Consider the following 55401-nt stretch of genomic DNA (forward strand, 5'->3'; position numbering starts at 1 on the left):
CTCCAGCATCTTGACGCGCGACTGCGCCTGCCGCGCCTTCGAGGCCTTGGCCTTGAAGCGGTCGACGAAATCCTGCAGGCGCTTGCGCTCGTCGGCCTGGCGCTTGGCGTGCTTGGCGTCGAGCAATTCGCGCGAGGCGCGCTGCTCCTCGAACGAGGAATAGGTGCCCTTGTAGAGCGTCAGCTTGCCGCGATCGAGGTGCAGGATCTGATCGACCGAGGTGTCCAGCAGATCGCGGTCGTGGCTGATTACGATTACGGTGCGCGGATAGGTGGCGAGGTGGTTCTCCAGCCACAACGTGCCTTCGAGATCGAGATAGTTGGTCGGTTCGTCCAGCAGCAGCAGATCGGGCGCGGAGAACAGCGTCGCCGCCAGCGCCACGCGCATGCGCCAGCCGCCGGAAAATTCCGCGCATGGCCGTGCCTGGTCGGCTGTCGAGAAGCCTAGGCCGGAGAGGATCGCCGCGGCACGGGCAGGAGCCGAATGGGCGTCGATGTCGACCAGCCGGGTCTGGATATCGGCAATCCGATGCGGATCGTGCGCAGTCTCCGCCTCGCGCAGCAGCGCGTCGCGTTCGAGATCGGCCTTCAGCACGACATTGATCAGGCTTTCGGGGCCGTCGGGCGCTTCCTGCGCGAGGCTGCCGATCCGCCAGCGCGGCGGCAGCGCAATGCTGCCGCTCTCGACCGGAAGGTCACCGCGGATGGCATGAAACAGCGTCGACTTGCCGACGCCGTTGCGGCCGACAAATCCGACCCGTGCGCCGGGCACAATCTGCACAGAACTGTGATCGATCAACAGCCGTCCGGCGATCCGGACCGAGATGTCAGTGATGGAGAGCATGCAGCGTTGTCACCGGACCCGCTGCCAAACGCAACCCATCTGTTCGTAAAATCTCTTCGTAAAGTCTCTTTGGAGCTGTTGGAAAAGCGCAACTGGGCTGCTGGACAGCCCACAACATCTAATGCTGATCGTTTTCCCGTCGACGCATCTCGTCGAGCAATCGCTGCAGGCGGGACGAAAGCGCCGGCTCCGGCCGGATATTCTGTCGAAGCCGTTCACCCACGGCATCGCAGATGTAACGGCAGGTCTTGTGATCGATTTGATCTGGATCGTTGTCGATCTGGGTCATTGGCACGTCTTTCGGCGAGTTCCACCTCGCGTGTTGGAGTCAATTCTCGCCATAACAAGTCGCGACCCCGAATTTGGTTTCCGTCCAGCCTTGCTCTCGCCTGGAAGTAGTGCGGAGCGTCACAGTGGTGCGGGTTCCCGTAGACGTGAAAAAGCCCCGGCGCAGGGCCGGGGCTGAGACAAGTCAGGGGAGCATAGGGGGAAGTCAGATCAGTAGCAGCGGTTGACCAGGCGCCTGCGCGGACCCCACGGGGTCGGCACCACGCGGCGGACATAGCAGCCGCCACCGTAGCCATATCCGCCGTAGTAGGCGGGACCTCCGACGATGACGCGCGGGCCGCCCCACCAGCCGTGATGCCATCCACCGTGCCAGCCGCCATGCCAACCACCCCAGGCCGAGGCGGAGGTCGGGGCGAGCGCCGCGGCACCGAGCGAAATCGCGGCGACTGCGGCAAGCGAAATTTTGCGTAACATGATCGTCTCCTCGAGGTATGGGCGCGTTGCGCCCGCGGTGACATCGTTTCCCGAGACGTCCTGTGAGGCTTGCGGGTGGGCCGGCAAGGCGTCCGATCGATGGAGAGCCTAGGCGGGGTGAGCTGAACGACAGCGGCACGGCGCTGACAGGATGGGTTCACTTAGGTGAAATCGCGGTAAGTCGGCTGACCCAGCATTTGTCCGGGGACCGCCCGGACGACGGTTTTTGTCGTGAAAATGCATCAAAACTAAAGGCTAACGCGTCACAGGGTCGCTTGCCGTTACCCCATCGCGCCGATATAAGCCCCGGCAACTCCCAGCCACCGTTTACAAGGACGAAATCATGGCGATTGAACGCACCTTTTCGATCATCAAGCCCGACGCCACCGAGCGCAACCTGACCGGCGCGGTCAATGCGGTGATCGAGAAGGCGGGCCTGCGGGTCGTGGCGCAGAAGCGCATCCGCATGACCCGCGGCCAGGCCGAGACCTTCTACGCCGTTCACAAGGCGCGCCCGTTCTTCGGCGAGCTGGTCGACTTCATGACCTCGGGCCCGGTGGTGGTTCAGGTGCTGGAAGGCGAGGGCGCGATCCCCAAATATCGCGACGTGATGGGCGCGACCGATCCGTCGAAGGCCGCCGAAGGCACCATCCGCAAGCTCTATGCGAAGTCGATCGGCGAGAATTCGGTGCACGGTTCGGATGCGCCGGAAACCGCGGTGATCGAGATCGCGCAATTCTTCGCCGGCAACGAGATCGTCGGCTAACGCCGTTTAACTGAAGGTGGCACGGTCCTCTGACGGGACCGTGTCGAACTAAACCGGGGAGCGGCGGACGACCTCCGCCAGGGGCGGCCGCAAGGCCGAATAGGACTCGCTGTGGACTGGCTGTGGCAGATCTTTGATCCCGCGAACATCGGCGCGTTCTTCACCCAGTTCAAGAACGAGATGGCGACGCCGACCTTCTGGGTCGCCGTCGGCAAGATCATCTGGATCAACGTTCTGCTGTCGGGCGACAACGCGCTCGTGATCGCGCTCGCCTGCCGCGGGCTCGCGCCGCGCCAACGGCTGTGGGGTATGATTCTCGGCGCCGCCGCGGCGGTGCTGCTGCGCGTCATCTTCACCGGCATCGTCGCCAGCCTGATGGAGCTTCCCTACCTGAAGCTGGTCGGCGGACTGGCGCTGATCGTGATCGCCGCCAAGCTCTTGGTGCCGGAGCAGGAGGACGAGGACAGCGTGCATGCGGCCTCGCATCTGTGGGCCGCGGTTCAGATCGTTGTCGTCGCCGACATCGTGATGAGCCTCGACAATGTGATCGCGGTAGCCGCCGCCGCCAACGGCAGCGTGCCGCTGCTGGTGCTCGGACTTGCGATCAGCGTTCCCCTGATCGTGGCCGGTGCGGCGTTGATCATGGCGCTGCTCAACAAGCTGCCGGTCCTGGTCTGGGCCGGTGCCGCGCTGCTCGGCTGGATCGCGGGCGACGTCATCGCGACCGATCCGGCGGTGCATCCGAAGCTGGATGCGCTGTTCGCCGGATCGCTCGGCGCCAAGCTCGATTCCTGGCTGGCCGCAGTCGGGATGTCGCCGCAATTCGGCCATGGCGGCAACGGCGGCGAGATCACGCTCGCGGTGCTTGGCATCGTCGTTGTGTTGGTTGCGGGATCGCTCTGGCGCCGCCATGCGGTCCGGAAGGCCAAGCACGCCGCCAAGGCGGTGTGACGGGGCAGAGGCCCTCGAGCGATCGCTTGGTCCGGTCCTCGACGTCGCCCGGTACAGGGCCGCTGGGTGATCCCTGATTTGTAACGGCGCATCTCTGATATCGGATCTGCCCTTAATTCCGCCCGAACTGCATGCGATGCTTCTGGACAGTCCGTTCCTGCGGCTCGCGGCGACGCCCGCGGCATCAAAAGATGACCCGACATCTGGGCCGCCAATCATAACGTCATCCACACCTGCGATGAGTGGAAGAGTTACCTTGCACGGCTGTTTGCCCTGACCGATCGCAACCGCGACGGACATCTCGATCCATCCGAATTCACACTCATCGGTCGGGCTGCAGGGCGAAATGAAAGCTGAAAGCACTGATCAGTAGGCACCGATGCCGGGCGCCGCTGCTGATGTGGATTTCAGCAGATGAGCCGCCGCGGTGTTCAAGTTTCGCACCGCGCCAATCAGGAGACAGTGAGTGCTGCATTCCGATATAGCGGCGAGGCGACGCTTTCAGCTCATCCTGGTCAAGCCGTCTCACTACGATGACGACGGATACGTGATCCGATGGTGGCGCGCCATGACGCCGTCGAATTCGCTGGCGGCCGTGTATGGCATTGCGGCGGATTGCGCCGAACGCCGGGTGCTCGGGCCCGATGTCGATTTTGATATTGAAGCCATCGACGAGACCAATACGCGCATCGACATCCCGGCGCTGCTACGCCGCTTCAGGAGTCACGGCGGGTTCGGATGTGTGGCCCTGATCGGTGTTCAATCGAACCAATATCCGCGCGCCCTCGACATCGCCCGTTCGTTCCGGGCAGCCGGGATTGCGGTTGCCATCGGTGGTTTTCATGTCTCAGGCTGCCTGTCGATGCTGGATGGCCGCGCCGTGGAACTCGACGCTTGCCGGGAGATGGGCGTCGCCATATTCGCGGGTGAAGCCGAAGGGCGTCTTGAATCCGTCATTGCCGACGTAGCCGCGGGACGCCTCGCGCCGCTCTACAACCACATGAAAGAGTTGCCGGGCATGGACGGCGTGCCGGTGCCGTTCCTCCCGAAGCGATATATCGAACGGACGCTTGGCTCCAGCGCCAGTTTCGATGCCGGCCGCGGCTGCCCCTACCAGTGCTCGTTTTGTACCATTATCAACGTGCAAGGCCGCAAATCGCGCTACCGATCGGCCGACGATGTAGAGCACATCGTGCGCCTCAACTGGGCCCAAGGCATTCGAAAATTCTTCATCACCGACGATAACTTTGCGCGCAACAAAGAGTGGGAATCGACCTTCGATCGCCTCATCCAGCTCCGCGAAATGGACGGCATCCCGCTCGGCCTGATGATCCAGGTCGACACGCTATGCCACAAGATCCCCAACTTCATGGAAAAGGCAAAACGCGCCGGAGTAACAAAGGTCTTCATTGGACTTGAAAACATCAACCCCGACAATCTTGCGCTAGCGAAGAAGCGGCAGAACAAGATCACCGAGTATCGAAAGATGCTGCTGGCCTGGAAGGAGCAGGGCATCTTGACCATCGCGGGCTATATCCTGGGCTTTCCAGCCGACACGCCGGAGACAATCAAACGCGACATCGCCATCATCCAGGAAGAACTGCCGATCGACCTTCTCGAGTTCTTTTGTCTGACGCCGCTGCCCGGCTCTGAAGATCACCAGACGCTCTGGAAAAACGGCACAGCCATGGAAGCGGACCTCAACAGCTACGATGTCGAACACGTCTGTACGGCCCATCCCAAGATGAGCAAGCAAGAGTGGCAGGACATCTATCACGAGGCCTGGCAGCTCTATTATACGCCCAAGCACATGAAGGTTCTGCTGCGACGCGCCGCGGCCACCGGCGTTCCGATCGGCAATCTCGCAAAGTACCTACTCACTTTTTCGACGACGGATCGCCTCGAAAAGGTACATCCCCTTCAGGGTGGGATTTTCCGCCTCAAGCATCCGTCCGAGCGGCGACCAGGCTTGCCGCGCGAGAACCCCTGGCTGTTCTGGCTGCGCTTTGGTTGCGAGACGCTCGTGAAGCACAGCGTCCTCACCGTGGCGATCGGACGGTTGTTGATCTGGAAAACGGTCATCGCCTACACCCCGGGGGCCGGCAACTATCTTGACCGCGCGCTCACGCCGGTCAGCGACGACGGCGATGAGACGCTCGACCTTCTCACCAAGACGGCGGGCGCACGCGCTGCGGTCGCTCATTTCAAGAAAATCGCGGGACTGACGGGCACCCAAGTCGCTTGATGCAAGGCCCAAGGTTAGCGCCGCACAATCGAGCCGGAACGCCCGACCAGCCGCGCCAATTGCTTGAAGCGGCTGCCGACACGGTCGGCGACCAGATCCACCATCCGGTGCTCGAACACCAGCATCAACTTGCGGCCTTGCGTGCGGAAATGGGTTGCCGGCAGCACGCCGGTGCGCGCCGCCGTGATCAGATGCGCGACGCGGAACGCGGCGCCGAGCACGCGCGCGCGCTCGTCCATCGCCGGCGTCACCAGCGCGCGGATCTGCGACGGCGGTTCGTTCTCCTCGCTGAGGCCGGCGTAGCGATAGAACACCGAGAGCGCGACGAAGGCGCGCCCCTGATGGGTGATCGAGCCGAAATTGCCGTTCATGATCAGGCTGAGGGTTTCCTCGCCGCGATGATCGGGATGCACGCGCCAGCCGATGTCGGAGAGCAGGCAGGCGACGTGACGCAGCCTGCGGTCTTCCTCGGTCTCGCGCAGCCTGACGACGCGCACCAGCCGGTCGGTCCACGCCGTCAGCTCCTGGGCGTGGCGGGCCGAGCGCGACAGCAGTTCGTTGAGGTTCTGCGCGGCGCAGACCAGCCCGTCCTTGGCGCGCTCGGCCTGCGGCAGCATCTCGTAGAGCAGGCCTTCGCGCACGCCGAAGGTCGAGAACACGATGGTCTTCGGCTGCGCGACGCGGATGATGTATTCGAGCACAAGCGCGGCATAGGCAAGTAGCGGCCGCCGCGCATCGGCGACCGACTCGATGTTGGCCAGCATGTTGGTGGCCGCCAGCCGCCGCAGCCGCTGCGCGAAGTCGAGTGCGTCGGCCGCCGGGATCGAGTAGCCGTGCATCACTTTGAGCGGATAACCGCTCTGGATGATGTGAATGCGCGCCAGCGCACGCCAGGTGCCGCCGACCGCGTAGAAGGTGCGGCCGCGGCCGGTCTTGAGCTGGGCGACGCCGAGCAACTCGTTCTTGACGATGCGCTCCGCGCGCTTGATCGATTTGTCCGAGAGGTCCTGCAGCGCGAGGCTGCCGAGCGGCAGCGTCACGCCGCTGCGCACGCGGTTGCCCTTGACGTCGATCAGTTCGAGCGAGCCGCCGCCGAGATCGCCGACGATGCCGTTCGGATTGTGCACGCCCGACACGACGCCGAGCGCGGACAGTTTCGCTTCACGCGGTCCGGACAGAATCTCGATCTTGGCGCCGCAGATGCGCTCGGCCTTGGCGATGAAGTCCGGACCGTTCTTGGCGTCGCGGCAGGCCGCGGTCGCGATCGCGTAGACGCGGCCGACCTGCTGGATCCTGCACAGTGCGCGAAAGCGGCGCAGCGCGGTGAGCGCCTTGTTGACCGCATCGGTCGCGAGCAGGCCGGTGCTCTGCACCTCGCGGCCGAGCCCGCACAGCGCCTTCTCGTTGAAGATCATGACGAGGCTGCGCGCCATCGCCTCGTAGACCACGAGACGAACCGAGTTCGAGCCGATATCGATCACAGCGACGCTGGAAGCGCGCTTCCGCGGCCGCTTCACAGGAAAGCCCCCTTAAGACGATGGCTGCTGACGCTCGTTGCGACGCGTGAGCCGGCGCGGTGAAGATTCCTTGAGAGACTTACCACGGCCGGACAGACTCGGATTTGTCATGAAGTAGTCATGCAGGTTGAACGGCTCTTCGCCTTTCGCGGCCTTCATACGCGTTGACGACCCGTCCGGCAACAATTGCCAGCTCTGCTCGGTGTCCTTCAGGTTCGCGACCATGATCTGTTCGAGAACCTGCTGATGCACCGTGGGATTTTGCAGCGGACAGAGAACCTCGACGCGGCGGTCGAGGTTCCGCGGCATCATGTCGGCGGACGAGATATACACAGCAGCTTTTGTGCTCGGCAGGCCCTGACCCATGCCGAAGCAATAGATCCGGCCGTGTTCCAGGAACCGGCCGATCACCGATTTGACGCGAATATTCTCCGACAATCCCGGCAGCCCCGGCCGCAGGCAGCAGATGCCGCGCACCACGAGCTCGATCGAGACGCCGGCCTGCGAGGCCTCGTACAGGGCGTCGATGATGTCGGGATCGACCAGCGCGTTCATCTTCATCCAGATCGCGCCGGGCCGGCCATGTTTGACGTGGGCGATCTCGCCGTGGATGTGCTCGATGATCCGCTTGCGCAATGTCAGCGGCGACACCGCCATCTTCTCGATGTCGCTCGGCTCGGCATAGCCGGTGATGTAGTTGAACACCCGCGCGGCGTCGCGGCCGATGATCGGGTCCGACGTGAAGTAGGAGACGTCGGTGTAGATGCGCGCGGTGACCGGATGATAGTTGCCGGTGCCGGTGTGTACATAGGTCGTGAGATTGCCGCCCTCGCGGCGCACCACCATCGACAGCTTGGCGTGCGTCTTCAGTTCGATGAAGCCGTAGACCACCTGCACGCCGGCGCGCTCGAGATCGCGGGCCCAGCGGATATTGGCCTCCTCGTCGAAGCGCGCCTTCAATTCGATCAGCGCGGTCACCGACTTGCCGGCCTCGGCGGCATCCGCCAGCGCGCGCACGATCGGCGAATTGTTCGAGGTACGGTAGAGCGTCTGCTTGATCGCGACCACGTCAGGATCACGCGCCGCTTGCTGCAGGAACTGCACGACGACGTCGAAGGATTCGTAGGGGTGATGGACCACGAGGTCCTTCTGCCGGATAGCGGCGAAGATATCGCCGCCATGATCGCGCACCCGTTCGGGATGGCGCGGCACATAGGGCGGGAATTCGAGGTCGGGGCGATCGAGGCGGGTGAGCTGCGACAGCTCGTTCATCGCGAGCACGCCATCGACCAGGATCACTTCATCGTTCGCTGCCGACAAGGCGTGCTGCACGAAGCTGCGCAGCTCTTCGGGCATCTTGGCTTCGATCTCGAGCCGGATCACCGATCCGCGCCGGCGGCGCTTCAGCGCCGTCTCAAACAGGCGAACGAGGTCTTCGGCTTCTTCCTCGATTTCGAGTTCGGAGTCCCTGATGATGCGGAACGCACCCTGGCCCTTGACGGTGTAGCCGGGGAACAGGCGGCCGATGAACAGACCAGTGGCCTGCTCGAGTGTGATCAGCCGCGCCGGACCGCTTTCCTTCGTGGAGGGAAGGCGGATGAAGCGGTCGATCTTGCCGGGCATGCGGATCAGCGCGTTCATCGCCTTGCCGTCGGAGATCCGCGACAATTGCAGCGCCACGGTGAAGCCGAGGTTCGGGATGAAGGGGAAGGGATGCGCCGGGTCGATCGCCAGCGGCGTCAGCAGCGGGAAGATATTGTGGAGGAAGTGATCCTCGATCCAGGTGCGTTCGGACTTGGTGACGTCGCGGCCATCGACCAGCTGGATGCCGACCTTGGACAGGATATCCCGCAGATCACTCCAGATCGCCTGCTGGTCGGAGGCGAGCTGCGACACGGTCTTGTTGATCATCACGAGCTGCTCGGCCGGCAGCAGGCCGTCCGGGCTGCGCTCGGCAATGCCCTCGCGGACCTGCGCCTTGATGCCGGCAACGCGGACCATGAAGAACTCGTCAAGGTTATTCGCCGAAATCGACAGGAAGCGGACCCGCTCCAGCACGGGATGGCCGGTATTGACCGATTCCTCGAGCACCCGCCGGTTGAAGTGCAGCCAGGAGAGCTCCCGGTTGATGAATCGCTCGGGGCTGGATGCGATCGCGGGGACGGCGGGCAGCTCCGCCTCTTTTTCTTTGATTTCAGTAGCTTGTGCCGAGTCCATCAAGTGCTGGTCCAATTCGGGGCAGGGAGCCGGAGCGGTGTAGCCGACGGCCGCACAGACCATGTGATATTGCGATGACGTTTCGATGACATTGATGTTCCGCCGGCCTGCGCCGTCAAGCCGCGGGACCCGTCAGGCATCGCGCAACAGCTCCGCCGCCAGCGCCCGCGTTACCGGACGGCCGAGCCGCAGCGCCTCGGTATCCAGGAGCTCGACCGCCTGCCGGACGGCAACGTAGGAGCGCTCGATCCGGTTGCAGAGGTAGCTGACCAGCGGCTCGTCCACGTTCATCTGGCGGTCGGCGCAGAATTTTACGATCAGGCCGCGGAACAGCTGGTCGTCGGGCGGCAGCAGTGTCACCGTCGGCACCGCGCGGAGCCGGGAGCGCAGATCGCGCAATTCGATCTCGAACGCCGACGGCGGAATGCGCGCCGTGATCAGTACAAAGGCGTCGTCCTGGCGCGCGAGATTCATCAGATGGAACATCGCGCGCTCGTCGAAATCCGACGGCCTAAGGTCCTCGACCACCAGCGCGCCGGTCGCAAGCGCGGTCGGCACCGCCTCAGCGGTCAGCGCATGCGCGGCGGTCGAGCGCGCGCCGGCGTTCTCGGCCCAGATCGCGGCGAGGTGGCTCTTGCCGGAGCCGTCCGGTCCCACCAGCAGCATGATTCGGTTCGGCCAGTCGGGCCAGCCGTCGATCAGCGCCAGCGCCGCCTCATTGACGGGCCCCTCGAGGAAATCGTCGCGGGTCAGTTTCTCCTCGTGCGGCAGGGCCAAGGCCAATTGACGAGGTTGAACGCTACCGGCCACGCAAGTCTCCAAACCACTTCATTTTAGCATGATCTCTGCGTAAGCGCTTCGCGTTTGTCGCGGGAAAACCGGCTTCCACTTTTCCGGATCATGCCTACCGAGCTTCGATCGTGCTCATGTGCCGCACCCACTCCACGAGATAGAGGGACACCGAACCCAAAGTAAAGATCGTGACGAGGCCCATCAGGATCAGGTCGTAAGGGTGCGGCTGGAAGCCGAAGCCGAGCGAGGCCAGCACCAAAGCCGCGAACGCGACCTGCGCCACCGTGTTGAGCTTCGACACCATCAGCGGCTTCATCTCGACCGGCTTGTCGAACAACCATGACACAATCACGGCGGAGACGATCATGATGTCGCGCGACACCACCAGAATCACGATCCAGCGCGGCACCGCGCCCCAGATTCCGAGCGCGACATAGATCGACACCAGCAGCGCCTTGTCGGCGAGCGGGTCGAGCAGGGCGCCGAGCTCGCTCGTCATGTTGAAGCGCTTGGCGAGGAAACCGTCGACCGCGTCCGAGACGCCGGCGATCACGAAGATCGCGAACGCGATCTCCATCTGGCTGGACACGATGGCCCAGACGATCACCGGCACCAGGATGATGCGGCCGAGGGTGATGATATTCGGAATGCTCAACTTGAATCGCTTCCCGGCTAGAAGCCTGATTTTACTCGATATCCGGCTCTTTTGCGCAGTGGCCGGATGTTATCTACATAGTATCGCAGCAGCATTGCCGCGAGCCATTGCGCGGGGGCGGAATTCCTCGTAACCAGCCCCTGATCATCTGGAATTGGGCATGACCGAGCGCAAAAAACGGGCTCACTTACGCGGATTCGGGTGTCGATATCGACGCCGGCAATCGTCTGGTCGATCTGATCAAGCCGATGGTGCGGGCCACCGCGCGGCCGGGCGCCGACGCCGAGATCGGCGGATTCGGCGGGCTGTTTGACCTCAAGGCCGCCGGCTTCAAGGACCCGGTCCTGGTGGCTGCGACCGACGGCGTTGGCACCAAGCTGAAGATCGCGATCGAGACCGGCATCCATGGCGGCATCGGCATCGACCTGGTCGCGATGTCGGTCAACGACCTCGTCGTGCAGGGCGCGGAACCGCTGTTCTTCCTCGACTATTTCGCCTGTGGCAAGCTCCATCCGGAGGCCACCGCACAGATCGTCGCGGGGATCGCCGAGGGCTGCCGCGAATCCGGCTGCGCGCTGATCGGCGGCGAGACCGCCGAGATGCCCGGCCTCTACAAGGACGGCGATTACGACCTCGGCGGCTTTGCGGTCGGCGCGGCCGAGCGCGGCACCCTGTTGCCGACGGCCGATATGGCCGCGGGCGACGCCGTGATCGGCCTTGCCTCCTCGGGCGTGCACTCCAACGGCTATTCGCTGGTGCGCAAGATCGTCGAGCAATCCGGCGCTGCCTATGACGCGCCGGCGCCGTTCGCGCCGGTCATGACGCTCGGCGCAGCGCTGCTGACGCCGACCAAGCTCTATGTGAAGTCCTGCCTGCGCGCGATCCGCGAGACCGGCGCGGTGAAGGGGCTCGCCCACATCACCGGCGGCGGCTTCACCGACAACATTCCGCGCGTGCTGCCGAAGCATCTCGGCGTCGGCATCGATCTCGCGCGGCTGCCGGTCCTCCCGGTGTTCAAATGGCTGGCCGAGCAGGGCGGCATCGCGGAGCTCGAGCTGCTGCGCACCTTCAACTGCGGCATCGGCATGATCGCGATCGTCAAGCCGGACTCGGTCGATGCGGTGACCGAGGCCTTCACCGCCGGCGGCGAGACCGTGACGCTGCTCGGTGAGGTGATCGAAGCCAAGGGTGAGCATCGCGTGGTCTATAACGGTCATCTCGATCTCTCGCGATGAAGCGCCGCGTTGCCATTCTCATTTCCGGCCGCGGCTCCAACATGGCCGCGCTGATCGAGGCTGCCAAGGCCGCAGATTTTCCGGCCGAGATCGTGGCCGTGATCTCCAACCGCGCCGACGCAGGCGGGCTCGAGAAGGCGGCCGCGAGCGGCATTCCGACCATCGTCATCGAGAGCAAGCCGTTCGGCAAGGATCGCGCCGGCTTCGAGGCGGTGCTGCAGAAAGCGCTCGACGACAGGCAGGTTGAGCTGATCTGCCTCGGCGGCTTCATGCGGCTGTTTACCGCCGATTTCGCCCGGCACTGGCACGGCCGGATGCTCAACATCCATCCGTCGCTGCTGCCCTGTTTCCCCGGCCTCGATCCGCACGGCCAGGCGTTGCGCGCAGGCGTCAAGCTGTCGGGAGCGACGGTGCATTTCGTGATCCCGGAGACCGATGCCGGTCCGATCGTGATGCAGGGCGCAGTCACGGTGGCTGACGACGACACGCCGGAGACGCTCGCCGCACGCGTGATCGGAATCGAGCATCGCATCTATCCGGAGGCGCTGCGGCTCCTGGCGTCCGGCCGGCTGAAGCTCGAAGGCGAGCTCTGCAAGACGCAGGGCAGCGCTGCGACCGACAGCACGCTGATCGCGCCGCAGAGCTAGGGCACGCTCGCGCCGAGGGTAATCCCCCGGGGTGATGCGGCCCGGGGAGGCATCAGGATGAAATCCGCCGACAGCGACGTTCAGTGAACCTTGAGGTTCTCTGCCGACGCCTTGCCGCGGTTCTCCACCAGCTCGTACTCGACGGTCTGGTTCTCGTTGAGTGTGCTCAGTCCGGCGCGCTCGACCGCCGAGATGTGGACGAACACATCCTTGTCGCCGACGGCCGGCTTGATGAACCCGTATCCTTTGGTCGGGTTGAACCATTTGACGGTACCCTTCGGCATCGTCTCTCTCCCAGTTTAGACATAAAAAAGACGCGGCCACGTTTTCCACGTGCCACGCCACAAGCGGGCTTTCCGCTGTCTGTTCAATTCGGGGGTCTTCAGATCCAAAGTCTTCAAGTCCGAAGTTTCGCCTCTCGAAGCCTTGGATATCAACGTCGCGAAACGCACAGTCGAACGGCCGCAATCCGATTGTGAAGCGATTGCAACACGAAAATTGCGCCTTAGCAAGCCAGCTCGCCGCGGTAGTTTCGCGTGACGCAACCGGAGCCTGTGGCCGGCGGAGGCCGCCATTGCGCATTCGGCCACTGGCCGACCGTGCGGGGCGCTGCCGCTTCGCGCGCAGCAGAGGGCTTCGACCCGACGTGCGCTAGCTCCGATCCACCCGCACCACGCGGCCCTTGTCGATCGCGAGCGCGAGCTCGCCGTGCTTGAGCTTGAGCGCAGCCTCGCCGAACAATTCGCGCCGCCAGCCGTGCAGGGCGCCGACCTCGGCCTGATCGTCGGCCGCGATCTGCTCGAGATCGTCGACGGTGGCGATCACCTTGCTGGCGACGCCGTGGCGCTCCGAGGTCATGCGCAGCAGCACCTTCAGCAGCTCGACGGTCGCGGCACCATTGGAGTTGTTGCGCGGCTTTTCCAGCTTGGGGAGCGACGCCTGGTCGCGCGCCAGCCCGCGCTGCACGGCAGCAATGATGTCGGCGCCCCATTTCGAGCGCTCAAAACCCTTCGGCAGCGAACGCAGATTGCCGAGCTTGTCGAGCGAGGTCGGCGCATGGGTGGCGATATCGCCGACGGCATCGTCCTTGAGCACGCGCGAGCGCGGTACGTCGCGGCTCTGCGCCTCCTGCTCGCGCCAGGCCGCGACCTCGATCAGCACCGCGAGTTCGCGCGGCTTGCGGACGCGGGTCTTGAGCCGCTCCCAGGCACGCTCGGGATGGAAATCGTAGGTCTTCGGCGAGGTCAGGACCTCCATCTCCTCGCTGACCCACTCGCTGCGGTCGCGCTTCCTGAGATCGGCGTCGAGCGCGGCGAACACCTCGCGCAGATGGGTGACGTCGGAGACCGCGTAGTGCAGCTGCTCGTCGCTCAGCGGGCGGCGCGACCAGTCGGTGAAGCGATGGGTCTTGTCGGGACGGTGGCCGGTGACGCGATCGACCAGCTGGTCATAGGCGATGCTGTCGCCATAGCCGAGCACCATGGCGGCGACCTGAGTGTCGAAGATCGGATGCGGGATGGTGCCGGAGAGATGCCAGACGATCTCGATGTCCTGCCGCGCGGCATGAAACACCTTCAGCACGGCCTCGTTCGACATCAGATCGAAGAACGGCTTGAGGTCGATGTCGGGCGCCAGCGCGTCGACCACGACGGCTTCGTCCGCGCTCGCCATCTGCACGACGCAGAGCAGCGGATAGTAGGTCGTCTCCCGCAGGAACTCGGTGTCGACGGTGATGACCTTGTGTTGAGCGAGCCGGTCGCAGGCGGCGGCGAGGTCGGGGGTCGTGCTAATCAGATCCATGAACAGTCCATGACGGCTTGACCCCACGCGTTCTGCCGAAAGGGCAGCTATGTCAAGGGTCTTGCTGGGATTTTGGCCCTGCACAGGGTGAGGGACAGGGCATTTTTGAATTGATTGGGCGTGATTCGAGGGGGTTTTCGGCCTGGTCGTGCCGCGAATTCGTCTGTCGTCCTGGCGAAAGCCAGGACCCATAACCACCGAAATTCGTTGGTCGGGGATCGCGGCCCCGGCCTCGTGCGGCAGCCGGCTTTTGGGGTAATGGGTCCTGGCTTTCGCCAGGAGGACGATGAGGATGGTTCTCGATTCAAGGCGTCACACCACGCGCTGTCATCACCCGCGCATGCGGGTGAACCAGTATTCCAGAGACGCCGGTGCTTGAGCCGGAAGGCCGCGGCGTACTGGATCGCCCGGTCAAGCCGGGCGATGACGGTTGTGGTGGGGACGCAGTTGCGCATTCTCGCGACGTGAATTGTCCGAGCCTTGCTCTTCGTTCCGCCCTCTCCTTGATCAGAGGGCGCAGGGAAAGCCGGGTGCCGATCGCACCCATGGGCCCCGTGCAAAAGGTAGAAAGCACGGGTTGGACCACAGGTGTAACCGGAAACAACCCGGCTTTCCCTGCGCGATGGGCTACGGCTTACTTCGTGCTCTCCCCGGCGAGACTGGGCTTGCTTGTCACCGTCTTCGCAACGCGCATCGCGCAATTCGAAAAGACACCTGCCGCTAGGGCGTCAGGACCACACGACTTCACCGTCCGCCTCATGCGCATTCGTCGACTGCGCACTCCGCGTCCACCGCATCTCGACCCACGTTCGTGACGACCGCGAAGCGCCCCTCGATCGGGTGAGACGGGCGAACCATACACCGAGTTGGGTGTTCCGATAAACGGAAATATTTTTGCATAAGGGGCTTGCGCCGTCGGGCAACTCAGTGATTGGCGATCCCGCCGGCCTCGACCTGCGCGGTGATGCGGTCCCGATCGATCCGGGCCTCCCGCGCGCGAATGCGCGAGGGCCATCCGTGCCGCGAGGCCAGCAGCGTGAGTTTGTCCCTGACGAGACCATGCGCGGGAGCTTCGAGGAAGCGCCAGACAAACCACGCCAGCACGACGACGGCCGTGAGAACGAGCGCGGTCGAAAGCGCATCCGGCGTGGGCGTGATCGCAAGCAGGGTCACGTAACCGAGCTGCAGATGCAGCAGATAGAGCGGATAGGTGATGCCGCCCACGGCGCTGACGAGGCCAGCCGGCAGCGGCACCGACTTGATGCGGGTGGCGGCGAACACGATGCCGAGCGAGACGATGCAGATGGCCGTGACGACCATGGGATCGAAGCTGCCATGGGTGTGGACGCCGAGCCGTTCCAGCTTGTGCACGGCCTGGAACGTCGCCGTTCCCATCGCCAGCGTCAGCAGGCTGTAGAGCCTGGTGTCGCGCCGTCCCCGGTAATGTTCATAGATCAGGAGCCCGACGGCGAAGAAGCCGCTGTCGTCGGCCATGAAGAGTTTCTCGAACAGGGGAATGTCGAGGGTCAGTTCGTTGACGAAGGTGATGGCGATCCATGCCACGATGATCGTGTCGATCCGCCGCGGGAAGATGCCCCAGGCCAGGAACAGCGCGACCCAGACGTAGAACACGACCTCGATCACCAGCGACCAGTAGGCGTCGTCCATATAAGGCTGGCCGAACATCGGTGCCGCAATGAACAGGTTTGCCAGCCATTGCCCCCACGTTACGTGGAACCAGGCATGGCCCACCAGCAGCGTCGCGAGGAAGGTCAGCGTCATGCAGATGACGAAGGTCGGATAGATGCGGCTGAAGCGGGCGATCGCGAAGCCGACCGGCGTGCGGCCTTCGGCCGAATAGGCAATGACGAAGCCGCTGATCGCGAAGAACACGGGGACGCCGAGGAATCCATACTGCGCGACCGTCGCGAGATACGGCATCGCGACCTGCTGAACGCCGTGCGATGCGGGACCCCAGAAGCCGTAATGATACAGGATCACGGCCCCGACCGCGGCGAGCCGCAGCAGGTCGAGTATCGGAACCCTGGTCGGGCCCGGTTGCTCTTGAACGTCCGGCATCAGCCGCTCCGGGGAACAGGCCCGGCATTCTGGCGGCGAGGCATGAAGGCGTCCTTAATCCGGCCGGGGCTGAGGCCAGCCCGGCTGTTCACGATTGCAGGAGCCCGGCCGCGATGCCGGCTGCCGCACAGAGGACGACCACGAGCAGCGGCGGGGCGCGCCATGCCGTGAGCAGCACGAAGCCCGCCAGTGCGATGCCGAAATCGAGCGGACGGTGCACGCTGCTGGTCCAGACCGGATCGTAGAGTGCCGCACCGAGGATGCCGACCACGGCGGCGTTGACGCCGCGCATCATCGCCTGCGCAGCCGGGCGCTTGCGGAAGCCGTCCCAGAACGGCAGCGCCGCGAGCAGGACGAGAATTCCCGGCAGGAAGATGCCGACGAGGCCGACGATCGCGCCCGGCACGCCGCCGATCACGGTGCCGAGATAGGCCGCGAAGGTGAACAGCGGGCCCGGCACGGCCTGCGCGGCGCCGTAACCGGTCAGGAACGCATCGTCGCCGATCCAGCCCGGCGTCACCACGGCTTCGCGCAGAAGCGGCAGCACGACGTGGCCGCCGCCGAACACCAGCGCGCCGGAGCGGTAGAAGGCCTCGAACAGGCCGAGGCCCGGCCATGCCCGGGCCAGCAGTGGCAAGCCGGCGAGCAGCGCCAGGAACAGGATCAATGCGCCCACGCCAACCCCGCGTGACACCGGCATCGTGATATGCGTGACGCCGTCGGCCGGTTGTGCCCGGCAGAGCCAGAACCCGGCGACGGCGCCGAGAATGATGGCGCCGATCTGCGCGATCGATGAAGCGCTCGCGAGGATCATCAGTGCCGCCGCTGTCGCAATCGAGGCGCGCTCGCGGTCGGGACAGAGCGACCGCGCCATGCCCCAGACGGCTTGCGCCACGATCGCAACCGCGACGAGCTTCAGGCCATGCACCAGGCCTGCGCCGGCCGGGCCGCTCAATCCACTGGCGCCGAAGGCAAACAGCACCAGCTCAATCGCTGACGGCAGCGTGAAGCCGGTCCAGGCCGCCAGCGCGCCGAGGTAGCCTGATCGCATCAGGCCGAGCGAAAAGCCGACCTGGCTGCTCGCAGGGCCCGGCAGGAACTGGCAGAGCGCGACCAGATCCGCATAGGCCTGCTCGTCAAGCCAGCGCCTGCGGGTGACGAACTCGTCGCGGAAATAGCCGATATGGGCGATCGGGCCGCCGAAGCAGCTGACGCCGAGCTTGAGGAAAATGAGCAGCACCTCGAGCGGCGAATGGCCGGTGCGCGCAGTTGAGGGCGGTGTGCTGGATTGCTGCATATCGGTGTCGTTCAAGTGTCGTCAATTCCCGGACTTGCGTCACATGAAAGTGGACTCATCAGCGAAGGATATCGCCCTTTGGTGACGCCCGAGCGCGATATTTCTTGCGACGCCGCTCAGCCGATCCAGCCGAGCAACCTGAACCAGACGAGATAGAGCGGCGCGAGCACGACGAACGAGATCAGGCCGACGAGGAGGCACATCTTGACCGCTGCGCTGGTCGGCACGCGCGCCATGCCGGCGGCGACGACGATCGGGGCCGCCTGATACGGCAACAGCGGCGTCGCATAGGCGAAGACCTGCGACATCAGCACGGTCGGAAGGCTCAAGCCGGTGTGCGCGGCGAGCGAGGAGGCCAGCGGCGTGAACACCGCGGGGACGCCGTTGGCGGTGACGACGAAGTTCAGCAGGCTGGCAAGCCCGATCATCGATGCGAAATCCGCCGCCGGCCGCGCCGGATCGAGTGGCAGATGCGGAATGATGAGATCGCCGATCGCAGTGCCGAGCCCGGACCAGGCGACGACTGCAGCAAGCCCGAGGATGCCGCCGAGATAGATGCAGGTGCGGACGTTGACGCCGGCGGCGAATTCCTCGCCGTTGAGGAAACCCACGCGCGGCAGCAGGCAGAGGCATGCGGAGACGAGCCCGACCCATGCCGGGCGGATGCCGTGCAGGCTATCCGTCATCCAGAACGCGAGCGTGGCAAGCAGGATGATCGAGAGCCGCCATTCCGCCGCGCTCATGGGTGTCGTCTCGGTGCTGCTCTCGATCGGCTTGGGCGATGCCGGAAACAGCCACACCAGACAGCCGATCAGCACGATGCCCTTGAGGATGCCGATCACGGGCGCGTGCAGCACGAGATACGACATGTAGTCGAAACGCACGCCATAGGCCCGCTCGGCGGCGCCGGTCATGATCAGGTTCGGCACATTCGCCGGCAGGATCGACGCCGAGAGCTGATAGGTACCAAAACCCACCGCGAGCGCGAGCGCGTAGCGGCCCGGCGATCCCTCCGCGAGGCCGGCGCGATCGGCCAGCGCCAGGATGATCGGCATCAACAGCGCGATGCGGCCCATGTTCGAGGGCATCACGAAGGCCAGCGCATAGGTCAGCACAATGACGCCGGCGACCATCCGGAGCCAGGACCCGGTGAGATGTCCGGCAAGGGCGCGCGCGATCCGGTCAGCGAGCCCGACCTTGCGGATCGCGCTGCCGATCACGAAGCCGCCGAGCACCAGCCAGAACGCTTCCGACTGGAAGCCGGAGAACAGCACGTCCGGCGGCGCAGCGCGAAACACCGCGACCGCGGCGAAGAACAGCAGCGCGGTGAGGAATTCCGGCAGCAGGCTGGTGGCCCACAACAGGATGGCGATCGCGGCAAACCAGCCGGGATGGATCAGCGAGGAGGCGGTCTCGGTCATGGCAGGGAATCAAATGGCGCGACGGCGGGACGGTGCGACCATAGCACCGCGGAAGGCGGCTGTGCGGCCGCGGTCAGGCAAGGCTGAGGTGTCGGGACGGTGGGACGAGCGGCGCGCGGCGTGGAGTCAATGTGGAGGCCGATGCGGCTTTACGCGGAACGCCGATGGCAGACGGCTTCGATACGGTTGCCGTCCGGGTCGCGTAGAAACGCTCCGTAATAGTGTGGATGATATTCGGGCCGAAGACCCGGCGCGCCGTCGTCCGATCCGCCTGCCGCAAGCCCGGCACGCCAAAAGGTGTCAACCTGCTCCCTGAGTTGCGCCTTGAAGCACCAATGCCGCCCGTATGCTGCTTCGGGCACAGGTCCTGGGCGGATCAGCAAATAGGTCAGGTCTGGATGATCTGCGTCACAGCGCTCGCCGTAGCTGATCCACGCCTCACCACTGCTCATCTTGGTGACGGCGAGCGCCGCCATCACGGCGTCGTAAAAGGGCTCGGCAACGCGGATGTTGGATACGGTGATGGAGACGTGGTCCAACATGAACGATCTCCTCCATTGACGACGACGGCCGGGCGGGGCGCCCGTTTACCACACGTCGATCCGCTTGGCCCGCCGCGCGCCGCGTCGGGCGGCTCACTCGTAACGCATGTTCTTCGACGGCCGGCGTGCCGCCGGCATCGCCAGCACGACAAGGCAGAGCGCGATCATCGCCAATCCCATAAATTCAAATGCAAATGCGTCCACGGGCCGTTCTCCCCCATTAGAAACAGTTAGACTTGTTGGGGGAGCGTTGACGCGCTGTTAAGCCTTATGGTTACCGCGGCCGGCCTCCTTGCATGGTGGAGGGTGAGTTAACGCTCACGAGGTGCCGCGGGAACAAGGCGATCGCGCTACGCCACGAGCTTCGGCAGCGCGGCTGCGAGTGCGTCCACGGCAAGCCGGACTTTGAGCGGCAGTCGCGGCGTCGGCAGCCAGAGCGCGTGGCAGTCGTAGGGAAATTCTCCTTCGATGCCGAGAACGCGGACCAGCGCGCCGCTGTCGAGGCGTTCGCGCACGAGCCAGGAGGGCAGCCACGCCAGCCCCATGCCGCGGGCCGCAGCGTCGGCGATCGCTTCGAGATCGTCGAGCCTGAGCCGGCCGGCCGGCCAGACTTCGCGCGGCGGCTGACCGTCGCGCGGGAACAGCCACGGGCGAACGCCCCCGGAGCGGCGATAGACGATCGCCTGGTGCTGGTCGAGTTCGTCGAGCGCGCGGGGTTTGCCGTGGGCCTTCAAATACGCGCGCGAGCCGCACACCACCATGCGCTGGCGCGCGATTACGCCGGATTGCTCGTTGAGCTCGCCGGTCCTGATCGCAAGGTCGTAGCCGCCCTCCATCAGATCCGCGACCGGATCGCCGAACGCGAGATCGAGCTCCAGCGCAGGATATTTCTGCGCCAGCTTGAGCAACGTGGGGACGACGCAAATGCGGCCGAGCAGCGCCGGCATCGTCACCCGCAGCCGTCCGCGTGGTTCGGACAGTTGATCGGAAGCGAGCGCGTCGGCCGCGTCCGCTTCGGCAAGCACCGCGCGGCAACGCTCGTAATAGACGTGCCCGAACTCGGTCAGGCTCTGACGTCGCGTGGTGCGGTGGATCAGGCGGACGCCGAGCCGCTGTTCGAGGAAGCGGACATGCTTGCCGACCATCGGACCAGACATCTCAAGCGCCTCGGCGGCGGCGGCGAAGGAGCCGAGATCGACCGCCTTGAGAAAGACGGCCATGCTGGTCAAGCGGTCATCATTCGAAACCCCCAGTTTTGACTGCTTAGTCTGCGGGATGATTTATCTACTGAATTTGCCTTGGCATAGCTCATTCGATTCAACTGTTTTGGAGTGTTGCCAATGGCTCGCGTCGTTCGTTTCCATCAACATGGTGGTCCCGAGGTGCTGCGGATCGAGGATGTGGCGATCGCGCCACCTGCGCGCGGCGAGATCCAGATCCGGATCAAGGCGCTCGGACTGAACCGCGCCGAGGCCTTAATGCGCACGGGCACCTATATCGAGACGCCGACGCTGCCATCCGGCCTCGGCCTCGAAGCCGCCGGCATCGTCGAGGCGATCGGCGAGGGCGCCGGTGGGTTCGCGCCCGGGGATGCCGTCAGCATTGTGCCGCCGATCTCGATGGCGCGGTGGCCGGCCTATGGCGAACTCGCGACGTTCCCGGCCGAACTGGTCGTCAAGCATCCGCCGGCGCTGGCGTTCGAGACGGCGGCCGCAGTGTGGATGCAGTACTTCACGGCATATGGCGCCTTGATCGATGTTGCGAGGCTCGCCCGTGCGGAGTTCGTCGTGATCACCGCGGCCTCGAGCAGCGTCGGGCTCGCGGCGATCCAGATCGCCAATCGTATTGGCGCGATCCCGATCGCGGTGACGCGGACCTCCATCAAGAAGCAGGCGCTGCTTGAGGCGGGCGCTGCCCACGTCATTGCCGCGGCGGAGGAGGATTTGCAGTTGCGGCTCGAGGACATCGCGGGGCCGAACCGTGTTCGTGTGGTGCTCGATGCGGTCGGTGGCCCCGCCTTCATGCCGCTGACATCAGCGATGGCACACGGCGGCATCCTCATCGAGTATGGCGGGCTCAGTCCGGAACCGACGCCATTTCCGCTGTTCACCGTGCTGAGCAAGAGCCTGATCCTGCGCGGCTACCGCGTGCACGAGATCGTCCGCGATCCGGCGCGGCTGGCGGCGGCGAAGGCGTTCACCCTCGATGGGCTTGCCGACGGTGCGTTGAAGCCGATCATCGCCAGGACGTTTCCGTTCGAGGAGATCGTCGAGGCGCATCGGTACCTGGAGTCAAACGTGCAGTTCGGCAAGATCGTCGTGACGGTGTGAGGGCGCCTCACGTCCCGCAGAACGTCTGCGTCACGCGCTGCTCGGGGAGCGGCGGATCGGCGTAGGCCGCGAACTGTGGTTGGTCCTCGAACGGCTTCGCCAGCACCGTCAGCAGCTCCTCGAACGGCGCGTAGTCGTCGTTGGTGACGGCGGCCTGGATCACCGCTTCGATGCGGTGGTTGCGCGGGATGAAGGCCGGGTTGACGGCGCGCATCGCGGCCTTGCGCTCCGCCGGCGTCTGCTGTTCCAGCGCGAGGCGGGCGCGCCAGCGGGGGGCCCATTCGTCGAACGCTGTGGGCTCGAGGAACTGCGCGCGGACGTCGGCGGCGTCATCGTTTGCCGCCTCGCCGAGATGGCGGAAGGTCAGCGTGAAGTCAGCACCGTTCTTTGCCATCGCGTCGAGCAGGTCCTGGATCAGCGCCTCGTCGCCGTCGCGCGCGGTGAAGAGGCCGACCTTGGCACGCAGCCCGGCCTGATAGGCCGCGGTGAATTTTTCCGGGAAGTCGCCGAGGATCACTTGCGCCTGTTCGATCGCCTTCTCCTGGTCGTCGGCGAACAGCGGCAGCAGGCATTCGGCGAGCCGAGTCAGATTCCACAAAGCGATGCGCGGCTGGTTGGCGTAGGCGTAGCGGCCCATCTCGTCGATCGAGGAGAACACCTGCGCCGGGTTGTAGGCGTCGAGGAAGGCGCAGGGGCCGTAGTCGATGGTCTCGCCCGAGATCGACGTGTTGTCGGTGTTCATCACGCCGTGGATGAAGCCGACCAAGAGCCATCGCGCGACCAGCGCGGCCTGTCGCGCGACGACGCCGGCGAGCAGCGCGTGGTAGGGCTGATCGGTACCCTTCAGCTCGGGATAGTGCCTGGCGATGACATGGTCGGCCAGCGCCCGCACGCCGTCGGTGTCGCCGCGGGCGGCGAAGAACTGGAAGGTGCCGACGCGGATGTGGCTCGAGGCGACGCGGGTCAGCACGGCGCCCGGCAGCGCGGTCTCGCGCATCACGGGTTCGCCGGTGACGACGGCGGCAAGCGAACGGGTGGTCGGAATGCCCAATGCGAACATCGCCTCGCTGACGATGTATTCGCGCAGCACGGGGCCGAGCGCGGCGCGGCCGTCGCCGCGGCGGGAAAACGGGGTCGGGCCACTTCCCTTGAGCTGGATGTCGCGGCGGACGCCGTCCCGGTCGATGACCTCGCCGAGCAGGATGGCGCGACCGTCGCCGAGCTGGGGAACAAAGTGCCCGAACTGGTGGCCCGCATAGGCCATCGCGATCGGGTCGGCGCCGTCAGGCAGGCGCTTGCCGGCGAGGATTTCGGTGCCCTCCGGGGTCGAGAGCAGGTCCGGATCCAGCCCGAGCTGGAGCGCGAGCGGCCGGTTCAGCCTGATCAGCCGGGGGGCGGCCACCGGGGTCGGCGCGACGCGGGCGAAAAAGTTCGCCGGCAGCGCCGAATAGGTGTTCTGGAACGGGAAATGGATGGTCATGTCGGGAAGATAGGCCTGCGGGCCGAATAGGCAAACGATTGGCGGCTCCGGTCAGGAAAATCTTCCGTTTGCCCCGAAAACCGGCCGTTCCATTGGTTGCCGCACCCGGCCCCGTCGGGTAAACCCTCCGCAACTTCGGATAGGGCATTTTGGCCCTGTCGCGATTCGACCCTCCGACATCAGTTTTGGAACGAATATGCATCGCTACCGGTCACACACATGCGGCGCGCTCCGAGAGAGCGATATCGACCAGACGGCCAGGCTGTCAGGCTGGGTCCATCGTGTCCGAGACCATGGCGGCGTGCTGTTCGTCGATTTGCGCGACCATTACGGCATCACCCAGTGCGTGGCCGATCCGGACTCGCCGGCATTCGCCGAGGTCGAGAAGTTCCGCTCGGAGTGGGTGGTTCGGATCGACGGCAAGGTGCGCCACCGTCCCGCCGGCACCGACAATCCGGAACTGCCGACCGGCATGATCGAGGTCTACATCAAGGAGATCGAGGTGCTGGGCCCGGCGGCCGAGCTGCCGCTGCCGGTGTTCGGAGAGCAGGAATATCCTGAGGACATCAGGCTGAAGTACCGCTTCCTCGACCTGCGTCGCGAGAAGCTGCACCAGAACATCATGACTCGCGGCGCGGTGGTCGATTCCATGCGCAAGCGGATGAAGGAGCAGGGCTTCTTCGAATTCCAGACCCCGATCCTGACGGCGTCCTCGCCGGAAGGCGCGCGCGACTTCCTGGTGCCGTCGCGGATCCATCCCGGCAAGTTCTACGCGCTGCCGCAGGCGCCGCAGCAGTACAAGCAGCTGTTGATGATGTCGGGCTTCGACCGTTACTTCCAGATCGCGCCGTGCTTCCGCGACGAGGACCCGCGCGCCGACCGCCTGCCGGGCGAGTTCTACCAGCTCGACGTCGAGATGAGTTTTGTCGAACAGGACGACGTGTTCGCGGCGATGGAGCCTGTGATCACCGGCGTGTTCGAAGATTTTGCCAAGGGCAAGCCGGTCACCAAGAACTGGCCGCGGATTCCGTTTGCGGAAGCCGTGCGCAAATACGGCTCCGACAAGCCCGACCTGCGCAACAAGATCGTGATGCAGGAAGTCTCCGAGCACTTCCGCGGCTCCGGCTTCAAGGTGTTCGCGCGGATGCTGGAAGACCCGAAGAACCAGGTCTGGGCGATCCCGGGCACCGGCGGCGGCTCACGCGCCTTCTGCGACCGCATGAACTCGTGGGCGCAGGGCGAGGGCCAGCCTGGCCTCGGCTACATCATGTGGCGCGAGGGCGGCGAGGGCGCAGGTCCCTTGGCGAACAACATCGGCCCGGAACGCACCGCTGCGATCCGCGACCAGCTCGGCCTCAAGGAGGGCGACGCGGCGTTCTTCGTCGCCGGCGATCCCGAGAAGTTCTGGAAGTTCGCCGGTCTCGCGCGCACAAAACTCGGCGAGGAGCTGAATCAGATCGACAAGGACCGCTTCGAGCTCGCCTGGATCGTCGACTTCCCGATGTACGAGTATGACGAGGAGAACAAGAAGGTCGACTTCTCGCACAACCCGTTCTCGATGCCGCAGGGCGGCCTCGACGCGCTGACGTCGCAGGACCCGCTGACCATCAAGGCGTTCCAGTACGACATCGCCTGCAACGGCTACGAGATCGCCTCCGGCGGCATCCGCAACCACAAGCCGGAAGCGATGGTGAAGGCGTTCGAGATCGCGGGCTATGGCGAGCAGGAGGTCATCGACCGCTTCGGCGGCATGTACCGTGCGTTCCAGTACGGCGCGCCGCCGCATGGCGGCATGGCGGCCGGTCTCGACCGCATTGTGATGCTGCTCTGCGGCACCAACAATCTGCGCGAGATCTCGCTGTTCCCGATGAATCAGCAGGCCATGGATTTGCTGATGGGCGCGCCGTCGGAAGCAACGCCCAAGCAGCTCAAGGAGCTGCACATCCGCACCAACCTGCCGGCCAAGGGCTAGCCTTTGAAGTCACCTCGCCCCGCGCTTGCGGGGAGAGGTCGGCGCGCAGCGCCGGGGAGGGGGCATCCCTCCGCGCAACTCATCTTCCGAATTTGTGGAGGCAGCCCCTCACCCCAGCCCTCTCCCCGTAAGAACGGGGAGAGAGAGAAGCGTCACAGCCCGGTCGAGGCCTCGATCCGGAATTGCGCCAGCGCCGATGGCGGATCGATCTTGAGCAGTTGCATCAGCTGAAGCGCCGGCGCTTTGGCGCGCGGCGTCAGCTTGACGACCAGCGTCTGCCCCGGCGTCTCGATGAACCGGCTGATGGCGGTGATGAGGGCAGTGGCGTCGGGATTGCTGCCGCCGATCGCATCGCCTTGCGCCTTGATGCTCTCGAGGATGGCGCTGCGCGCGGCGTCGCGGCCGACATTCTGGCTGCGCGCGTACTGCGCGACCGCGAGATCGATGACGCCGAGGTCATGGACGGTGAGCTCGATCGCGCTGGCCTCGATCTGCGCTGCCGCGCCCATCGCCTCGGCTGCGTTCGCCGAAAATGCCTCGCGCGGCACGTTGCCGAGCGAGACCTTCGCCGACGCCTTCACGAGCCCCGCCATGTCGAACTTGACCGGCTCGAGCGCGAACGAGCGCGACGCCTCGGTCCAGACAGCGCCGAGATCGGCGTCGACGGCCATCCGGTCGATCCCGGCCGCGATCAGCGGCTGCTGCCGCGGGTCGGTGGCATCGACCGGTGCGGCTAACTTCGCGACCAGGCGCAGTCTGCTCGGGATCGATCCGACGAACTGACCCCAGTCGAGGCTGAACACATCGATGTTGACCGGCTTGCCGGTGGATTTGTACGGCGTCGCGACGCCCTTGAGCTCGACGCCCTCGAGCAGCGGAAATAGCGCCAGCGCCTGTTCCGCCGACGGCTTCTCGACGGAGAACTGCGCCGACAGCCGCATGAAGTTGGCGACATCGAGCGACTTCAGCGCGAAGCGTCCGACCTTGAAGGGGCCCTGCGGTGCGCGCCCATCAAGCCCCTCGACGGCAAGCTCGCCGATCTTGCCGTGTTCGAAATTGAATCGCACCGAAGACAGCTTGAGCGGCCCCTGCGGCGTCTCAAACGACAGCCCACGCATCTCGGCATTTCCGATGCCGGCACCCGAATAGAGGCCCGCGACCTTCTCAAGCAGTTCGCGCGCCTGGGCCGGAGACGGCGGCGCGCTGCCCGGCGGCGGGATCATCGCCAGCAGCGCCGGCAGCTGCATCCGCGACGGATTGATCCTGACGTCGTCGACGGTGACGCCCTCGATCCGCATGTTCAGGCCGGGCGTGGCGGCGACGGCATCAGGCGTCACGGTGATCACATAGGGACCGACCGAAACGTGGCCCTGAACCCGATAGTCCCGGTCGTCATTGGCCTTGGCCGGATCGAACATCGCCGCCATCGCACCGACGTCGATATCGGTCGCGGCGATATTGGCGAGGTCGCCGGTCATCTTGACCGGCTTGCCTGCCGCCAGCGAATTGATCCTGAACGCAACCTTGTCGGTCTTGCTCGACGCGATCTTTCCGTCCTTCATGTTTTCGATGGCAAGGCCCGAATAGTCGAATGTGCCGCCGGCGCCGTCGCCGGCATGTGCTGCGGCGCTGAAGGTCAGCGTTCCGGTCAAGTTGGGCGCGGTCACCGACGACGCATTGATGCTCGCGAGCTGGGCGAACGCGAACCGGTACAACTCGACGATGGACGACGAGGCCGGAAGCTGGGGCAGGCCGGCGGGAGCGGAATAGTCCTTCACCGTGATCCGCGGCGCCTTGTAGGTCAGGGAGTCGATCGTCGGGCTCGGCGCCGCCACGCCAATCTCGACATCGCTGAACTCAAGCTTGTCGGCGGAGACCCGTGCCGCGTCCGTTTGACCGAGGCCTGTCATCGTGAGGCTGGCAATCTTGACGCTGACCGGAGATTGCGCTCCCGTCTCGGTGGCGATGTCTGCAATCGTCAAGGTGCGGCTCTTGACGTCGAAGGCGATCTTGCCGTGGCTCGCCTTGGCGCCGGTGACGCGGACCTGCTCGAAGGCGGCCTCGACCTCGCGCGTGACCCGGCGCTGGGCATAGAGGTCGAAGCCGAAGAAGCCGCCGACCGCAATGACAATGACAGCGATCAGGCCGAGCAGAATTTTCTTCATTCGGTCAACTCCGGATCATCAAGGAAAAAAATTGCCAATCCGCGGCCAGAAGGTGCAGCATCACTGAACGGGCCCGCCCGGGCCTGTTGACGGGGATATGATCGGATGTTGCATCCAAGCGGCTGGACATGCTTCACATCCGGCTCGGTTTGCCGGACAACTGACTTTCGCCTGGATTAGCACAGAAACAAGAAATTTGGGCCGGAAACGCGGGGAGCACGCATGTCGTCATCGTCTGAAGAACTCCATAACGCGGCGCTCGCCTATCACCGGCTGCCGCGGCCGGGCAAGCTCGAGATCCAGGCGATCAAGCCGCTTGCCAACCAGCGCGACCTGGCGCTGGCCTATTCGCCGGGCGTGGCCGCCGCCTGCACCGAGATCGCCAAGAACCCCGCCGAGGCGGCGACGCTGACCGCCCGCGCCAATCTGGTGGCTGTGGTCTCGAACGGCACGGCCGTGCTCGGTCTCGGCAATATCGGTCCGCTGGCCTCCAAGCCCGTCATGGAAGGCAAGGCGGTGCTGTTCAAGAAATTCGCCGGCATCGACGTGTTCGATATCGAGATCAAGGCCGACACGATCGAGCGCGTGGTCGAGACCGTGGCGGCGCTGGAGCCGACCTTCGGCGGCATCAATCTGGAGGACATCCGCGGGCCGGAGTGTTTCGAGATCGAGACGCAGCTCAAGGAGCGCATGAAGATCCCGGTGTTCCACGACGACCAGCATGGCACCGCCATCATCGTCGCAGCCGCGATCGTCAACGCGCTGCTGCTGAACGGCAAGAAGCTGCCCGACGTCAAGATCGTTTGCTCAGGTGCCGGCGCGGCGGCGATCGCGACGCTCAACCTGCTGGTCTCGATGGGGGCGCAGCGCAAGAACATCTGGGTCTGCGACATCGACGGCGTGGTCTATGAAGGCCGCAACACCACGATGGATCGCTGGAAGGCGGTCTATGTCCAGAAGACCGACGCGCGCGTGCTGGCGGACGTGATTCCGGGCGCGGACATCTTCATCGGGCTTTCGGCGCCGGGCGTGCTGAAGCCGGAGATGGTCAAGCAGATGGGGGATGGGCCGCTGGTGATGGCGCTCGCCAATCCGGTGCCCGAGATCATGCCGGAAGAGGCGCGGGCGGCGCGACCGGATGCGATGATCTGCACCGGACGGTCGGACTATCCGAACCAGGTCAACAACGTGCTCTGCTTCCCCTTCATCTTCCGCGGCGCGCTCGACGTCGGCGCCACCGCGATCAACGAGGCGATGAAGCACGCCGCGGTGGATGCGATCGCGCAGCTCGCGCGCGATCCGCCGTCGGATGCGGTGGCCCATGGCTTCGAGACCGGCGAGACGCAAGGGTTCGGCCCGGGCTCGCTGATCCCGAGCCCGTTCGATCCGCGCCTAATCCTGCGCATCGCGCCGGCCGTGGCCAAGGCCGCGATCGAGTCCGGCGTCGCGACACGACCGATCACCAATTTCGACGAATACGCCGCCAATCTCGAGCGCTTCTCGTTCCGCTCCGGCCTCACCATGAAGCCGGTGTTTGCCAAGGCCAAGACCCAGCCGGTGCGCGTGATCTACGCTGAAGGCGAGGATGAGCGCGTGCTGCGCGCGACTCAGGTGGTGCTTGAGGAGAAGCTGGCGCGGCCGATCCTGGTCGGCCGTCCATCGGTGGTCGAGACCAGGATCAAGCGCTTCGGCCTGTCGATCAAGGCCGGCCGCGATTTCGACCTGGTCAATCCCGAGGACGATCCGCGCTACCGTTCCTACGTGCAGTCCTATATCGACGTCGCCGGCCGGCGCGGGGTGACGCCTGAGGGCGCGCGGACCGTGGTTCGCACCAACAACACGGTCATCGCGGCGCTCGCGGTGTCGCGCGGCGAGGCCGATGCGATGCTGTGCGGCGTCGAGGGCCGCTACATGAGCCATCTGCGCCATGTTCGCGAGATCATCGGCTTCCTGCCGGGGGTCAGCGACTATGCCGCGCTGGCGCTGATGATCACCTCCACCGGCGCGCATTTCCTCGCCGATACCCAGGTGCGGCCGAACCCGAGTGCGGAGGAGCTCGCCGAAGTGGCGTCGCTCGCGGCGATTCACGTTCAGCGCTTCGCCTTCAAGCCGAGGGTCGCCTTCGTGTCACATTCCGACTTCGGCAGCTATGATACGGACTCTTCGCGCAAGATGCGGCGGGCCACCCAGCTCCTGAAGGACAAGCATCCGGAGATCGAGGCCGACGGCGAAATGCAGGGCGACACAGCGCTGTCGGCGGTGGCGCGCAAGCTCGTGCTGCCGCAATCGCGGCTGGAAGGCGAGGCCAACATCCTGATCATGCCGAACCTCGACGCCGCCAACATCGCCTACCAGATGATCAAATCGCTGGCCAACGCGCTGCCGGTGGGGCCGATCCTGATCGGTCCGGCGCGCCCGGCGCACATCCTCACCCCCGGTGTGACGGCGCGCGGCATTCTCAACATGACGGCGGTTGCCGCCGTCGAAGCCCAGGAGCGCGCTGGCCGCGCGCAGCCGACGCTCTTTGGCTGAGACCGATTCGATTTGATCGAAGCAGGTGGAGCGACCATAATCGCTCCGCCTGCTTCGTCCGATTCTGCCATCCAGTGAGGCCGACCCATGCCAGCGTTGATCACCTTCGGGCGCGTTCTGTTCGCCGTGCTGTTCCTGTATTCGGGGGCGACCAAGCTCTTCGGCATCCAGGTGACTGCGGACGTGCTCACGGCCAAGGTGACCGTTCCCGCCGTGATCGCGCCCTATACGCAGCAGATCGAAACCTTCGCTAGCATGCCGTTCATGCAGCTCCTGGCGATCACGATCGGCGCCTTCGAGATCATCGCCGGGTTGATGATCGCGGTGAACGTGCTGACGCGGTTCTTCGCGATCCTTTTGATCATCTTCGTCTGCTTTGCGACCTTCTACTTCCACGATTTCTGGAATCAGGCGGCGCCCGACAACGGCAAGACCCTGATGGAGGCGCTGAAGAACCTGTCGCTGATCGGCGCATTGTTCATCATCGCCGGCTACGGTCGCGGCCCGCGCCGCGATGAGCCGGCGTATGGGGACGTGTAGGGCGCGATCACAGTAGGATGGGTAGAGCGCAGCGAAACCCATCACCTTTGTGCTGAGAGATCGATGGGTATCGCTGCGCTCCACCCATCCTACGGGGGCAGCTCACGCCGCCACGGCGTCACGCTGACATCCTGCGCGGCATCGATCAGTTGCGGCGCGTCGGCGCGAAGCCCGTGCGCAGCAAGCACCTGCTGCGGGGTGCGGGCAGGGACGCCCGGAAAGCACGGCTCGCCCTCGGGGATGCGCACCCTTGGCGCGACCGACAGCCAGAACGTGTCGTAGCGGTCCATGAACATGCCGAACACGCCGGGGCCGCCGATGATGGCAACCATGCCCGATGTCACGCCGGCTTCGCGGCTCGCCGCCTCGAACGGGCAGCCGGCCGGATTCCACAACAGGGCCTTCGGATTGTCCGGATCGGGCGCGGTGGCCGCGACCTTGCCGGTCAGGATCAGGCGGCGCCGCTTCGGCGCGTTCGGCTGCTCTTCCTGGGAGTGACGGCCATGCACGACGAGGTCGGCGCGGTCGAGAGCCGCGGTGAAGAACCGCTTGTCGCCCTCGATCTTGAGATCGTCGGGCATCACATTGTGCGCATTCGCCAGCCGGCCATCGGCGGAGACGATGACGAACCCTTCGATACGCAACCCGGAAACCAGAGCCATTTCCGCTCCGATCGAATCGGAACGGGGCTCTGGATTGTTGTTTTGACGCGTTTTCTTCACGCGAACCGGTACCCACTTCGCTCGAAAACGCTCTAGAACTGTCGCGCGCGCTATTGCTGGTCGACCGTGGTGACGACGCTGTTCACCGGCCGCGAGCTCACGGTCGGCAGCTTGACGTCCTTGGCGAGCTCCTGCTCGTATTGCGGCAGCACCGTCACCGGGAATTTGGCGCGCATCGCCACCACCTTGTAACCGCCGGCCTTGAGCTGCTGCAGCAGCGCGGGCAGCGCCTCCGCGGTGTGCTTCTGGAAGTCGTGCATCAGGATGATGCCCTTGCCGAGCTTGTTCAGCTTCTTCATCACCGTGTCGATCACCTGCTGCGGCTTGCTCGACTTGAAGTCGAAGGAGTCGAGGTCGCAGGAGAAGATCGCGATGTTGCGGTTGCCGAGATAGGTCACCATCTCCGGCGGATGCTGCAGCGCCGGGAAGCGGAAGAACGGCGAGGGTGAAACCTCGAGCGCCCATTTGACCGCGGCGTAGCCGCGCTCGATCTCGTCCTTCTTCTGATCCTCGGTCAGCTTCTTGTTGTTCAGATTGGCGTGCGACCAGGTGTGCGCGCCGACCGTGTGGCCGGCGGCATAGACCTGACGCAGGATTTCAGGGTGATAGGTGGCGTGCTTGCCGATCGGGAAGAAGATGCCCGTGGTGCATTCATCCGCGAGCGCCTTCAACACCGCGGGCGTGTTGGCCGGCCACGGACCGTCGTCGAAGGTCAGCACCACTTCATGGTCGCGCAGGAAGTCGAGCTGCTTGAAATGCTCGAAGCCGAAGCCGGGCCCGCCGGTGGTGTCGATCTCGACGGTGCGGCCGACGCCGAGCGCGTTCGGATTGTTGCAGGCAGCGCGCGCCGGCTGCGGCGGTTGCTTCGGCGGCACTGGTGCGGCGTTTGCGGTGGCGGGCGCAGGTGCCGCGGCGGCGGGCGCTGGCGCTGCGGCCGCTGGTGCTGCCGCCGGCGCTGTGGCGGCGCCCTTGGCCGGCGCTGCCGCAGCGCCCTTGGCGGGCGGCGTCTGCGACCAAGCTGCGCTCGACGCGAGCAACGATACGGTCCCTGCGAAAATCAGACCTGCCGCAATGCGCATGGCGTGTTCCCTGCTGATCGCGCTCCCGTGCCGCCGTTGCCGCACCCGGACCGCTTCACTCCCAACCGATCGTACCCTAGTCGCAGTCGCGACGCCAAGGCAATGAAGGTGGGCGGGCGCGTGCTCAATATCCCAGTTAATTCCGGGGATTATCGGGGCCTTTCAGGCTGCCGCCAGCGCTCGTGCGATTGCGGTCTTGATGCGGGTGTCGTCGGGTGTGACCGACTCAGGGAAGACGTCGGCGATATAGCCGTCGCGGCCAATCAGGTATTTGTGGAAATTCCAGCGCGGCACGTCCTTCGGCCGCGCCTCGGCCGCCCAGCGGTAGAAAGGATGCGCGCTCGCGCCGCGGACCACCGCTTTCGCTGCGATCGGGAAGGTGACGCCGTATTGATGCTGCGCGGCCTCGGCGATCTCGGTCGGGCCGCCGGGCTCCTGGCCGCCGAAATCATTCGAGGGCACGCCGATGATCACGAAGCCGCGCTCGCGGAATTCGCTCCACAATTGCTGCAGGCCGGCATATTGCGGCGTGAAGCCACAGAGCGAGGCCGTGTTCACGATCATCAGGGGATGGCCGGCATAGTCGGCAAGGCTGATATCGCCGCCCGAGAGTGCGGGGAATGAAAAGGCGTAGGCCGTGATCCGGCTCATTGCGGGCTGCTCCGCATGCAGCGCACGCGATCCTGCGGCCGCGGCCAAGGCCGTCACGATCAGTGTTCGGCGGTCGATCATGATGATGTCCCCGGATCGGATGTGCCTGACATCATAATCCAGAGCGCAGGCTCAGGCATTCAACAAGGTGTTACGGAAGAGAACATCTTAGCCGTCATGGCCGGGACAAGCCCGGCCATGACGGAAGGTGATTTTCGCTCTCCGGAAGAGGGTTGGAGAGGTACAGCCCGAAAGCTTAGCGCAGCGGCAGGATGAAGTCGGTGCCTTCGCCGGTCTCACCCTGGTTGACGCCGAGGTCGGAGACGATGATCGAGCCGCCGGTGCCGAGCGCTTCGCTGATCCGGGCCATCACGTCTGATGGAATCGAGATGCGGTCGAGTGCCTCGGCGGGGGTATTCGTCGCCGGCTGCGGCTTGGCCTCGACCGGCACGGCCACCTTGCGGCGATGCGAGACATGCTCCTCGGCATCGATACGGGCGGCATTGCGGGTCGGCAGCGTGACCACCGACCAGCGCAGCAGGTTGGTATCCGTCTTGTCGGCTTCCGCGGTGAAGACATGCGTGCCAAGCGGCCGGTCGCTCGCGGCGATCGTCACCGGCACGTCGAACAGCGGCGCAAAGTTCTGCCGCACATAGAGCTTGGAATCCTTGCGGCTGATGAACACCGCGATCTGGCCGGCGCGCTTCGACACGTCGATCCTGGCGACGCCCGGCAGCCGTGCCGTATCCTTGGCAGCGTCCTTCTTGGCATCGGGCGCGTCGGCCGCGGTTGCCGGCTCGGCGGGCTTGTCAGCCGGCTTGACTGCATCCACCGCCTTGGCAGCGTCCTTGCTCGCGTCCCTGGCGGCATCAGCCTTAGGCGCATCGGTCTTCGTATCGGTCTTGGGTGCCTCGGCAATGCCGGGCTTGGCGGCGTCCGCTTTCGGCTCGTCAGCTTTGCCTTCGGCCTTCACCGGGTCGTTCGCGGAGACCTCGGTCTTCGGCTTGTCGGTGCTGCCGGTGGTTTCGCCGACCGTCTTGTCGTCGGGAGCGGAATTGGTCTCGGCCGGCTGGTCGGTCGCGGTCTCAGCTTGGACCGTCTCGGGCTTGTCGGCTGCAAGCTTGTCGGCGATCGCGTCCCGTGTCGCCGAGGAGGACGCGTCGGACATCGTCACCGACGCGCTCGCCGCCGGCATCGCATCGGTGGCGTCGGCGGTGTGGGTGTTGTCGCGCAGCGAAGCGGGCAAGGCGGCGTGGCCGACGCTGGTGCGCAAATCGAGACCGGACTGCTTGTCGGCGCCCTTGTCGGTCTTGACGCCGAGCGGCGCATCCATCTTCAGGATCTCGTCGGCAACCGGCTGCTGCGGCGTGATCTTCTGCGTCACCAGCAGCGGATGCGAGAAGTTCTCCGGCGTGATCGTGCCCGGCGTGACGAACACGCGGGCGCCCATTCGCGTCCAGCCGTACATCTTGACCGCAAACGACATCGGCATGCGGATGCAGCCATGCGAGGCCGGATAGCCGGGCAGCACACCGGCGTGCATGGCGATGCCCGACCAGGTGATGCGCTGCATGTACGGCATCGGTGCGCCGCTATAGATGTTGGACTGGTGGTACTTCTGCTTCTGGATGACGCTGAAGACACCCATCGGGGTCGAGTGCCCCTTCATGCCCGTCGACACCGGGCTCTCGGCATAGAGGCCGTTGGCGTCGTAGACGCTGACGCGCTGCTGGTCGACCGAGACCGAGATGATCAGGGGGCCCTGCGGCTTGGCGCCAGCCTCCTTCTCGAGCGCCGGATTTTTCTTGGTCAGATTGCGCTTCGGCTTCGGCCGGGCCGGCCGCGGCATCGGCTGGTAATCACCGTAGTAGCCGGAATCACTGTTCCAGTAGAACAGCGCAGCATCGGCCTGTGAGGAGGCGGCGACGGTGCCGGCTGCAGTCAAAACTGCAAACTGCCAGAACCGCCTATTGGCAGAATCAAAAATCGAAATCCGCCGTCCCGTTCCGTGCATATTCCGAATCCCAGTCCAAACTATTCCTTGGTTGTCGCAGACGTGGAACGCGTTCACCAGCGTATGCGATTAACCCTTCCGTGAGGCGCGTATTTTTCGCCAAAAGCGTAGCAAAAAAGCCTCACAAGAGGTTAAACGCCCAGCCTGATCACCGAGCCGTCAGCGCCTTCCTGTGCGGCGTTTGCGCACTACATAGGCGGGACCCACCCCGCGGAGACCTCAATGACATCGAGAAGTGTGAGCTTGTGTGACGTGAGACTGTTGTCTCGATGGGGGTGCGCAATGCTGCTGATGGTGCTGGGTTTGGGGCTGGCCCGTCCGGCGGCCGCGACAGATGAGCCGGACCTGATCTTTCGCCGCTCCACGGTGTTCAAATTGATGAGCCCCAACGACAAGCTCGCGACCTACGGCGTCGACGACCCCGAGGTCGAAGGTGTCGCTTGTCACTTCACGGTGCCGGAGAAGGGCGGCTTCAAGGGCTGGCTTGGGCTTGCCGAGGAAGTCTCCGATATCTCGCTGGCTTGCCGGCAGATCGGGCCGATCCGCTTCAAGAACAAGCTCGGCCAGGGCGACGACATGTTCAGCAAGCGCCGGTCGCTGTTCTTCAAGAAGATGCAGATCGTGCGCGGCTGCGACGCCAAGCGCAACGTGCTGGTCTACATGGTCTATTCGGACAGGCTGATCGAGGGCTCGCCGAAGAACTCGACCTCGTCGGTGCCGATCATGCCGTGGGGCCCGACCGACGCCGCCATCCAGAAGTGCGGCGAGTTCATTCAATAGGCTTCGTTCGGTAGCCTTCATTCAATAGCCCTGGCATGGGCTTGGCCTGTGCGGCTGAAGCGGTGGGTAAACTAGCGGTTGGTTTGCCCGAACTGCTTCGCGCCGAGGCTGAGGCCCGGCTTGACCTTCGAGTCGCGGCAGCCGACGAGGCGAACCAGCTTTTGCTGCGCGCACTCATTGTCGCCCATCACGTGGGTACCCTGTTGCGACATTGCGGCCGTCATCTGCTTCTGCGGGCCGGATTTGGTGGCCGCGGATTCATTGCCAACGCCCATGTTGCCATTGCCCACGACTGACATCCTTCGTTGGATAGGGGATCACCACAACGTGCCACCACGGAGATGGTTGCACGGTGCCGAGATGAGTCGGCTGGACCGTCGCCCGGTTCACCGCCGACCTGCTGTGCTGCTTCCTGTCTCAGCAGAGGAAAGTTAAGAAAGCGCGGTAGCCCGCTCAATTTGCACGCAGAATCGGCCATCGCCCCGGCTGCGGCCAAAACAGGTGCCAAGGACAGGCGCCAAGGCGGGTACCACGGCAGGCATCGGCGCGCGAAATCTTGAACACGCGCTCCGCCGCCGCTCCATCACTGAAAATATTGATGTTTTCCGGCCAATGTTTCGTCGATCGCCGGCCGACGAAACAATTCTCCCGTTGATGAAACCATTTTCGACTTGTTCCGCAGAACTCCGGAAACGGCAGTTCGTTATCAAACCGTCAACACAACGGCGCGGACGCCGGCCGGAATAACGGAGACTGTCACATGCGGACCATCAGCCTGATTCTCGCCTTCGTCTTCGTGATGGCCGGTTCGTCGATGGCTGGTTCCCCGGACAGCGGTTTGCCCGGCATCGGCACCTTCTCCTATAACGGCTCGCCGGTGGTCACTGTGGCCCCGATGATGATGGCGCAGGCCAACTGAATGCGACGCGAAAAACAGAACAGCCGATAAAGGCCACTCATGTTGCTCCGTATCTGTTCCGCCGCCATGTTCGCATTGCTCGTCCTAGCGGGTTCCGCGCAGGCCCAATCCCAGCTTCCACTCGAATCGATGCAGATCCGGTCGCTGTACCGGGTAACTGAGCCGCGCGACGAATTCGTTCGCCAATGCGCGCCGCACATGCTTGGCCGCTGGGCGCACCCCGAAGCCGTCTGCGGCTGCCTGCACGACCACGCCGCAGCAACGGTGGATGATCCCGACCTCCGTCAGGCATTGCTGCGCGGGATCAGCGAGACCGGCGTGCCGACGATCGAGACCGATTGGGTGCCGCCGTCGAAGCAGGCCGAGATCGGCCCGACCTTCACCAAGATCGCCAAGCCGACGCTGCAATGCATGTTCGAGCCGATCTCGAACTGAGCGGCGCGTTGCCAAATAATGAAGAAGCAGGCGCCTCGCGGAAGCGGGGCGCTTTATTTTTTGGCGAGGCGCGGCACGCAGCTGCGGGTCCGAACCACGCCGTTCTGGCTCAGCTTGGCGCCGATCACCTGCTTGATCTGCCCGGCCGGGCACGAGCCGTCATCGACCAGGACGCGCTGACCGACCCGGAGGTCGACGATGTCGCCCTCGCGCATCAAGGCCTGCTGCGCGGAGGCGGGGGCGCTCAGGGCGACACATACGACGGCGCCGATCAGCGCGACGAATCCGATGCGCGGCATCGCGGCCTCCCTCACTTGTTCTGGATCTTGACCCCATTGGGGCCGACATTGATCTGCAGGCCTTCGGGCTGCTTCTTCGCCTGATAGAGATTGTAGCCGAGCATGCCCACGATCAGGACCAACCCGCCGATCACGAGATACAGGACGTTGCGATTGGCAGGCATCCGGTATCTCCGTACGCTGGCACTGACTGAACGCGCGCGACCTTAGTCAGGTCGCTGCGATTCTCATAGCGCGCCGCGGTTTGGCGGATGACTTGATCGATCCCTTGACTGGTCCTTTGCGCGTCGCGCGCAGCGCAATCAGCGTTGCCTTCGCCAACTGTTCCGCCGACGCGATGAGTTGCGGAACCGGATGACCGGAAAATCCCAGCACGAAGCCGGGCAATGGACGCGCGCGATGATAGGTCTCGGCGAGCAGCCAGCCGCCGACGCCGGCGGCGGCTTTTGCCTCCGCGGCAATGAGTGGATCGGTCGCGGGATCGAGCCTGGCCACGAGATGCAGGCCCTGCGAGGGCACGGGAACCGTGAGCGCGCCCTCCGATGCGCTCTCGAGCGTCGATGCCAGCACGTCGCGCGCCTCGCGATAGAGTTTGCGCGACTTGCGCAAATTGGCGGCGAAGGCGCCGGAGTTCAGCATGTCGGCAACCGCGCCTTCCATCAACGTGGCGGGAAAGCGGTCGAGCGCGGCGCGCGCCGCCGTCACCGGGCCGATCAGGGCTTCGGGCAGGGCGCAGTAACCGATCCGCAAGCCCGGAAAGAGCGTCTTGGCAAACGTGCCCATGTAGATCACGCGGCGCAGATGATCGATGCCGGCGAGCGACAACAGTGGCGCGCCGTCATAGCGGAACTCGCTGTCGTAATCGTCCTCGAACACGAAGGCGCCGGCGTCGCGGGCCCAGTCGAGCAGCTCGAGCCGGCGCGGCATCGACATCTGCACGCCGAGCGGAAACTGGTGCGACGGCGTGACATAGGCGGCGCGTGCCTGCGGCGCCGATGCGCGGCCCTTGTCGACGCGCATGCCTGAGGCATCCACGGGCACCGACACCGGACGATAGCCGCAATGCTCGATCGCGCGCCGCGCCGCCGGATAGCCGGGATCCTCGCACCAGACCTGATCGCCGGGCTTGAGGATCGCGCCGAGCACGATGCGCAGCGCATGCAGCGTGCCCGACGCCAGCATGATCTGGTCGGGATCGCAGCGCAGTCCGCGCGCCGACAGCAAATGATCTGATATGGCGGCGCGCAATTCGCTGCTACCGCGGGGATCGCCATAGTGCAGATGCTCGGAGCCGAAGGCGCGCAGTCTGCGGCCGGCAAAGGCGCGGAAACGCTGCAGCGCGCGTTCGTCGATATGGGTGCAGCCGAGCGACAGCGCGTTGTGCTGCGGCGGCTCGATCTCGATCTTCGCGCGTCGCGGCGCGGTGGCCTGCGCCGGGATGCGCGCGGCGACGAAGGTGCCGGAGCCCGTGGTTGCCACCGCAAATCCGTCGGCGATCAGCCGCTCATAGGCCGTGGTGACGGCGTTGCGTCGGAAGCCGGTCTGTTTTGCCAGCGTGCGCGAGGGCGGCAGCGGCTCGCCCGGCTTGACCAGGCCGCCGACGATCGTGTGGCACAGCGCCTGATAGAGCCGCTGCTGTGAGGCCGCGCCCTGCGTGACGTGGGGGCCGGCGAGGTCGAGCGGCAGCTCGGCCTTGGCCGGCCAAGGCTCTGATAAATTGGGCTTGCGCAAATTGGTCGGAATTTTTCGCATGGAATTGGCACTATCGCAGACCAAATGGGTCGCTACAACTCTCGACACTTCCAATTTCGAAAGGCACCGCCGTGACCGAAGGCGCATCCACTCCGTCCTACCCCATGTCGTCCCGCAACCGGGTGAAGCGCCGCCATGATCGCGGCTTCTACGACCACGCAACCGTGCACAAGATCCTGGACGCCTCGATGCTGTGCCACGTCTCCTACGTGATCGACGGCCAGCCCTATTGCACGCCGACGTTTTTCTGGCGCGAGGGCACAAAACTCTACTGGCACGGCTCGAGCGCGAGCCGGATGCTGGAGAACCAGACGAAAGGGCAGAGGGTGTGCCTGACGGTCGCCCATCTCGACAGCCTGGTGCTGGCGCGCTGCGGCTTCAATCATTCGGCCGACTATCGCGCGGTGATGGCGTTCGGCTCAGCCTATCTCGTCACCGACCCGCAAGAGAAGGAGCGCGCCATCGTTGCGATGGTCGACCGCTTCTTTCCCGAACGCACCGCAAGCCTGCGCGCCAGCAGCAAGCAGGAGATCAAGGCGACCTCGTTCATCGCGATGGAGATCGAGGAGGCCTCGGCAAAGGTTCGCGCCAAGGGCGTTGCCGATGACGACGAGGATTACGAGTTGCCGATCTATGCCGAGCGCATTCCGGTGCGCACCGTGCTCGGCGCGCCGGAGCCGTGTTCGCGGCTGCTCGACGGCGTGTCGCGGCCTGCGACACTCGATGGCTATTCGGAAGGCCGTCTGCTCGAAGATGCATTGCGGGATGCTTATTTTGCGCAATACAAGGCGGAGTGAAATCGGGTTACGGTGCGGCGCTCACCTGTCTGATTTCCCCGATGGAGTTGCCGCATGACTGCCGAGACGCAACAACGAATCCTTGCTGCCGTTGACGAGGGATTCGATGCGCAGCTTGCGACGACGCAGGCCTTTGTCGCGATCCCCTCGACCCGCGGCGCCGAGGGGCCGTGCCAGGACATGATCGGCGATCTCTTGCGCGAGCGCGGCTACGAGGTCGACGACTGGCACATCAATCTCGACGAGCTCCGGGATTTGCGCGGCTTCGGCCCGATCGAGCATGATTTCTCGAAGGCGCGTACGGTGGTCGGCACCTACCGCCCGGCGACCAATGCCGGCAAATCGCTGATCGTGCAGGGCCACTGCGACGTGGTGCCGACCGGCCCGCTCGAGATGTGGGAGACGCCGCCGTTCTCGCCCGTGATCAAGGACGGCAAGATGTACGGCCGCGGCGCCTGCGACATGAAGTCCGGTACCATCGGCGCGCTGTATGCGCTGGATGCGATCAGGAAGGCCGGCCTGAAGCCGACGGCGCGAATTCACTTCCAGTCGGTGATCGAGGAGGAGAGTACCGGCGTCGGCGCGCTCTCGACCTTGCAGCGCGGCTATCGCGCCGATGCCTGCTTCATCCCCGAGCCGACCAACGGCAAGATGATCCGCTCGCAGGTCGGCGTGATCTGGTTCCGGTTGAAGGTGCGCGGCTTCCCGGTGCATGTGTTCGAGGCCGGTGCCGGCTCGAACGCGATCATGGCGGCGTATCATCTGGTGCATGCGCTGGAGAAGCTCGAGATCGCCTGGAACGAGCGCGCCAAGGCCGACCGCCACTTCAAGGACGTCAATCATCCGATCAACTTCAATCCCGGCATCATCAAGGGGGGCGACTGGGCCTCCAGCGTGCCGGCCTGGTGCGACGTCGACTGCCGCATCGCGGTGCTGCCGGGCTGGTCGATCGCCGAATGCCAGAAGGAGATTCTGGCCTGCGTGTCGGCCGCGGCGCGCGACCACCGGTTCCTCTCCAACAATCCGCCGCAGGTGGAGTGGTCGGGCTTCCTGTCGGAAGGCTATGAACTCGTGAACTCCGAAGCGCCGGAAGCGGCCTTCGCGAGGGCGCATCAGACGGTCTATGGCGGCGCGGTTGAAGATCGCGCCTTCACCGCGTTGACCGACACGCGCTTCTACGGCCTGAACTATGACATCCCGAGCCTCTGCTTCGGCGCCAATGGCGCGGCGATGCATGGCTTCAACGAATATGTCGAACTGGACTCGCTGCGGAAGTCGACCAAGGCCACCGCGCTGTTCATCGCGGAATGGTGCGGCGTGGAGAAGGCCTAGCCGCGGTTTCCGCCCCTCAACAAATTCAGTGTCGTCCCGGCGAAAGCCGGGACCCATACTCCGCGGCGAATGTTGTGATCGGGACTCGTCATTGCAGCGCCGTACATCAATCAAGATTGGTGGTTATGGGTCCCGGCTCCGTGCGCAATCGCGCACTCGGCCGGGACGACGTTGGAAGATTCAACGCTCCGGCCATAACGCCTTCACGATCGCATCGAGCCCGTCGGTCAGCGCGGCGGGGCCGGGCTGCAGGATGATCGGCGACTTGATCTCGACGATGCGGTTGTTGCGCACGGCCGGAATCTCGCTCCAGCCGTCGCGTTTGCGGATGCGGTCGGGCACCACCTTCTTGCCGCACCAGGACGCCAGGATCACGTCGGGCATCGCCTCGCGCACGGTATCAGGCGAGATGATGCGATCCTTGGCGGCCTTGTGCGCGCGCAGATGCGGCAGCGCGTCCGCGCCGCCGGCGATGTCGATCAGCTCGGACACCCAGCCGATGCCGCTGATCAGGGGATCGTCCCATTCCTCGAAATAGACTTTTGGCCGCGGCGCCGGACGCGGCGTCGCCGCGATCGCGTCCAGCCGTCCTGCGAGGCTTTGCGCGAGCTGCCCGGCGCGCTCGGCGGCGCCGACCATCGCGCCCAGGGTGCGGATCATTGCGAGGATGCCGGCGACGTCGCGCTGGTTGAAGACATGCACGGCGACGCCGGCACGCACGAGATCGGCGACGATGTCGGCCTGCAAATCGGAGAAGGCGAGCACGAGGTCGGGGTCGAGCGCCAGGATCTTTGGAATGTCAGCGGAGATGAAGGCCGACACGCGCGGCTTCTCGCGGCGGACCTGCGGCGGCCGCACCGCATAGCCGGAGACGCCGACGATGAGGTCCTGCTCGCCGAGCAAATAGAGCGTTTCGACCGTCTCCTCGGTCAGGCAGACGATCCGGCGGGGAGGGAAGTCGCGCATCGCGGACGGTATGCAGACTGACGCGCGATTGTCACTGATGCCATGACGTCATCCGCATCATTACCTCGGAGGTCATTGCCGGGCCCGGTCAGGCAATCCATCATGCCGGCACCAACCTCGAAGAAGGCCGAAGGCGCGGTTCTGCCCGCGGACCGACGCCGCAAGAACAAGCCAGGGAGTGCCCATGACGCCGCTCGAAAAGATCCAGTCGATGAAGATGCCGTTCGCGGAACTGAAGGGCGTCACCTTCACCGAGGCCAGCCAGGATCGGGTCGTCGCGAAGATGCTGGTGCGGCCGGACCTCTGCACCCTCCATCACACCATCCACGGCGGGGCGGTGATGGCCTTGGCGGACTCGGTCGGCGCCGCCGCCACCGTGATCAACCTGCCTGAAGACGCCAAGGGCACCACGACGCTGGAGAGCAAGACCAACTTCATCGGCGGCGCCAAGGCGGGGATGACCGTGGTCGCCACGGCAACACCGGTTCACCGGGGCCGGCGGACCCAGGTCTGGCAGACCAGGCTGGAGACCGAGGACGGCAAGCTGGTCGCGGTCGTGACCCAAACGCAGCTGGTATTATGATGGGGCGATAATGTGATTTATCAATCACATCATTGTTTACTTAAATGAATCTCAGTACTTGAATTATATGGTGCGATGCACAATATGGGGGTGCTAGGGAGTCGACGCCTCCTCGAGGGCTACCGAGAGGAGTTATGAAATGAACTACGATTCCATCCGTCCGACGTCTGCCAAGGGCACCGTGCGGACGCTGAGCCAGCAGGAGGAGCTTCCTCTGCTGCGCGATCACCTGCTGCGACTGGATCGCACCAGCCGTCATGATCGCTTTCATGGCTTCATCGACGACAGCTTCATCCGTCGCTATGCCGAGCGCTGCGCCAACGACGGCACGATCATCATCGCCTATTTCGAGGATGGCGTGGTCCGCGGCGCGGCCGAGTTGCATCCGCCGGAGCAGTCACCGGACGCGCAGCCCGAGATCGCCTTCAGCGTGGAGCGGTCGGTGCGGCGCAAGGGTGTCGGCAGCACGCTATTCCGCAAGCTGATCGCCGAGGCGCATGCCAAGGGCTACACCAACCTGCGCATCACCACCGGTGCGCAGAACGACGCGATGCGTGCGCTCGCCACCAAGTTCGGTGCGCAGCTCACCTTCCGCCACGGCGAGTCGACCGGCAGCATCGACCTGACCGAGCAACACCAGGGCGAGCAGGCACCGGCTGCTGCGGTGATGACGCCGGTCGAGGCTGCGCAGGCGATCGTCGACATGAACCGGGCCTATTGGCGGATGGTGATGCAGATCTCCGGCTGGGGCCGGGCGGCCTGAGCCGATATCCCGGATCAAACGCGAAAAGGGCAATCCGCTCAGCGGATTGCCCTTTTTCTTTGAGCAAACGAATGTTGTTTTTCAGGTGCCGGTGCGCTTGTCGGTCGCAAAGCGGCGGACCACGCGGCGCTCGACCACGATGGAGCGCTGCGCGCCCTGTTCGCCGGCGATCACGCGGGTTGCCGTACCGGTACGGGCGCTGACGCGCGCGGTCTTCTTCACCTCGGCCAGCACCTCGTCATAGGGCAGTCCCATCAGGGACGACGCGATCTCGGCCTGGGCCTCCACGTCATCGGTGATGCCGATGGCCGCGAAGATTGCCTCCTCCAGGGTCGGCGGATCATGCCGCACGCGCCTTGTGCCGTATTTGGTGTTCCAGTCTCCGCTCATCGCCGCCTCGTCCCTTGAATCGCGGGAGATACGTAAGGGCCCTAATGTTGCATTGCAATATTAATGTGAGATGGCAATCCAGCCATGCAGCTAGAGTCTCTCAATTTTGTGAGCGTCATAAAGTTCGATCGTGGTCGCAGCCGCCGCAAGAGATTGCAGCGACCGGACGAAGTCACGGGAGGCCGGGACCGCAAAATGCGTCGCCAGCGCGGCGCGATCGGCCCATTGCTCGAAAAACACCAGCTTGAGCGGATCTTCGCAGTCGACATGCACCGCGTGCGAGATGCAGCCGGGCTCGGTGCGCGAGCGATGGACATGCTCGAGGCTGAGGCGCCGCACCTCATCGAACGTGTCGGGGCGGGCGGTGACGCTGCCGGTGACGACAATCATGATGTCCCCCAATGCTTTACGGGGCGGCTTCCGCCCCTGACGCAGTGATCGGTTGTTGCGGCCAGCGCTTCAGCGCGGCACGGCCGGCATCGGTCAGCAGATAGATGCCGCGCTCGGCGCGATCGAACCAGCCATAGACATTATGCTGCAGGATCTTGCCGGCGTCGGGAATATCGGCGCGCAAATCGCGCACCCGCCGTGGCCCATCCGACAGCGCACAGGCGCAGGCCAGCGCCTGCTGCCGGTAGGCGGTCATGATCGGCGCGCGCGTCGAACCGCCCATGGCGGGATCGCCTTTGCGCTTCCGGTGCTCGGTGATCAGGCGCGAGCGCTTCTTCGGATTGCGCCTGATGGCCGCGGTCGGCGGCGGCACCAGCACCTCGACGTCGCCGCGGTCGGTGATGCCGAGCATGCCGAAGCCGAGCCGCCGGCACAGATTGCGATAACGCGCATCGCTCTCGCGGCCCTTGCCGCGGGCCGAGACCTTTGCCGCGATCCAGACCTCGTCGGCGGCGGCGGCACGGTCGACCGCCTGCAGGATCAGTTCGAGATTGAAGGCGAGCTTGAGTTCACCGATCACGACGACAGGCGGATCGTCGCCGCTCAGCGCCACGAGATCGCAGCCGCCGATCTCGCCCTTCACCGTGAAGCCGAGCTTTTCGAGGAAGCGTTTGACGGGCTGATAAAGCGCAGTTTCCAACGGGCACGGCTCCGGCGGCGGTTCGGCCGCGACTCAATTCGCAGCAGCATAGCCCGGAAAGACCGCTGCCGCCGCGGACGTAATTTGCTCAAAGCCCGCCCCAGCGGCTATTGTGAGGCCGGGACAAGGCGCGGCAATTTTCATGATCCGGAACGGGCTCTATCACATCACCGTCGAATTTCTCGACGGCGTCTCTGGCGGCAACCAGGGCGTCATGGTGCTGCGCGACGGCCAGATGCGCGGCGGCGACTCGTTCTTCTATGCCTATGGCAACTACACCGCGGCCGATGGCAAGTGGAAGGGCGAGGTCACCAACGAGGAGCATTCGCCGACCTATGGCGAGCGCCCGGTGTGGGAACGCAAGGTGGTCACCATTGGATTCACCGGCACCTACACCGACGAGACCGCCGAGGGTAACGGCATGGCGCTCGCCGGCAAGCAGAGCATCCGTTTCAGGTCGAAGCTGCGGCTATTGGTTGCCGACTGACGCGTAATGCCGACCTGGCTCTATAAAGTCGAGGTCGCGCGCGATCGACGGGCCGCTCTCTCGCCACGCTCGAATGCGGCTTGTCCGCTGCTCGCCGCCGTTGAAATGTTGCTGTTTGTTGCTCCAATGGCACAGGGCCCCCAAGCCAAATGAATTAAGTTCCAAACCGGACTTGGAAGTTAAGCATCACAGGGGCAAGGCGTGATGTCAGACTCAGTCAGCCTGACTGCTACACCAAGTGAAGGCGACGCGGCGGCTGCGACAGCGCGGTTTAGCGTGAAGATCATGACGCGCGGCGAAATCGCCGATTGCCCCGCCTGGGCTGCCACCTTCGCAGACCTGCGCAAGGATCACCGGTATTACGAAATCCTGGAGGATACGCTTCGCGACCGCGTCGAGTACCGCTACTTCGCGATCATCGACCGGGCAGGGTACATCCAAGCCGTCCAGCCGTTTTTTCTTCTCGACCAGGACTTTCTCGAAGGACTTGGCGCGGAATGGCAGACGTGGCTGGCGCGCATCCGACGCTTCGCGCCGCGGTTTCTCAAGATGCGCACTTTGATGGTGGGATGCTTCGCCGGAGAGGGACACCTCGCTGCATCCGACACGGTGCCGTCAGGCGAGATGGCGGAGATCCTTTGCGGCGAGATCGTCAATCTAGCAAAATCGTGCCAAGCGCAGCTCATCGTCTTGAAGGAATTCCCAGCGCGCTATCGGCCGGTGCTCAATTGTTTCGTGCGGTGCGGTTTCGCCCGTGCGCCGAGCATGCCGATGACGGCGCTCAATATCGAGCACGACGATTTCGATGCCTACATGCAAAACGCGCTGCCGCGATCGGCGCGGTGGCAGCTCCGCAAGAAATTCAAGGCAACCGACGGCGACACCATTGTCCTCACTGTCACCGATGACGCAAGGGATGCTATCGATGAGATCCATCCGCTTTATCTGCAGGTCTTCGACCGTTCGAAATTCCGTTTCGAGAAACTGACGGCCGATTATCTCCGCCGGCTCGGCAGCGATATGAAGGACAAGACCCGGTTCTTCATCTGGCGCCGGGGCGCGAACGTGGTCGCCTTCAGCCTCTGCATGGTCGAAGGCGACAGCCTGTTCTGGGAGTATGTCGGCCTGGACTATGCCGTCGCCCTCGACCTCCATCTTTACTACTACACCATTCGCGACATGATGAATTGGGCGATGGCCAAGGGTTATAAGTGGCTTCGAAGCACCGGTCTCAGCTACGAACCGAAATTCCGGATGCGGCATGACCTCGATCCGCTCGACCTCTATGTGCGGCTCCGCTCCCCGCTCCTGAACGCTATTTTCAGGCTGCTGCTGCCCTGGATCGTCCCGGCCCGCTATGACAAGACGCTGCGAAGATTCGCGAACTATCGCGATCTCTGGTAGCCGATCCGATACGGTAACGACTGGCCTAAACCCGCCCGTTCACCGGCAGCAGCGCGCCGGTGACGGCGCTTGCGGCGTCGCTGGCGAGGAACAGGATGACGTCAGCGAGTTCCTTCGGTGTCACCCATTTGGAGATATCGGCCTTCGGCATCGCGGCGCGATTGGCCGCGGTATCGATGATCGAGGGCAGCACGGCGTTGACCGTGACCTTGCCCTTGAGTTCGGCGGCGAGCGACTCCGTCAGGCGATGCACGCCGGCCTTCGATGCGGCATAGGGGCCCATGCCGGCAGCCGCCTGCAACGCGCCCAGCGCGCCGATATTGATGATGCGTCCGGCGCCCGACTTGCTGAGATGTGGGATGGCGGCGCGCGATGTGTTGAGCGCGGTCATCACATTCATGGCGTACATGCGCTGCCAGGTCGCGGGATCACCGTCGCTCACCGCCTCGAAGGTGAAGCCGCCGGCGATGTTGATCAGCCCGTCGAGCCGGCCGAAATGCGCGGCCGCCTTGTCGATGGCAGCCTTCGCCTGCGCGGGATCGGTGAGGTCGACACCGCCAAGCTCGATGCGGTCGGCGGTCGCCGCAAGCGTTGAGGCTGCATGATCGATCCCGGCGACGCGCGCGCCGCGCGCCAGGGCCTCCTCGGTGACCACTTTGCCAAGTGCGCCAAGTGCGCCGGTGATGACGATGGCTTTTCCGTTCATGGCGGTCTCCGTATGCGCGAGCAGGCTGCTGCCCACTATGATCAGGCGGAATTCATTTGCAATGCCGCCAATTCCGCCTCCTACTGCGCGCATTCATCAGTTCATTCACCTCAAGGATGTTTGCGATGCCGACACCCAGGCCATGCGAAACCCACCTCGAACTCGTCAAGTTCGGACATCCGTTGCCGCATTTCGCGGAAGCGCTGCGGCATCAACGCAAGATCAAGGTGGTGGCGCTCGGATCGTCGTCGACGGCGGGCGCGGACAACATCCTGCCATTCCCGCCGCGGCTCGAAATGCTGCTGCGGCAACGCTTCTTCGGCCGGATGATCGATGTGATCAACCGTGGCGTAGGCGGCCAGGAGGCGCCTGAGGAATATTCGCGCATCGAGTCCGACGTCACGACCGAGGCGCCGGTGCTGGTGATCTGGCAGGTCGGCACCAACGCCGTCTACAAGAGCTACAATCCGGCCGAGGTGCGTGCTACGCTGGAGGCCGGGCTCGACGTGCTCGCCGCGCTGCCGCTTGACGTCATCGTGATGGATTCCCAGTACACGCAGGCGGTTGTCGGAACACCAGCCGCGCTCAATCTCGCCAACATCATCATGCCGATGATCACCGAGGTCACGTCGAACAAGGGCGTCAACCTGTTCAGCCGTTTCGCGCTGATGAAGCGTTGGGTCGACGCCGGTATTCCCCTGACCGAGCTCGACGATGGCGGCCAGCTTCTGCTTCACACCAGCGAATGGGCGACGAATTGCGTAACCCAGTCGCTGTTTGGCGCCATCGACGACGCCTTGAAGCCGGAAGCGATCGCGTAACGCTGACTACGTAAGACTACGGAGTAGGGCCGGTTGGATAAAATTTGCGGCAGTTCCGTAAGTCGTTCGCAGAATCCTATCCCGTAGAAGCGAAACTCCAGCCAAGGTAGGGGTTTTTCTATGGGATATCTTCCGGATCACGGTTTACCGCTTGTTCAGCTTAAGGAGCAGCGGCGCGATCTCGTGGTGGCGCTGCAAAACCGTAACGGGCCGGTGAGCAGCTGGGAATTGATGCAGATCGCGGCGATCCAGCAGGCGATCTCGGCGTTCGAGGATGTGATCGCCGATCTCGATGCAGAGCTCGAGCTCGAGGCCGCGGCGGCCTAAAGCCTTTTTCGGTTCTGATTGGATCAGAACCGAAGCTCCAGATTCTTGTTTGACGCGTTCTTCTTCACGCGAACCGGTGTCCACTTCGCTCGAAAACGCTCTGGCGAATTGATCAGGCCTGCAGATAGCGGCCTTCAAGCGCCTTGCGCTCGGCCTGGCCGAGCCCGAGGCCTTCGCGGAAATAGCCGTCGAGGCTGCCGTAATCGGCATCGACCGCCTCGAACGCAGCTTCCAGAAATGCAGCGCGCACGGTACCGAGCACCTGCTTGACGTCATCGGGCAGCTCGGTGCTGTGCGCCGGATCGCGCTTGTAGAACCGATTGGTCAGGAGATAGTCGTCGGCGATCACATGATCGGACACGCCGAGCGCGTGCAGGATCAGCGCGCAGGCGAAGCCGGTGCGATCCTTGCCAGCGGTGCAGTGGATCACCAGCGGCGCGCGGTCTTCCAGCAGATGGGCAAACAGCGTGCGATAGCGCGGCGTGTTGTCCTGCACATAGCCGCGGTAGGAATCCCGCATCACGTCGATCGCATCGGCTTCCGAGAGCTGGCGGTGGCTCGCGATCGCGCGCAGCGCGGCCACCACCGTCGGCTCGACCGGCAGCGAATGCACGGTGACGTCGCTCATGCCGCACAGCGCCTCGGCTCGCTCGGCGACGCCGCGAAAATCGAATGCGCTCTTGACCCCAAGCGCGCGCACCACGGCGACGTCTTGCGCGGTGAGATGCGCCAGATGGTTGGAGCGGAAGAGCTGCCGCCAGCGCACCGTCCGCCCGTCACGCGTCTGGTAGCCGCCGAGGTCGCGAAAATTGCTGGCGCCGGCGAGATTGAGATGACGGGCGGGGGCTTCGGACATTGGCGGGCCTGTTGCAGCTGATGAGGTCTTGGCGCAAAAAATCCTGGCGCAAGAGTCTTGGCGCAGGAGTAATGACGCAGACAGGTCTATAACCGGCCCGTCAGGGGGAGAATATGACTTATCGCGTGGGCGCCTTTGTCATCGGCGCAATTCTTTTGCAGGTTTGCGGTTCCTCGGCGGCATCGGCACAGTCCGCCTTCCGGAATTATCGCTGTGCCGACGGCACACAGTTCGTTGCGGGGTTCTTCACCGGGGACACGCGCGCGCATCTGCAGCTCGACGGCAAGGCGGTGACGCTGACCAAGCGCCTGTCGTTGACGGGCACACGCTACAAGGGCGGCGGCGTCACGCTCGAGATCAGCCGATCTGGGCTTGCCAGGCTCCGGCATGCCAAGCGGCCAGCGACAGCCTGTGAGCTGGCATGAAAAAAGGGCCGAAACGCCTGGTTCCGACCCTTCCTTATTGTTCTGACGCTGTCTGACGTTTCTGCGTCACGCCTCGCTGCCTGATCGACATCAGTGGTCGCGGCTCGGTTTGGCGTCGTCGATCGCCGCCTGATGGTACCAGCTCTCGCTGCAAGCCGAGGTCTCTACCTCGCTGGCAAGTCCGCGCGCCGTCAGCGCTTCGCCATGGCGGCGTCCGCCGAGAGCCGCGCGGCCCCCCGCCGGGAATTGATAGATCGTTGCCGATCCGTGGATTTGTCCTTGGTTTTGGCCCGTCGTGATCATGTCAAACTCTCCTTTGGCCGCAGCGAGCCTCCATGGTGCGCCCGACTCATTCGCGTGTCGTTACCGTGCTTTCGATATCGGCCCGGGCCTGGCGGGGCGCAAATTGACTAAGAAATAGTCATTCTCTGTCTAATTTGTGAGCAAATCCCGGTTTGCCTCCTGCGAGGCAGGAGGCAGCTGATCAACGCTTGGGCCATTGCGATGGTTGCGGGGCGCCCGGTGGTCGGACACGAACTGTCATACAGCGCTGCCGCTGCATTAATCGGCAGGCGGTGCCGTAGCCGAATTTGCTGCAGAAACGGGCGGCGAGGCGCGCGAAAAGAAGATTTTGGCTGACCGTGGCGCATGCCTGCCGCGCTGCTATGTCGCAGCTAAAAATGCGATGTCCGTTGTGGACATCCGCGAACAGGGTGGGTCCCGCAGTGCAGCGACTGGCATTTTAATTGCTTAGTAAGAGCCGGCCGATGGTGGCCGGGTACGCGTGCGGCGACCGACTGGCTTTCGGTTTCCTCACGGTTTTGCATCATCAACAGAGAGGTTCAATGACCAAGTACAAGCTCGAGTATATCTGGCTCGACGGATATACGCCGACGCCGAGCCTGCGCGGCAAGACGCAGATCAAGGAATTCGCGTCGTTCCCGACCCTCGAACAGCTTCCGCTGTGGGGCTTTGACGGTTCGTCCACCCAGCAGGCTGAAGGCCACAGCTCTGACTGCGTGCTGAAGCCGGTCGCCTGCTATCCCGACGCCGCGCGCGAGAACGGCGTGCTGGTGATGTGCGAAGTCATGATGCCCGACGGCAAGACCCCGCACGTCTCGAACAAGCGCGCCACCATCCTGGACGACGAAGGTGCCTGGTTCGGCTTCGAGCAGGAATACTTCTTCTACAAGGACGGCCGTCCGCTCGGCTTCCCGACCGATGGCTATCCCGCGCCGCAGGGCCCGTACTACACCGGCGTCGGCTATTCGAACGTCGGCAGCGTCGCCCGCAAGATCGTGGAAGAGCACCTCAACCTCTGCCTCGCCGCCGGCATCAACCACGAAGGCATCAACGCCGAAGTGGCCAAGGGGCAGTGGGAATTCCAGATCTTCGGCAAGGGCTCCAAGACCGCCGCTGACCAGATGTGGATGGCCCGCTATCTGATGCTGCGTCTCACCGAGAGCTACGGCATCGATATCGAATTCCACTGCAAGCCGCTCGGCGACACCGACTGGAACGGCTCGGGCATGCACGCCAACTTCTCAACCAAGTACATGCGCGAAGTCGGCGGCAAGGAATATTTCGAGAGCCTGATGAAGGCCTTCGACAAGAACCTGATGGACCACATCGCCGTCTACGGCCCGGACAACGACAAGCGTCTGACCGGCAAGCACGAGACCGCGCCGTGGAACAAGTTCAGCTACGGCGTGGCTGACCGTGGTGCTTCGATCCGCGTGCCGCACTCCTTCGTCAACAATGGCTACAAGGGCTATCTGGAAGACCGCCGCCCGAACTCGCAAGGCGACCCCTACCAGATCGCTTCGCAGATCCTGAAGACGATCTCCGAGGTTCCGACCGGCGCCAAGGCTGCGGCTTAAGTGGCCGCGGCCTAAGCAGCGATCGGACCCGGATGGAGCCATCCGGTACCGCAATCGGGTCCGCCAGGGCAGCGCCTTGGCGGACCTTTGCTTTTTTAACGACAGTATTTGCAGGCGGCTTGCCGCCGAAAGCGGTTTCGCCGCGTTATGAACCGCGCTAGATAGCGATTGTATTTTGGCGGCCGGGGACACGGCGCTTGTTTGAAGGGTTTTACAAGGTCCGGTTCGAGCTGGGCGGCGCCGTCGGCCGCAGCGTGATGTATGTCGGCGACGGCAGGATGCTCGGCGGCAATTCGGCGTTTGCCCATATCGGCACCTATGAGAAAGATGGCGACGAGGTCGCGGTCGAGATCCAGACTGTCCGCCACAACCCCGACCTGAACTACCGCGCGATGGCTGGCACCGACGACGCGACGCTGATCGCCAAAGGCTGGCCGGACGGTGAGCTCTACCGTTTCAAGGGCGAGCTGAGGGAATTGCCCGGCGTGCCGTTCCGGTCGGTGATGACGCCGATCACCGACGACGAAGTCCCGATTGCCGGCGGGGTCGGCGAGGGCGGCATCATCAACGGGCTGTATTCGATCCACATCCAGTTGCTCGATGGGGTCGATGGCGGCCTGACCGGCGTGATGCTGCTGAACAACGGCCGCATCCTCGGCGGCGACGCGTTCTTCTACTATCTCGGCACCTACACCTCCGAGAAGGGCCGCTGGAAGGGCCAGATCCTCAATCAGGAACACACCTCGGCGATGGGCGAGAATCCGACCTTCGGCGGCCGCGAGGTCGGGATCGGCTTCGCCGGCACCTGCGACGCGGAAGGCGCGGTGCTCGAAGCGACCGCGCTTGCCGGCAAGCGCAGCCTCCGCCTCACGGCGACGCTCAAGCTGATGCGGCGGGCATGAACGGAATGGGCAATTCGGTTCGCGTGCTTTCGACATTGGCGCTGAAGGGGGCGGTCGCGCGGCTTGCCGCGGCCTATCAGGCGGCAAGCGGTGTTGCGATCGATGCCGATTTCGCGCCGACGCTGGCGCTGCTCGAGCGCCTGCGTGGCGGCGAGGCGGCTGATCTGGTGATTTTGACCAAGGAAGGCCTCGACGAGATGATCGACGAAGGCCGCGTTGCGCGGGATAGCGCCGTCGATCTCACGCGCTCCTATGTCGGCGTTGCGGTGAAGGCGAGCGCCGCGCATCCCGACATCACAACCGAAGCCGCGCTGCGTGCGACGCTGCTCGGTGCACGGGCGGTCGCCTATTCGCGGCTCGGCGCCAGCGGCATCCTGTTCGCGCGGCTGATCGAGCGCCTCGGCATCGCCACCGCAATCAACGGGCGTGCGGTGATCATTCCCGCAGGCTTCACCGCGGAAAAGCTCGTCAGCGGTGAAGCCGATCTTGCGATCCAGCAGATCAGCGAGTTGAAGCAGATCGACGGCATCGAGGTCGTCGGGCCGATTCCGCTGGACTTGCAGACACCGGCGGTGTTTTCCGCCGGCCGCATGACCGCGTCGCCGCGCGCAGATGCCGCCGATCATCTGCTGCGGTATCTCGCATCGCCTGCGGTCGCGTCGGTGTTGCGCGAGACCGGGCTCGAGCCTTGAATTTGCCCGCACCGCGACGCAACCTGCCGCCCATGTTCAAACTGTTCCATGCATTCGTTCTTGCCGCGGCACTCGCCGCGCCTGCGCTGGCCCACGCGCAATCGGCCGACCTCGTGCTGTGCGACCGGCTCGCCGCCGATCCCACAGATCCCGACAAGCCGGCCGACGTGAAGGGCGTAGCCGAGATCGCGTCGGCGGATATCGCGACCGCGATCAAGTATTGCGCGGTGGCGGCAAAATCGTCGCGCCGCGCGATGTATGCGCTCGGCCGGGCCTATGCCGCCAACCGGCAGACGGCGGAAGCGATGGCCGCCTGGCGCAAGGCCGCCGACAAGGGCTCGACATCGGCAATGGTCGAGCTCGGCGTGCTCTACGGCAACGGCACCGGCGTCGCCAGGGACGAGGCGCAGGCGCGCAAATTGTTCGAGCGTGCGGCGCAGGCCGGCAACGCGCGCGGCGTCAGCAATCTCGCTGCACTCGGCGGCGGCACCGCGTCCGACCCGGCACGCGCCCGCGAATTGCTCGCCAGATCCGCCGAAACCAATGCGGAGGCGCAGTACCAGCTCGGCATGATGCTGGCCGAGGGCAAGGGCGGTGTGCAGGACGACGCTGCCGCACGCGCGCTGTTCGAGAAGGCGGCGGCGCAGAACCATCCAGGCGCGCTGGAGCGGATGGGGGCGTTCGCGCAGGCCGGGCGCGGCGGTCCGAAGGACAGTGATGCCGCAAAAGCCTATTACGAGCGGGCGGCTGCGCTCGGCGACGAGGATGCCAAGAAGGCGCTGGAGCGTGCCCGCTGTCCCTATGTGATCAAGGACAAGCGCGGCAACGCCGTGACCAATCTCTGCTTCTAGGTGGCCCCGTGGAATAGAAGAAACTGGCCCTTTCTTGCGGGCGCATTCTGATTCTACACTTGGCCGGTATCAGTATGCGCTTCGAAGGCGATGCCTTCTCACGCCATCCCTTCTCACGTCGGCCGCAATGCAGGTTTGCGTCGGAGACGCCGAGGTACCAATTGATGATTTCTCAGTTCTTCGAAGTCCAGATCAAGGACGGACACATCAACCGCTATATGGACCTCGCGGCGTCGCTGCGGCCTGCGCTTGACGCCATGGGCGGCTGTCTCTTCATCGATCGCTTCCAGAGCCTGACCCGCAAGAACCTTTTGCTGTCCTATCAGATCTGGCAGGACGAGGGCGCCATGACCGCATGGCGCGTGGATGCAGGCCATCATGCGGTCCAGAAGATCGGCCGCGAGGATGTCTTCTCCGACTACCGCATCCGCATCGCCCAGGTGATCCATGAAGCAAGGCCGGACCGCCCGATTTGGCAGCCCGAGCGACGCACGCCATACAATGACCCCGCAAGACGTCCCCCGACCTACGTCATTGCGTCGGAGTCGACCAATCCCGAGCTGCCGATAACGACCGAGTGGCGTCGGGATTCCTTCCGGAGCATGTATCGCGACGGCCGGTTCGCGCACCTCGTCGATCTGCCGGATGAGCAATCCGGCCTGGACTTCGGCGCACAGCTCTTCGCCGATC

Annotated in this window: 57 protein-coding genes (2 of these 57 running past the window's edge); 26 read left to right on the forward strand and 31 right to left on the reverse strand. The window is 64.5% G+C overall.

Going from position 1 to position 55401, the window contains the following annotated elements; genetic code table 11:
* The 3 genes from G6P99_RS21470 to G6P99_RS21480 all read right to left on the reverse strand — a co-directional run.
* A protein-coding gene (locus G6P99_RS21470; protein WP_029082289.1) for an ABC-F family ATP-binding cassette domain-containing protein crosses the window boundary here: on the reverse strand, positions 1 to 843 show its 5' portion. 1020 nt of this gene lie to the left of the window's left edge; the window shows 843 of its 1863 coding nt (coding positions 1-843); it begins with the start codon at positions 841 to 843; its stop codon lies beyond the left edge, outside the window.
* Between the two features lie 118 nt (positions 844 to 961).
* Complete coding sequence (locus G6P99_RS21475) at positions 962 to 1132, reverse strand: hypothetical protein (protein ID WP_165123390.1); 171 nt, start codon at positions 1130 to 1132, stop codon at positions 962 to 964.
* Between the two features lie 209 nt (positions 1133 to 1341).
* A complete protein-coding gene (locus G6P99_RS21480; protein ID WP_029082288.1) occupies positions 1342 to 1605 on the reverse strand; it encodes a hypothetical protein in 264 nt (87 codons plus the stop codon).
* Between the two features lie 343 nt (positions 1606 to 1948).
* Here G6P99_RS21480 and ndk point away from each other — a divergent pair, with 343 nt between their 5' ends.
* The 3 genes from ndk to G6P99_RS21495 all read left to right on the forward strand — a co-directional run bounded on the left by ndk (position 1949) and on the right by G6P99_RS21495 (position 5567).
* The gene (gene ndk / locus G6P99_RS21485; RefSeq protein WP_029082287.1) at positions 1949 to 2371 is read left to right on the forward strand and encodes a nucleoside-diphosphate kinase; all 423 of its coding nucleotides are present in this window, start codon (positions 1949 to 1951) and stop codon (positions 2369 to 2371) included.
* Positions 2372 to 2482: 111 nt separating this feature from the next.
* Positions 2483 to 3322: a TerC family protein gene (locus G6P99_RS21490; RefSeq protein WP_029082286.1), complete on the forward strand. Its 840-nt coding sequence runs from the start codon at positions 2483 to 2485 to the stop codon at positions 3320 to 3322.
* 466 nt (positions 3323 to 3788) lie between these two features.
* The gene (locus tag G6P99_RS21495) at positions 3789 to 5567 is read left to right on the forward strand and encodes a B12-binding domain-containing radical SAM protein (protein WP_029082285.1); all 1779 of its coding nucleotides are present in this window, start codon (positions 3789 to 3791) and stop codon (positions 5565 to 5567) included.
* A gap of 14 nt (positions 5568 to 5581) precedes the next feature.
* Here the strand turns inward: G6P99_RS21495 and ppx are convergent, their stop codons facing one another.
* The 4 genes from ppx to G6P99_RS21515 all read right to left on the reverse strand — a co-directional run bounded on the left by ppx (position 5582) and on the right by G6P99_RS21515 (position 10748).
* A complete protein-coding gene (gene ppx, locus G6P99_RS21500) occupies positions 5582 to 7084 on the reverse strand; it encodes an exopolyphosphatase (protein WP_029082284.1) in 1503 nt (500 codons plus the stop codon).
* Positions 7085 to 7096: 12 nt separating this feature from the next.
* Positions 7097 to 9301 carry an RNA degradosome polyphosphate kinase gene (locus G6P99_RS21505; protein ID WP_029082283.1) on the reverse strand — a complete coding sequence of 735 codons (2205 nt, stop codon included), beginning with the start codon at positions 9299 to 9301 and terminating at the stop codon, positions 7097 to 7099.
* Between the two features lie 132 nt (positions 9302 to 9433).
* Positions 9434 to 10111 (reverse strand): DnaA ATPase domain-containing protein, encoded by a 678-nt coding sequence (locus tag G6P99_RS21510; RefSeq protein ID WP_029082282.1) that lies wholly within the window; start codon positions 10109 to 10111, stop codon positions 9434 to 9436.
* 94 nt (positions 10112 to 10205) lie between these two features.
* Positions 10206 to 10748, reverse strand: a complete 543-nt coding sequence (locus G6P99_RS21515; protein WP_028332358.1) for a CDP-alcohol phosphatidyltransferase family protein — start codon at positions 10746 to 10748, stop codon at positions 10206 to 10208.
* 209 nt (positions 10749 to 10957) lie between these two features.
* Between G6P99_RS21515 and purM the strand changes: the two genes are divergently transcribed.
* Together purM and purN are read left to right on the forward strand one after the other, a co-directional pair.
* Positions 10958 to 11983 carry a phosphoribosylformylglycinamidine cyclo-ligase gene (gene purM, locus G6P99_RS21520; protein WP_334262141.1) on the forward strand — a complete coding sequence of 342 codons (1026 nt, stop codon included), beginning with the start codon at positions 10958 to 10960 and terminating at the stop codon, positions 11981 to 11983.
* A complete protein-coding gene (gene purN / locus G6P99_RS21525) occupies positions 11980 to 12630 on the forward strand; it encodes a phosphoribosylglycinamide formyltransferase (protein WP_029082280.1) in 651 nt (216 codons plus the stop codon). The genes purM and purN overlap by 4 nt, the downstream gene beginning before the upstream one ends.
* 80 nt (positions 12631 to 12710) lie before the next feature.
* Here the strand turns inward: purN and G6P99_RS21530 are convergent, their stop codons facing one another.
* The 7 genes from G6P99_RS21530 to G6P99_RS21560 all read right to left on the reverse strand — a co-directional run bounded on the left by G6P99_RS21530 (position 12711) and on the right by G6P99_RS21560 (position 20989).
* Positions 12711 to 12914: a cold-shock protein gene (locus G6P99_RS21530; protein ID WP_021079877.1), complete on the reverse strand. Its 204-nt coding sequence runs from the start codon at positions 12912 to 12914 to the stop codon at positions 12711 to 12713.
* A 367-nt stretch (positions 12915 to 13281) separates the two neighbouring features.
* On the reverse strand, positions 13282 to 14430 hold the full coding sequence (gene rnd / locus G6P99_RS21535) for a ribonuclease D (RefSeq protein ID WP_029082279.1): 1149 nt from the start codon (positions 14428 to 14430) through the stop codon (positions 13282 to 13284).
* A 924-nt stretch (positions 14431 to 15354) separates the two neighbouring features.
* Entirely contained in the window at positions 15355 to 16509 is a 1155-nt protein-coding gene (locus tag G6P99_RS21540; RefSeq protein ID WP_246709596.1) for an acyltransferase family protein, read from the reverse strand.
* An 88-nt stretch (positions 16510 to 16597) separates the two neighbouring features.
* Complete coding sequence (chrA, locus tag G6P99_RS21545) at positions 16598 to 17806, reverse strand: chromate efflux transporter (protein WP_165128949.1); 1209 nt, start codon at positions 17804 to 17806, stop codon at positions 16598 to 16600.
* A gap of 116 nt (positions 17807 to 17922) precedes the next feature.
* Positions 17923 to 19227, reverse strand: a complete 1305-nt coding sequence (locus G6P99_RS21550) for an SLC13 family permease (protein ID WP_165123392.1) — start codon at positions 19225 to 19227, stop codon at positions 17923 to 17925.
* A 149-nt stretch (positions 19228 to 19376) separates the two neighbouring features.
* Entirely contained in the window at positions 19377 to 19769 is a 393-nt protein-coding gene (locus tag G6P99_RS21555; protein WP_029082276.1) for a VOC family protein, read from the reverse strand.
* A gap of 350 nt (positions 19770 to 20119) precedes the next feature.
* Positions 20120 to 20989 (reverse strand): LysR family transcriptional regulator, encoded by an 870-nt coding sequence (locus G6P99_RS21560; RefSeq protein WP_165128951.1) that lies wholly within the window; start codon positions 20987 to 20989, stop codon positions 20120 to 20122.
* Between the two features lie 120 nt (positions 20990 to 21109).
* Between G6P99_RS21560 and G6P99_RS21565 the strand changes: the two genes are divergently transcribed.
* Positions 21110 to 22099, forward strand: coding sequence for a zinc-dependent alcohol dehydrogenase family protein (locus G6P99_RS21565; RefSeq protein ID WP_029082274.1), 990 nt, complete (start codon positions 21110 to 21112; stop codon positions 22097 to 22099).
* A 7-nt stretch (positions 22100 to 22106) separates the two neighbouring features.
* Here G6P99_RS21565 and G6P99_RS21570 read toward each other — a convergent pair whose 3' ends face one another.
* Positions 22107 to 23579 carry a protein adenylyltransferase SelO gene (locus tag G6P99_RS21570; protein ID WP_029082273.1) on the reverse strand — a complete coding sequence of 491 codons (1473 nt, stop codon included), beginning with the start codon at positions 23577 to 23579 and terminating at the stop codon, positions 22107 to 22109.
* A gap of 196 nt (positions 23580 to 23775) precedes the next feature.
* Between G6P99_RS21570 and aspS the strand changes: the two genes are divergently transcribed.
* On the forward strand, positions 23776 to 25551 hold the full coding sequence (gene aspS / locus G6P99_RS21575; RefSeq protein WP_029082272.1) for an aspartate--tRNA ligase: 1776 nt from the start codon (positions 23776 to 23778) through the stop codon (positions 25549 to 25551).
* 152 nt (positions 25552 to 25703) lie between these two features.
* Here the strand turns inward: aspS and G6P99_RS21580 are convergent, their stop codons facing one another.
* Positions 25704 to 27716, reverse strand: coding sequence for a hypothetical protein (locus G6P99_RS21580; protein ID WP_029082271.1), 2013 nt, complete (start codon positions 27714 to 27716; stop codon positions 25704 to 25706).
* A gap of 222 nt (positions 27717 to 27938) precedes the next feature.
* On the opposite strand from G6P99_RS21580, the gene G6P99_RS21585 reads away from it, so the two are divergent.
* Together G6P99_RS21585 and G6P99_RS21590 are read left to right on the forward strand one after the other, a co-directional pair.
* Positions 27939 to 30248 (forward strand): NADP-dependent malic enzyme, encoded by a 2310-nt coding sequence (locus G6P99_RS21585; RefSeq protein WP_029082270.1) that lies wholly within the window; start codon positions 27939 to 27941, stop codon positions 30246 to 30248.
* Positions 30249 to 30335: 87 nt separating this feature from the next.
* A complete protein-coding gene (locus tag G6P99_RS21590; protein WP_029082269.1) occupies positions 30336 to 30788 on the forward strand; it encodes a DoxX family protein in 453 nt (150 codons plus the stop codon).
* A gap of 89 nt (positions 30789 to 30877) precedes the next feature.
* On the opposite strand, the gene G6P99_RS21595 is transcribed toward G6P99_RS21590, so the two are convergent.
* The 4 genes from G6P99_RS21595 to G6P99_RS21610 all read right to left on the reverse strand — a co-directional run bounded on the left by G6P99_RS21595 (position 30878) and on the right by G6P99_RS21610 (position 35254).
* Positions 30878 to 31450, reverse strand: a complete 573-nt coding sequence (locus G6P99_RS21595) for a dihydrofolate reductase (RefSeq protein ID WP_029082268.1) — start codon at positions 31448 to 31450, stop codon at positions 30878 to 30880.
* A 110-nt stretch (positions 31451 to 31560) separates the two neighbouring features.
* A complete protein-coding gene (locus G6P99_RS21600) occupies positions 31561 to 32589 on the reverse strand; it encodes a polysaccharide deacetylase family protein (protein ID WP_029082267.1) in 1029 nt (342 codons plus the stop codon).
* Between the two features lie 162 nt (positions 32590 to 32751).
* Positions 32752 to 33321, reverse strand: coding sequence for a glutathione peroxidase (locus G6P99_RS21605; protein WP_165123394.1), 570 nt, complete (start codon positions 33319 to 33321; stop codon positions 32752 to 32754).
* 175 nt (positions 33322 to 33496) lie between these two features.
* The gene (locus G6P99_RS21610) at positions 33497 to 35254 is read right to left on the reverse strand and encodes a L,D-transpeptidase family protein (protein WP_035977236.1); all 1758 of its coding nucleotides are present in this window, start codon (positions 35252 to 35254) and stop codon (positions 33497 to 33499) included.
* Between the two features lie 222 nt (positions 35255 to 35476).
* Between G6P99_RS21610 and G6P99_RS21615 the strand changes: the two genes are divergently transcribed.
* Complete coding sequence (locus G6P99_RS21615; protein ID WP_029082264.1) at positions 35477 to 36034, forward strand: CreA family protein; 558 nt, start codon at positions 35477 to 35479, stop codon at positions 36032 to 36034.
* A 71-nt stretch (positions 36035 to 36105) separates the two neighbouring features.
* On the opposite strand, the gene G6P99_RS21620 is transcribed toward G6P99_RS21615, so the two are convergent.
* Positions 36106 to 36333 carry a hypothetical protein gene (locus G6P99_RS21620; protein ID WP_029082263.1) on the reverse strand — a complete coding sequence of 76 codons (228 nt, stop codon included), beginning with the start codon at positions 36331 to 36333 and terminating at the stop codon, positions 36106 to 36108.
* 461 nt (positions 36334 to 36794) lie between these two features.
* Here G6P99_RS21620 and G6P99_RS21625 point away from each other — a divergent pair, with 461 nt between their 5' ends.
* Positions 36795 to 36953, forward strand: a complete 159-nt coding sequence (locus tag G6P99_RS21625) for a hypothetical protein (RefSeq protein WP_165123398.1) — start codon at positions 36795 to 36797, stop codon at positions 36951 to 36953.
* A 39-nt stretch (positions 36954 to 36992) separates the two neighbouring features.
* Positions 36993 to 37388 (forward strand): hypothetical protein, encoded by a 396-nt coding sequence (locus G6P99_RS21630; RefSeq protein WP_029082262.1) that lies wholly within the window; start codon positions 36993 to 36995, stop codon positions 37386 to 37388.
* A 53-nt stretch (positions 37389 to 37441) separates the two neighbouring features.
* Here the strand turns inward: G6P99_RS21630 and G6P99_RS21635 are convergent, their stop codons facing one another.
* From G6P99_RS21635 to G6P99_RS21645, 3 genes are read right to left on the reverse strand one after another with little or no spacing between them, the layout of a single operon-like run.
* Positions 37442 to 37687: a DUF6719 family protein gene (locus tag G6P99_RS21635; RefSeq protein ID WP_035977234.1), complete on the reverse strand. Its 246-nt coding sequence runs from the start codon at positions 37685 to 37687 to the stop codon at positions 37442 to 37444.
* 11 nt (positions 37688 to 37698) lie between these two features.
* A complete protein-coding gene (locus G6P99_RS21640; protein WP_165123400.1) occupies positions 37699 to 37851 on the reverse strand; it encodes a hypothetical protein in 153 nt (50 codons plus the stop codon).
* Positions 37852 to 37897: 46 nt separating this feature from the next.
* A complete protein-coding gene (locus G6P99_RS21645; protein ID WP_029082260.1) occupies positions 37898 to 39439 on the reverse strand; it encodes a PLP-dependent aminotransferase family protein in 1542 nt (513 codons plus the stop codon).
* A 104-nt stretch (positions 39440 to 39543) separates the two neighbouring features.
* On the opposite strand from G6P99_RS21645, the gene G6P99_RS21650 reads away from it, so the two are divergent.
* Both G6P99_RS21650 and G6P99_RS21655 read left to right on the forward strand, forming a co-directional pair.
* Complete coding sequence (locus G6P99_RS21650; RefSeq protein WP_414645597.1) at positions 39544 to 40236, forward strand: pyridoxamine 5'-phosphate oxidase family protein; 693 nt, start codon at positions 39544 to 39546, stop codon at positions 40234 to 40236.
* Positions 40237 to 40290: 54 nt separating this feature from the next.
* Positions 40291 to 41568: an ArgE/DapE family deacylase gene (locus G6P99_RS21655; protein ID WP_029082258.1), complete on the forward strand. Its 1278-nt coding sequence runs from the start codon at positions 40291 to 40293 to the stop codon at positions 41566 to 41568.
* Positions 41569 to 41748: 180 nt separating this feature from the next.
* Here G6P99_RS21655 and G6P99_RS21660 read toward each other — a convergent pair whose 3' ends face one another.
* Positions 41749 to 42534 (reverse strand): cobalamin-binding protein, encoded by a 786-nt coding sequence (locus G6P99_RS21660; RefSeq protein ID WP_029082257.1) that lies wholly within the window; start codon positions 42532 to 42534, stop codon positions 41749 to 41751.
* A 184-nt stretch (positions 42535 to 42718) separates the two neighbouring features.
* On the opposite strand from G6P99_RS21660, the gene G6P99_RS21665 reads away from it, so the two are divergent.
* Both G6P99_RS21665 and G6P99_RS21670 read left to right on the forward strand, forming a co-directional pair.
* Positions 42719 to 43117 carry a PaaI family thioesterase gene (locus G6P99_RS21665; protein ID WP_029082256.1) on the forward strand — a complete coding sequence of 133 codons (399 nt, stop codon included), beginning with the start codon at positions 42719 to 42721 and terminating at the stop codon, positions 43115 to 43117.
* A gap of 139 nt (positions 43118 to 43256) precedes the next feature.
* Positions 43257 to 43880 (forward strand): GNAT family N-acetyltransferase, encoded by a 624-nt coding sequence (locus G6P99_RS21670; protein ID WP_029082255.1) that lies wholly within the window; start codon positions 43257 to 43259, stop codon positions 43878 to 43880.
* 81 nt (positions 43881 to 43961) lie between these two features.
* Here the strand turns inward: G6P99_RS21670 and G6P99_RS21675 are convergent, their stop codons facing one another.
* The 3 genes from G6P99_RS21675 to G6P99_RS21685 form a co-directional block, all read right to left on the reverse strand.
* Positions 43962 to 44270, reverse strand: a complete 309-nt coding sequence (locus G6P99_RS21675; protein WP_029082254.1) for a hypothetical protein — start codon at positions 44268 to 44270, stop codon at positions 43962 to 43964.
* 90 nt (positions 44271 to 44360) lie between these two features.
* Positions 44361 to 44660 carry a putative quinol monooxygenase gene (locus G6P99_RS21680; RefSeq protein ID WP_029082253.1) on the reverse strand — a complete coding sequence of 100 codons (300 nt, stop codon included), beginning with the start codon at positions 44658 to 44660 and terminating at the stop codon, positions 44361 to 44363.
* Between the two features lie 16 nt (positions 44661 to 44676).
* The gene (locus G6P99_RS21685; RefSeq protein WP_029082252.1) at positions 44677 to 45360 is read right to left on the reverse strand and encodes a DUF2161 domain-containing phosphodiesterase; all 684 of its coding nucleotides are present in this window, start codon (positions 45358 to 45360) and stop codon (positions 44677 to 44679) included.
* A gap of 142 nt (positions 45361 to 45502) precedes the next feature.
* On the opposite strand from G6P99_RS21685, the gene G6P99_RS21690 reads away from it, so the two are divergent.
* On the forward strand, positions 45503 to 45847 hold the full coding sequence (locus G6P99_RS21690) for a GrlR family regulatory protein (RefSeq protein ID WP_165123404.1): 345 nt from the start codon (positions 45503 to 45505) through the stop codon (positions 45845 to 45847).
* A gap of 204 nt (positions 45848 to 46051) precedes the next feature.
* Positions 46052 to 47251, forward strand: a complete 1200-nt coding sequence (locus G6P99_RS21695; protein ID WP_165123406.1) for a GNAT family N-acetyltransferase — start codon at positions 46052 to 46054, stop codon at positions 47249 to 47251.
* Positions 47252 to 47276: 25 nt separating this feature from the next.
* On the opposite strand, the gene fabG is transcribed toward G6P99_RS21695, so the two are convergent.
* Positions 47277 to 47957 (reverse strand): 3-oxoacyl-ACP reductase FabG, encoded by a 681-nt coding sequence (gene fabG / locus G6P99_RS21700; protein ID WP_029082250.1) that lies wholly within the window; start codon positions 47955 to 47957, stop codon positions 47277 to 47279.
* A gap of 125 nt (positions 47958 to 48082) precedes the next feature.
* On the opposite strand from fabG, the gene G6P99_RS21705 reads away from it, so the two are divergent.
* Together G6P99_RS21705 and G6P99_RS21710 are read left to right on the forward strand one after the other, a co-directional pair.
* The gene (locus tag G6P99_RS21705; protein WP_165123408.1) at positions 48083 to 48778 is read left to right on the forward strand and encodes an SGNH/GDSL hydrolase family protein; all 696 of its coding nucleotides are present in this window, start codon (positions 48083 to 48085) and stop codon (positions 48776 to 48778) included.
* Positions 48779 to 48898: 120 nt separating this feature from the next.
* Complete coding sequence (locus G6P99_RS21710) at positions 48899 to 49105, forward strand: hypothetical protein (protein ID WP_029082249.1); 207 nt, start codon at positions 48899 to 48901, stop codon at positions 49103 to 49105.
* A 112-nt stretch (positions 49106 to 49217) separates the two neighbouring features.
* Here G6P99_RS21710 and G6P99_RS21715 read toward each other — a convergent pair whose 3' ends face one another.
* On the reverse strand, positions 49218 to 49961 hold the full coding sequence (locus G6P99_RS21715) for a tyrosine-protein phosphatase (RefSeq protein WP_165123410.1): 744 nt from the start codon (positions 49959 to 49961) through the stop codon (positions 49218 to 49220).
* Between the two features lie 113 nt (positions 49962 to 50074).
* Here G6P99_RS21715 and G6P99_RS21720 point away from each other — a divergent pair, with 113 nt between their 5' ends.
* The gene (locus G6P99_RS21720) at positions 50075 to 50386 is read left to right on the forward strand and encodes an MliC family protein (RefSeq protein ID WP_029082247.1); all 312 of its coding nucleotides are present in this window, start codon (positions 50075 to 50077) and stop codon (positions 50384 to 50386) included.
* A 90-nt stretch (positions 50387 to 50476) separates the two neighbouring features.
* On the opposite strand, the gene G6P99_RS21725 is transcribed toward G6P99_RS21720, so the two are convergent.
* Positions 50477 to 50689 carry a DUF2735 domain-containing protein gene (locus G6P99_RS21725; RefSeq protein WP_035977231.1) on the reverse strand — a complete coding sequence of 71 codons (213 nt, stop codon included), beginning with the start codon at positions 50687 to 50689 and terminating at the stop codon, positions 50477 to 50479.
* 542 nt (positions 50690 to 51231) lie between these two features.
* Between G6P99_RS21725 and G6P99_RS21730 the strand changes: the two genes are divergently transcribed.
* The 5 genes from G6P99_RS21730 to G6P99_RS21750 all read left to right on the forward strand — a co-directional run.
* Positions 51232 to 52266: a glutamine synthetase beta-grasp domain-containing protein gene (locus tag G6P99_RS21730; protein ID WP_029082245.1), complete on the forward strand. Its 1035-nt coding sequence runs from the start codon at positions 51232 to 51234 to the stop codon at positions 52264 to 52266.
* A 197-nt stretch (positions 52267 to 52463) separates the two neighbouring features.
* Entirely contained in the window at positions 52464 to 53168 is a 705-nt protein-coding gene (locus tag G6P99_RS21735; protein WP_029082244.1) for a hypothetical protein, read from the forward strand.
* A 5-nt stretch (positions 53169 to 53173) separates the two neighbouring features.
* Positions 53174 to 53860 (forward strand): substrate-binding domain-containing protein, encoded by a 687-nt coding sequence (locus tag G6P99_RS21740; protein WP_029082243.1) that lies wholly within the window; start codon positions 53174 to 53176, stop codon positions 53858 to 53860.
* A gap of 32 nt (positions 53861 to 53892) precedes the next feature.
* The gene (locus tag G6P99_RS21745) at positions 53893 to 54711 is read left to right on the forward strand and encodes a tetratricopeptide repeat protein (RefSeq protein WP_035977230.1); all 819 of its coding nucleotides are present in this window, start codon (positions 53893 to 53895) and stop codon (positions 54709 to 54711) included.
* A 74-nt stretch (positions 54712 to 54785) separates the two neighbouring features.
* Positions 54786 to 55401, forward strand: the 5' portion of a protein-coding gene (locus tag G6P99_RS21750) for an antibiotic biosynthesis monooxygenase family protein (RefSeq protein WP_245284734.1). The gene runs 101 nt beyond the window's last position; only the first 616 of its 717 coding nucleotides appear in the window; its start codon is at positions 54786 to 54788; its stop codon lies beyond the right edge, outside the window.

The sequence above is a fragment of the Bradyrhizobium sp. 6(2017) genome (genome assembly GCF_011058295.2).
In the GTDB taxonomy this organism is placed as follows: Bacteria; Pseudomonadota; Alphaproteobacteria; order Rhizobiales; family Xanthobacteraceae; genus Bradyrhizobium; species Bradyrhizobium septentrionale.

Excerpts from the sequence above, each read along its gene's own strand:
- G6P99_RS21475 (WP_165123390.1), bottom strand. The coding sequence starts at position 1,132 with ATGACCCAGATCGACAACGATCCAGATCAAATCGATCACAAGACCTGC.
- G6P99_RS21605 (WP_165123394.1), bottom strand. The coding sequence starts at position 33,321 with ATGATCGACCGCCGAACACTGATCGTGACGGCCTTGGCCGCGGCCGCA.
- G6P99_RS21745 (WP_035977230.1), top strand. The coding sequence starts at position 53,893 with ATGTTCAAACTGTTCCATGCATTCGTTCTTGCCGCGGCACTCGCCGCG.
- aspS (WP_029082272.1), top strand. The coding sequence starts at position 23,776 with ATGCATCGCTACCGGTCACACACATGCGGCGCGCTCCGAGAGAGCGAT.
- G6P99_RS21675 (WP_029082254.1), bottom strand. The coding sequence starts at position 44,270 with ATGAGCGGAGACTGGAACACCAAATACGGCACAAGGCGCGTGCGGCAT.
- G6P99_RS21645 (WP_029082260.1), bottom strand. The coding sequence starts at position 39,439 with ATGCGAAAAATTCCGACCAATTTGCGCAAGCCCAATTTATCAGAGCCT.
- G6P99_RS21480 (WP_029082288.1), bottom strand. The coding sequence starts at position 1,605 with ATGTTACGCAAAATTTCGCTTGCCGCAGTCGCCGCGATTTCGCTCGGT.
- G6P99_RS21635 (WP_035977234.1), bottom strand. The coding sequence starts at position 37,687 with ATGCCGCGCATCGGATTCGTCGCGCTGATCGGCGCCGTCGTATGTGTC.
- G6P99_RS21590 (WP_029082269.1), top strand. The coding sequence starts at position 30,336 with ATGCCAGCGTTGATCACCTTCGGGCGCGTTCTGTTCGCCGTGCTGTTC.
- G6P99_RS21585 (WP_029082270.1), top strand. The coding sequence starts at position 27,939 with ATGTCGTCATCGTCTGAAGAACTCCATAACGCGGCGCTCGCCTATCAC.
- G6P99_RS21565 (WP_029082274.1), top strand. The coding sequence starts at position 21,110 with ATGGCTCGCGTCGTTCGTTTCCATCAACATGGTGGTCCCGAGGTGCTG.
- G6P99_RS21630 (WP_029082262.1), top strand. The coding sequence starts at position 36,993 with ATGTTGCTCCGTATCTGTTCCGCCGCCATGTTCGCATTGCTCGTCCTA.
- G6P99_RS21690 (WP_165123404.1), top strand. The coding sequence starts at position 45,503 with ATGATCCGGAACGGGCTCTATCACATCACCGTCGAATTTCTCGACGGC.
- G6P99_RS21740 (WP_029082243.1), top strand. The coding sequence starts at position 53,174 with ATGGGCAATTCGGTTCGCGTGCTTTCGACATTGGCGCTGAAGGGGGCG.
- G6P99_RS21560 (WP_165128951.1), bottom strand. The coding sequence starts at position 20,989 with ATGGCCGTCTTTCTCAAGGCGGTCGATCTCGGCTCCTTCGCCGCCGCC.
- chrA (WP_165128949.1), bottom strand. The coding sequence starts at position 17,806 with ATGCAGCAATCCAGCACACCGCCCTCAACTGCGCGCACCGGCCATTCG.
- G6P99_RS21660 (WP_029082257.1), bottom strand. The coding sequence starts at position 42,534 with ATGCGCGACTTCCCTCCCCGCCGGATCGTCTGCCTGACCGAGGAGACG.
- G6P99_RS21650 (WP_414645597.1), top strand. The coding sequence starts at position 39,544 with ATGTCGTCCCGCAACCGGGTGAAGCGCCGCCATGATCGCGGCTTCTAC.
- G6P99_RS21695 (WP_165123406.1), top strand. The coding sequence starts at position 46,052 with ATGTCAGACTCAGTCAGCCTGACTGCTACACCAAGTGAAGGCGACGCG.
- G6P99_RS21710 (WP_029082249.1), top strand. The coding sequence starts at position 48,899 with ATGGGATATCTTCCGGATCACGGTTTACCGCTTGTTCAGCTTAAGGAG.
- G6P99_RS21680 (WP_029082253.1), bottom strand. The coding sequence starts at position 44,660 with ATGATTGTCGTCACCGGCAGCGTCACCGCCCGCCCCGACACGTTCGAT.
- G6P99_RS21670 (WP_029082255.1), top strand. The coding sequence starts at position 43,257 with ATGAACTACGATTCCATCCGTCCGACGTCTGCCAAGGGCACCGTGCGG.
- G6P99_RS21615 (WP_029082264.1), top strand. The coding sequence starts at position 35,477 with ATGACATCGAGAAGTGTGAGCTTGTGTGACGTGAGACTGTTGTCTCGA.
- G6P99_RS21540 (WP_246709596.1), bottom strand. The coding sequence starts at position 16,509 with ATGCCGGACGTTCAAGAGCAACCGGGCCCGACCAGGGTTCCGATACTC.
- G6P99_RS21600 (WP_029082267.1), bottom strand. The coding sequence starts at position 32,589 with ATGCGCATTGCGGCAGGTCTGATTTTCGCAGGGACCGTATCGTTGCTC.
- G6P99_RS21580 (WP_029082271.1), bottom strand. The coding sequence starts at position 27,716 with ATGAAGAAAATTCTGCTCGGCCTGATCGCTGTCATTGTCATTGCGGTC.
- G6P99_RS21550 (WP_165123392.1), bottom strand. The coding sequence starts at position 19,227 with ATGACCGAGACCGCCTCCTCGCTGATCCATCCCGGCTGGTTTGCCGCG.
- G6P99_RS21730 (WP_029082245.1), top strand. The coding sequence starts at position 51,232 with ATGACCAAGTACAAGCTCGAGTATATCTGGCTCGACGGATATACGCCG.
- G6P99_RS21665 (WP_029082256.1), top strand. The coding sequence starts at position 42,719 with ATGACGCCGCTCGAAAAGATCCAGTCGATGAAGATGCCGTTCGCGGAA.
- G6P99_RS21705 (WP_165123408.1), top strand. The coding sequence starts at position 48,083 with ATGCCGACACCCAGGCCATGCGAAACCCACCTCGAACTCGTCAAGTTC.
- G6P99_RS21640 (WP_165123400.1), bottom strand. The coding sequence starts at position 37,851 with ATGCCTGCCAATCGCAACGTCCTGTATCTCGTGATCGGCGGGTTGGTC.
- purN (WP_029082280.1), top strand. The coding sequence starts at position 11,980 with ATGAAGCGCCGCGTTGCCATTCTCATTTCCGGCCGCGGCTCCAACATG.
- fabG (WP_029082250.1), bottom strand. The coding sequence starts at position 47,957 with ATGAACGGAAAAGCCATCGTCATCACCGGCGCACTTGGCGCACTTGGC.
- ndk (WP_029082287.1), top strand. The coding sequence starts at position 1,949 with ATGGCGATTGAACGCACCTTTTCGATCATCAAGCCCGACGCCACCGAG.
- G6P99_RS21610 (WP_035977236.1), bottom strand. The coding sequence starts at position 35,254 with ATGCACGGAACGGGACGGCGGATTTCGATTTTTGATTCTGCCAATAGG.
- G6P99_RS21720 (WP_029082247.1), top strand. The coding sequence starts at position 50,075 with ATGACTTATCGCGTGGGCGCCTTTGTCATCGGCGCAATTCTTTTGCAG.
- G6P99_RS21570 (WP_029082273.1), bottom strand. The coding sequence starts at position 23,579 with ATGACCATCCATTTCCCGTTCCAGAACACCTATTCGGCGCTGCCGGCG.
- G6P99_RS21655 (WP_029082258.1), top strand. The coding sequence starts at position 40,291 with ATGACTGCCGAGACGCAACAACGAATCCTTGCTGCCGTTGACGAGGGA.
- G6P99_RS21620 (WP_029082263.1), bottom strand. The coding sequence starts at position 36,333 with ATGTCAGTCGTGGGCAATGGCAACATGGGCGTTGGCAATGAATCCGCG.
- G6P99_RS21715 (WP_165123410.1), bottom strand. The coding sequence starts at position 49,961 with ATGTCCGAAGCCCCCGCCCGTCATCTCAATCTCGCCGGCGCCAGCAAT.
- G6P99_RS21625 (WP_165123398.1), top strand. The coding sequence starts at position 36,795 with ATGCGGACCATCAGCCTGATTCTCGCCTTCGTCTTCGTGATGGCCGGT.
- G6P99_RS21595 (WP_029082268.1), bottom strand. The coding sequence starts at position 31,450 with ATGGCTCTGGTTTCCGGGTTGCGTATCGAAGGGTTCGTCATCGTCTCC.
- G6P99_RS21725 (WP_035977231.1), bottom strand. The coding sequence starts at position 50,689 with ATGATCACGACGGGCCAAAACCAAGGACAAATCCACGGATCGGCAACG.
- G6P99_RS21555 (WP_029082276.1), bottom strand. The coding sequence starts at position 19,769 with ATGTTGGACCACGTCTCCATCACCGTATCCAACATCCGCGTTGCCGAG.
- G6P99_RS21530 (WP_021079877.1), bottom strand. The coding sequence starts at position 12,914 with ATGCCGAAGGGTACCGTCAAATGGTTCAACCCGACCAAAGGATACGGG.
- rnd (WP_029082279.1), bottom strand. The coding sequence starts at position 14,430 with ATGGATCTGATTAGCACGACCCCCGACCTCGCCGCCGCCTGCGACCGG.
- G6P99_RS21505 (WP_029082283.1), bottom strand. The coding sequence starts at position 9,301 with ATGGACTCGGCACAAGCTACTGAAATCAAAGAAAAAGAGGCGGAGCTG.